The organism is Flavivirga aquatica (assembly GCF_001747085.1).
GTDB lineage: Bacteria > Bacteroidota > Bacteroidia > Flavobacteriales > Flavobacteriaceae > Algibacter_C > Algibacter_C aquatica.
Window position 1 is genome coordinate 173,015 of the sequence record NZ_MDJD01000034.1, and the last position, 57,671, is coordinate 230,685.

48 protein-coding genes, 1 tRNA gene and 1 pseudogene (2 of these 50 running past the window's edge) are annotated in these 57,671 nt (G+C 30.6%); 26 read left to right on the plus strand and 24 right to left on the minus strand.

From position 1 onward, the window contains the following. The 4 genes in view from A8C32_RS07045 to A8C32_RS07060 are tightly spaced (at most 5 nt apart) and all read left to right on the plus strand, a layout consistent with a single transcriptional unit that may run on beyond the window. On the plus strand, positions 1 to 360 hold the 3' end of the coding sequence (locus A8C32_RS07045; protein ID WP_069829740.1) for an Nramp family divalent metal transporter. 873 nt of this gene lie to the left of the window's left edge; 360 of the gene's 1,233 nt are visible here — the last part of the coding sequence; its start codon lies off the left edge, out of view; its stop codon occupies positions 358 to 360. Continuing rightward, positions 360 to 1,100, plus strand: coding sequence for a 5-oxoprolinase subunit PxpA (pxpA, locus tag A8C32_RS07050; protein WP_083253275.1), 741 nt, complete (start codon positions 360 to 362; stop codon positions 1,098 to 1,100). Before A8C32_RS07045 ends, pxpA begins: the two co-directional genes overlap by 1 nt. Before the next feature lie 5 nt (positions 1,101 to 1,105). Beyond that, entirely contained in the window at positions 1,106 to 1,837 is a 732-nt protein-coding gene (gene pxpB, locus A8C32_RS07055) for a 5-oxoprolinase subunit PxpB (RefSeq protein WP_069829741.1), read from the plus strand. Continuing rightward, entirely contained in the window at positions 1,830 to 2,675 is an 846-nt protein-coding gene (locus A8C32_RS07060) for a 5-oxoprolinase subunit C family protein (protein ID WP_069829742.1), read from the plus strand. The genes pxpB and A8C32_RS07060 overlap by 8 nt, the downstream gene beginning before the upstream one ends. On the opposite strand, the gene deoC is transcribed toward A8C32_RS07060, so the two are convergent. The 4 genes from deoC to clpB form a co-directional block, all read right to left on the minus strand. After that, on the minus strand, positions 2,655 to 3,320 hold the full coding sequence (gene deoC / locus A8C32_RS07065) for a deoxyribose-phosphate aldolase (RefSeq protein WP_069829743.1): 666 nt from the start codon (positions 3,318 to 3,320) through the stop codon (positions 2,655 to 2,657). The two genes, A8C32_RS07060 and deoC, sit on opposite strands and share 21 nt — an antisense overlap. A 197-nt stretch (positions 3,321 to 3,517) precedes the next feature. After that, complete coding sequence (locus A8C32_RS07070; protein WP_069829744.1) at positions 3,518 to 4,015, minus strand: acyl-CoA thioesterase; 498 nt, start codon at positions 4,013 to 4,015, stop codon at positions 3,518 to 3,520. Between the two features lie 46 nt (positions 4,016 to 4,061). Beyond that, positions 4,062 to 4,658, minus strand: a complete 597-nt coding sequence (locus A8C32_RS07075) for a TetR/AcrR family transcriptional regulator (protein WP_069829745.1) — start codon at positions 4,656 to 4,658, stop codon at positions 4,062 to 4,064. A gap of 150 nt (positions 4,659 to 4,808) precedes the next feature. Beyond that, entirely contained in the window at positions 4,809 to 7,415 is a 2,607-nt protein-coding gene (gene clpB, locus A8C32_RS07080) for an ATP-dependent chaperone ClpB (protein ID WP_069829746.1), read from the minus strand. A gap of 233 nt (positions 7,416 to 7,648) precedes the next feature. Here clpB and ytxJ point away from each other — a divergent pair, with 233 nt between their 5' ends. From ytxJ to A8C32_RS07095, 3 genes are all read left to right on the plus strand, one after another. Then, positions 7,649 to 8,038 carry a bacillithiol system redox-active protein YtxJ gene (gene ytxJ / locus A8C32_RS07085; protein ID WP_069829747.1) on the plus strand — a complete coding sequence of 130 codons (390 nt, stop codon included), beginning with the start codon at positions 7,649 to 7,651 and terminating at the stop codon, positions 8,036 to 8,038. Positions 8,039 to 8,195: 157 nt separating this feature from the next. Further along, on the plus strand, positions 8,196 to 9,977 hold the full coding sequence (locus A8C32_RS07090; protein WP_069829748.1) for a DUF885 domain-containing protein: 1,782 nt from the start codon (positions 8,196 to 8,198) through the stop codon (positions 9,975 to 9,977). A gap of 216 nt (positions 9,978 to 10,193) precedes the next feature. After that, positions 10,194 to 10,595: a gamma-glutamylcyclotransferase family protein gene (locus A8C32_RS07095; protein ID WP_069829749.1), complete on the plus strand. Its 402-nt coding sequence runs from the start codon at positions 10,194 to 10,196 to the stop codon at positions 10,593 to 10,595. On the opposite strand, the gene A8C32_RS07100 is transcribed toward A8C32_RS07095, so the two are convergent. After that, on the minus strand, positions 10,566 to 11,525 hold the full coding sequence (locus tag A8C32_RS07100; RefSeq protein ID WP_240491705.1) for a LysR family transcriptional regulator: 960 nt from the start codon (positions 11,523 to 11,525) through the stop codon (positions 10,566 to 10,568). The genes A8C32_RS07095 and A8C32_RS07100 overlap by 30 nt on opposite strands. A gap of 85 nt (positions 11,526 to 11,610) precedes the next feature. Between A8C32_RS07100 and A8C32_RS07105 the strand changes: the two genes are divergently transcribed. From A8C32_RS07105 to A8C32_RS07115, 3 genes are all read left to right on the plus strand, one after another. After that, complete coding sequence (locus A8C32_RS07105) at positions 11,611 to 12,003, plus strand: rhodanese-like domain-containing protein (RefSeq protein WP_069829750.1); 393 nt, start codon at positions 11,611 to 11,613, stop codon at positions 12,001 to 12,003. Positions 12,004 to 12,013: 10 nt separating this feature from the next. Next, positions 12,014 to 12,457 carry a GNAT family N-acetyltransferase gene (locus A8C32_RS07110; RefSeq protein ID WP_069829751.1) on the plus strand — a complete coding sequence of 148 codons (444 nt, stop codon included), beginning with the start codon at positions 12,014 to 12,016 and terminating at the stop codon, positions 12,455 to 12,457. 781 nt (positions 12,458 to 13,238) lie between these two features. Next, the gene (locus A8C32_RS07115) at positions 13,239 to 14,741 is read left to right on the plus strand and encodes a glycoside hydrolase family protein (RefSeq protein ID WP_069829752.1); all 1,503 of its coding nucleotides are present in this window, start codon (positions 13,239 to 13,241) and stop codon (positions 14,739 to 14,741) included. Between the two features lie 143 nt (positions 14,742 to 14,884). On the opposite strand, the gene A8C32_RS07120 is transcribed toward A8C32_RS07115, so the two are convergent. Next, positions 14,885 to 16,060, minus strand: a complete 1,176-nt coding sequence (locus tag A8C32_RS07120; protein WP_069829753.1) for a hypothetical protein — start codon at positions 16,058 to 16,060, stop codon at positions 14,885 to 14,887. A 109-nt stretch (positions 16,061 to 16,169) separates the two neighbouring features. Then, positions 16,170 to 17,453 carry a fumarylacetoacetase gene (fahA, locus tag A8C32_RS07125; RefSeq protein ID WP_069829754.1) on the minus strand — a complete coding sequence of 428 codons (1,284 nt, stop codon included), beginning with the start codon at positions 17,451 to 17,453 and terminating at the stop codon, positions 16,170 to 16,172. A gap of 201 nt (positions 17,454 to 17,654) precedes the next feature. Here fahA and glyA point away from each other — a divergent pair, with 201 nt between their 5' ends. Then, entirely contained in the window at positions 17,655 to 18,926 is a 1,272-nt protein-coding gene (gene glyA, locus A8C32_RS07130) for a serine hydroxymethyltransferase (protein WP_069829755.1), read from the plus strand. 113 nt (positions 18,927 to 19,039) lie between these two features. Here the strand turns inward: glyA and A8C32_RS07135 are convergent, their stop codons facing one another. After that, positions 19,040 to 20,536 carry a cellulase family glycosylhydrolase gene (locus A8C32_RS07135; RefSeq protein ID WP_069829756.1) on the minus strand — a complete coding sequence of 499 codons (1,497 nt, stop codon included), beginning with the start codon at positions 20,534 to 20,536 and terminating at the stop codon, positions 19,040 to 19,042. Between the two features lie 406 nt (positions 20,537 to 20,942). After that, the gene (locus tag A8C32_RS21445) at positions 20,943 to 21,179 is read right to left on the minus strand and encodes a YgaP family membrane protein (RefSeq protein WP_083253276.1); all 237 of its coding nucleotides are present in this window, start codon (positions 21,177 to 21,179) and stop codon (positions 20,943 to 20,945) included. 99 nt (positions 21,180 to 21,278) lie between these two features. Here A8C32_RS21445 and A8C32_RS07140 point away from each other — a divergent pair, with 99 nt between their 5' ends. Then, entirely contained in the window at positions 21,279 to 22,187 is a 909-nt protein-coding gene (locus A8C32_RS07140) for an IS1595-like element ISAlg2 family transposase (RefSeq protein ID WP_069828596.1), read from the plus strand. 248 nt (positions 22,188 to 22,435) lie between these two features. On the opposite strand, the gene A8C32_RS07145 is transcribed toward A8C32_RS07140, so the two are convergent. The 5 genes from A8C32_RS07145 to A8C32_RS07165 all read right to left on the minus strand — a co-directional run bounded on the left by A8C32_RS07145 (position 22,436) and on the right by A8C32_RS07165 (position 28,256). Then, positions 22,436 to 24,001: a hypothetical protein gene (locus A8C32_RS07145; protein ID WP_069829757.1), complete on the minus strand. Its 1,566-nt coding sequence runs from the start codon at positions 23,999 to 24,001 to the stop codon at positions 22,436 to 22,438. A 142-nt stretch (positions 24,002 to 24,143) separates the two neighbouring features. Continuing rightward, complete coding sequence (locus A8C32_RS07150; RefSeq protein ID WP_069829758.1) at positions 24,144 to 25,166, minus strand: UDP-glucose--hexose-1-phosphate uridylyltransferase; 1,023 nt, start codon at positions 25,164 to 25,166, stop codon at positions 24,144 to 24,146. 24 nt (positions 25,167 to 25,190) lie between these two features. Next, the gene (gene galK, locus A8C32_RS07155; protein ID WP_069829759.1) at positions 25,191 to 26,339 is read right to left on the minus strand and encodes a galactokinase; all 1,149 of its coding nucleotides are present in this window, start codon (positions 26,337 to 26,339) and stop codon (positions 25,191 to 25,193) included. A gap of 19 nt (positions 26,340 to 26,358) precedes the next feature. Next, entirely contained in the window at positions 26,359 to 27,243 is an 885-nt protein-coding gene (locus A8C32_RS07160) for an aldose 1-epimerase (RefSeq protein WP_069829760.1), read from the minus strand. A gap of 20 nt (positions 27,244 to 27,263) precedes the next feature. Continuing rightward, a complete protein-coding gene (locus tag A8C32_RS07165; protein ID WP_069829761.1) occupies positions 27,264 to 28,256 on the minus strand; it encodes a GntR family transcriptional regulator in 993 nt (330 codons plus the stop codon). A gap of 546 nt (positions 28,257 to 28,802) precedes the next feature. Between A8C32_RS07165 and A8C32_RS07170 the strand changes: the two genes are divergently transcribed. The 7 genes from A8C32_RS07170 to A8C32_RS07200 all read left to right on the plus strand — a co-directional run bounded on the left by A8C32_RS07170 (position 28,803) and on the right by A8C32_RS07200 (position 35,492). Beyond that, positions 28,803 to 30,389, plus strand: coding sequence for a solute:sodium symporter family transporter (locus tag A8C32_RS07170; protein WP_069829762.1), 1,587 nt, complete (start codon positions 28,803 to 28,805; stop codon positions 30,387 to 30,389). Between the two features lie 246 nt (positions 30,390 to 30,635). Further along, positions 30,636 to 30,709 (plus strand) — tRNA-Arg (locus A8C32_RS07175). 452 nt (positions 30,710 to 31,161) lie between these two features. Next, entirely contained in the window at positions 31,162 to 32,070 is a 909-nt protein-coding gene (locus A8C32_RS07180) for an IS1595-like element ISAlg2 family transposase (protein WP_069828596.1), read from the plus strand. A gap of 24 nt (positions 32,071 to 32,094) precedes the next feature. After that, on the plus strand, positions 32,095 to 33,204 hold the full coding sequence (locus A8C32_RS07185) for a site-specific integrase (RefSeq protein ID WP_276205023.1): 1,110 nt from the start codon (positions 32,095 to 32,097) through the stop codon (positions 33,202 to 33,204). 255 nt (positions 33,205 to 33,459) lie between these two features. Continuing rightward, positions 33,460 to 33,957 carry a hypothetical protein gene (locus tag A8C32_RS07190; RefSeq protein ID WP_069829764.1) on the plus strand — a complete coding sequence of 166 codons (498 nt, stop codon included), beginning with the start codon at positions 33,460 to 33,462 and terminating at the stop codon, positions 33,955 to 33,957. Positions 33,958 to 34,167: 210 nt separating this feature from the next. After that, positions 34,168 to 34,449 (plus strand): hypothetical protein, encoded by a 282-nt coding sequence (locus A8C32_RS07195; RefSeq protein ID WP_123803351.1) that lies wholly within the window; start codon positions 34,168 to 34,170, stop codon positions 34,447 to 34,449. A gap of 2 nt (positions 34,450 to 34,451) precedes the next feature. Next, the gene (locus tag A8C32_RS07200) at positions 34,452 to 35,492 is read left to right on the plus strand and encodes a phage/plasmid replication domain-containing protein (RefSeq protein ID WP_069829766.1); all 1,041 of its coding nucleotides are present in this window, start codon (positions 34,452 to 34,454) and stop codon (positions 35,490 to 35,492) included. A 317-nt stretch (positions 35,493 to 35,809) separates the two neighbouring features. On the opposite strand, the gene A8C32_RS07205 is transcribed toward A8C32_RS07200, so the two are convergent. Further along, on the minus strand, positions 35,810 to 38,134 hold the full coding sequence (locus A8C32_RS07205; protein ID WP_069829767.1) for an AAA family ATPase: 2,325 nt from the start codon (positions 38,132 to 38,134) through the stop codon (positions 35,810 to 35,812). 475 nt (positions 38,135 to 38,609) lie between these two features. Between A8C32_RS07205 and A8C32_RS07210 the strand changes: the two genes are divergently transcribed. From A8C32_RS07210 to A8C32_RS07220, 3 genes are all read left to right on the plus strand, one after another. Beyond that, positions 38,610 to 39,662 carry a PDDEXK nuclease domain-containing protein gene (locus A8C32_RS07210; protein WP_069829768.1) on the plus strand — a complete coding sequence of 351 codons (1,053 nt, stop codon included), beginning with the start codon at positions 38,610 to 38,612 and terminating at the stop codon, positions 39,660 to 39,662. Then, positions 39,637 to 42,621, plus strand: a complete 2,985-nt coding sequence (locus A8C32_RS07215; RefSeq protein ID WP_069829769.1) for a DEAD/DEAH box helicase — start codon at positions 39,637 to 39,639, stop codon at positions 42,619 to 42,621. The genes A8C32_RS07210 and A8C32_RS07215 overlap by 26 nt, the downstream gene beginning before the upstream one ends. Positions 42,622 to 42,864: 243 nt before the next feature. After that, positions 42,865 to 43,074 (plus strand): Arm DNA-binding domain-containing protein, encoded by a 210-nt coding sequence (locus tag A8C32_RS07220; protein ID WP_069829770.1) that lies wholly within the window; start codon positions 42,865 to 42,867, stop codon positions 43,072 to 43,074. Between the two features lie 196 nt (positions 43,075 to 43,270). On the opposite strand, the gene A8C32_RS07225 is transcribed toward A8C32_RS07220, so the two are convergent. The 3 genes from A8C32_RS07225 to A8C32_RS07235 all read right to left on the minus strand — a co-directional run bounded on the left by A8C32_RS07225 (position 43,271) and on the right by A8C32_RS07235 (position 46,786). Further along, positions 43,271 to 44,368: a serine hydrolase domain-containing protein gene (locus A8C32_RS07225; RefSeq protein WP_069829771.1), complete on the minus strand. Its 1,098-nt coding sequence runs from the start codon at positions 44,366 to 44,368 to the stop codon at positions 43,271 to 43,273. Positions 44,369 to 45,060: 692 nt separating this feature from the next. Continuing rightward, positions 45,061 to 45,750, minus strand: a complete 690-nt coding sequence (locus A8C32_RS07230) for a LytR/AlgR family response regulator transcription factor (RefSeq protein ID WP_083253277.1) — start codon at positions 45,748 to 45,750, stop codon at positions 45,061 to 45,063. Beyond that, positions 45,728 to 46,786, minus strand: a complete 1,059-nt coding sequence (locus A8C32_RS07235; RefSeq protein WP_069829772.1) for a sensor histidine kinase — start codon at positions 46,784 to 46,786, stop codon at positions 45,728 to 45,730. The genes A8C32_RS07230 and A8C32_RS07235 overlap by 23 nt, the downstream gene beginning before the upstream one ends. A 200-nt stretch (positions 46,787 to 46,986) precedes the next feature. On the opposite strand from A8C32_RS07235, the gene A8C32_RS07240 reads away from it, so the two are divergent. Then, complete coding sequence (locus A8C32_RS07240) at positions 46,987 to 48,408, plus strand: serine hydrolase domain-containing protein (protein ID WP_083253278.1); 1,422 nt, start codon at positions 46,987 to 46,989, stop codon at positions 48,406 to 48,408. A 199-nt stretch (positions 48,409 to 48,607) separates the two neighbouring features. On the opposite strand, the gene A8C32_RS19875 is transcribed toward A8C32_RS07240, so the two are convergent. Together A8C32_RS19875 and A8C32_RS07245 are read right to left on the minus strand one after the other, a co-directional pair. After that, positions 48,608 to 48,826 (minus strand): hypothetical protein, encoded by a 219-nt coding sequence (locus A8C32_RS19875; protein WP_240491706.1) that lies wholly within the window; start codon positions 48,824 to 48,826, stop codon positions 48,608 to 48,610. 48 nt (positions 48,827 to 48,874) lie between these two features. Further along, positions 48,875 to 49,709 (minus strand): annotated as a pseudogene (locus A8C32_RS07245) (helix-turn-helix domain-containing protein); the annotation flags it as partial. A 208-nt stretch (positions 49,710 to 49,917) separates the two neighbouring features. Between A8C32_RS07245 and A8C32_RS19880 the strand changes: the two are divergent. Both A8C32_RS19880 and A8C32_RS07250 read left to right on the plus strand, forming a co-directional pair. Beyond that, a complete protein-coding gene (locus A8C32_RS19880) occupies positions 49,918 to 50,310 on the plus strand; it encodes a tyrosine-type recombinase/integrase (RefSeq protein ID WP_083253281.1) in 393 nt (130 codons plus the stop codon). Continuing rightward, a complete protein-coding gene (locus tag A8C32_RS07250; RefSeq protein ID WP_069829773.1) occupies positions 50,310 to 51,464 on the plus strand; it encodes an IS91 family transposase in 1,155 nt (384 codons plus the stop codon). Before A8C32_RS19880 ends, A8C32_RS07250 begins: the two co-directional genes overlap by 1 nt. A 410-nt stretch (positions 51,465 to 51,874) precedes the next feature. On the opposite strand, the gene A8C32_RS07255 is transcribed toward A8C32_RS07250, so the two are convergent. Together A8C32_RS07255 and dcm are read right to left on the minus strand one after the other, a co-directional pair. Next, a complete protein-coding gene (locus tag A8C32_RS07255) occupies positions 51,875 to 53,182 on the minus strand; it encodes an MvaI/BcnI family restriction endonuclease (protein WP_069829774.1) in 1,308 nt (435 codons plus the stop codon). Beyond that, positions 53,145 to 54,428 carry a DNA (cytosine-5-)-methyltransferase gene (gene dcm / locus A8C32_RS07260; protein ID WP_240491707.1) on the minus strand — a complete coding sequence of 428 codons (1,284 nt, stop codon included), beginning with the start codon at positions 54,426 to 54,428 and terminating at the stop codon, positions 53,145 to 53,147. Before dcm ends, A8C32_RS07255 begins: the two co-directional genes overlap by 38 nt. Before the next feature lie 991 nt (positions 54,429 to 55,419). Between dcm and ltrA the strand changes: the two genes are divergently transcribed. Beyond that, on the plus strand, positions 55,420 to 56,628 hold the full coding sequence (gene ltrA / locus A8C32_RS07265; protein ID WP_165605804.1) for a group II intron reverse transcriptase/maturase: 1,209 nt from the start codon (positions 55,420 to 55,422) through the stop codon (positions 56,626 to 56,628). Between the two features lie 103 nt (positions 56,629 to 56,731). Here ltrA and A8C32_RS07270 read toward each other — a convergent pair whose 3' ends face one another. Further along, the gene (locus A8C32_RS07270) at positions 56,732 to 57,265 is read right to left on the minus strand and encodes a hypothetical protein (protein ID WP_069829776.1); all 534 of its coding nucleotides are present in this window, start codon (positions 57,263 to 57,265) and stop codon (positions 56,732 to 56,734) included. A gap of 28 nt (positions 57,266 to 57,293) precedes the next feature. Then, positions 57,294 to 57,671, minus strand: the 3' portion of a protein-coding gene (locus A8C32_RS07275) for a type VI secretion system amidase effector protein Tae4 (RefSeq protein ID WP_083253282.1). 33 nt of this gene lie beyond the right edge of the window; 378 of the gene's 411 nt are visible here — the last part of the coding sequence; the start codon falls outside the window, past its right edge; it ends in the stop codon at positions 57,294 to 57,296.

Here is a 57,671-nt window from a genome sequence, read left to right on the forward strand (position 1 = left end):
ACTAGTGCCATTACAGCTCCTTTAGCTGCAGCATATGTAGCTAGTGGTTGTTTGGGTTGGAGTAATGATTTACGATCCAACAAATTTAGAATTGTTTGGATTTTTATTTTATTACTTGGTGTTTTGTGTTCTTCTCTAGGTATTAAATCTATAGATATTATAAAATTTGCTCAAGTAGCAAATGGTATTTTATTACCTGTAATAGCTGGGGTTTTAATTTGGATTATGAATAAATCTTCAGTTTTAGGAGTTTATAAAAATAATATTAAACAGAATATTTTAGGGTTTATCATTCTATTAATTAGTATCTTGCTATCTGTAGCTACATTAAATAAGGTCTTTCAATTAAATTTATTTTAGTGATACATAAACGTATTGATATAAATGCAGATGTAGGTGAAGGTATTAATAATGAATCTCAATTGATGCCTCATATTTCTTCATGTAATATTGCTTGTGGTGGCCATGCAGGAGATTTAGAGACTATGAAAGCTGTCGTTAAGCTAGCAAAACAGAATCGAGTAAAAATAGGTGCTCATCCATCGTTTCCAGACAAAGAAAATTTTGGACGTGTTAAAATGAGTATGTCATGCGCAGCTTTATTTACGTCATTAAAACAGCAAGTAGATGATTTACTAAAGGTTCTTAATAATGAAAATGCTAGGTTGCACCATATCAAACCACATGGTGCACTTTATAACTTAGCTATGGTCGATGAGAAAATTGCAAATGTAATTGTAGAGATTGTAAAAAGTTTTGTATTACCTATAAAACTATATGTTCCGTTTAATTCTCTTATTGCTCAAGTAGCGATAGAAAATAATATTCCAGTTATTTATGAAGCTTTTGCTGATAGAAATTATAATGATGATTTAACGTTGGTTTCAAGAAAGGACAAAGAAGCCATAATTGATGATGAAGTTGATATGTTTAATCATGTTTATAATATAATTATGAATCAAAAAGTGAAAACTATAAATAATGTAAGTATAGCAATAAAAGCTGATACATATTGCGTTCATGGAGATCATCCAGAAACTTTAAATTTACTTAAAACTTTAAGACATAAACTTGAAGATAAAGGAATTAAAATTATTTAATTTTAATGGGTTTTGATGTTATATATAAACGTTATGCCGAATCTTCTATACTTATAGAATGGCCAGATTTAATTAATGTATCTATTTTAGATGATATTTTACTTTTTAAAGAAAAAATATTAAAGCATGGTTTAAATCAAGGAATTGAAATAATACAAGCTTATAATGCATTGTTAGTCAATTATGAGGAAGCACATTTTAATTTTGAAAATAAATTATCTGAATTAAAAAAAATTTACATATCAAAAACCCGAATTTCTAGAGAACCTCCCAGATTATGGAAGATCCCTGTATGTTACGATGATCAATTTGGTATAGATTTGGAGGTTATATCTCAGCAAAAAAAAATATCAAAAGAGGATATTATAACGTATCACCACAGCTCCCTTTATACTGTTTATTTTATTGGTTTTTTGCCAGGATTTTTATATTTAGGTGGTTTAAATGAGAAGCTATTTATACCCAGAAGGTCAACACCAAGGTTACAAATAGAAAAAGGAGCAGTTGCTATTGGAGGAAATCAAACAGGGGTGTATCCAAAAGAAAGTCCGGGAGGTTGGCATATTATAGGAAATTCACCAATTAATTTTTTTAATATCGATAGTGAAACACCTTGTTTTGCAAGAGCTAGAGACCGCATTCAATTTCAGCCAGTTTCCTTAAAAGCATATTACGATGTAAAAGTATTGGTTGAAGCAGGTGTTTATCAATTAGAAAGTGAGGTGATTGATGATTAAAATTTTAAACCCCGGTTTTTATTCTTCCATACAAGATTTAGGACGTGTAGGCTATCAACAATACGGTATTCCTTTTTCTGGAGTTATGGATAAGCATGCAGCAGCATTTTCAAATGTATTATTAGGAAATATTAAATCTGCAGCAGTTATAGAAATGACTATGACAGGGCCAACATTACAGTTTAATACAAATACATTAATCTGTATATCTGGAGCGAACATGAATCCGACTCTAAATAACATACCAGTTAAGTACAATAGAGTGATTAAAATAACTGAAGGAGATATTTTAAGTTTTGGGAAGTTAATTACTGGATTTAGAAGTTATTTAGCTGTTTTGGGAGGTTTTCAGTCTGAAATTGTAATGAATAGCCAAAGTATGTATGCAGGCATTACAAAAGAATTTGTATTACGAAAGGGAGATCATTTAGCTATTAAAATTAATAATAGTTTAGAAGAAAACCATAACGCAATATTAAGAGTAAATAGTTCGTATTTGAAAACTTCTCGTATCGAAGTTTTTAAGGGCGCTGAATTTAATTTGCTTTCCACAGAACAGCAACGAAAATTATTCACTAATAATTTTACTATTTCTAAAAATAATAATAGAATGGCTTATCAATTAGAAGAACCATTTATAAATTTTTTAAAACCAATAATAACATCTCCAGTACTTCCAGGAACGGTACAGTTAACACCTTCTGGAAAACTTATTATATTAATGAGAGATTGCCAAACTACTGGGGGATACCCCAGAATTTTACAGGTTAAAGAAACAGGTATAAATATATTGTCACAAAAATTTACAGGTAATGGCTTAAGCTTCAAGCTTGCTTAATATATCGTCTTTAACGATATCTAAAGCAGAAGATGTACCAATTCTATCTGCTCCAGCTTCAATAAATTTATGAGCAGTATCATAATTTGAAATACCTCCAGATGCTTTTATTTTCATAGCATCTTTAACTATTTTCTTTATAATTTTTACAGCAGTAAATGTAGCTCCACTTTTAGAAAAACCTGTAGATGTTTTAATAAAATCGGCTTTAGCATCTAAACAAATTTCACAAGCTTTTACAACCTCATTTTTGTTTAATTCAGAAATTTCTATAATAACTTTTAAAGGAATTTCTCCTATAGCTAGTTTTACATCGCTAATGTCTTTTAAAACAGATACGTAGTTTTTACTTTTTAGGTAACCTAAATTAATAACCATATCTATTTCATTTGCACCATCCTTTATTGCATTTTTTGCTTCATATATTTTGGCTTTAGTAGACATGGCTCCAAAAGGAAACCCTACTACAGTACATATTTTAACGTTAGTATCTTCTAATATTTGTTTTGCTAAGGGAACATATGACGTATTAATGCAAATAGCATAAAAGTTATTTTCTCTCGCATCATGGCAAAGATTGATTATTTCACGCTCTGTTGTGGTGGGATTCAAGAGCGTATAATCAATATACTCAGAAATATTCATTTTTTAAATAGGTTTTGTTATGTAGCTTATCGAAAATAAAGCTGAATCTTTAATGTGTTTAGTGTAGGTTGGAGCACACAACAATGCTAAGCTAAAAATAAAAAACTGTAAAACCTTATTGTTTTACAATTTTTAGATTAACGGCGGTAATTATTACAAATAATGGAATTTTGTGTTAAAATTATTTTATTTTTTAGTTAATTTTTTATTAAATCACTTTTTATTAGGCTTAATCGTTGTTCAAATGTTTGGCTATCTAAAAATATAGAGGTTTTAACAGATTGAAATAATTGCATATAATCTTCTGTATGATTCTCTCTTTTTTGCTTTAATAGATTAAAATGAACAAATCCACACCAAATAATTGATTTCAAATGACTCTTGTCTTCATCGTACATGCGCATTTCTACTAATAATTCACTATTTGTAAAGTTTATTAATTCAGATTCAATTATAACATTTTCCGTTAGAAAAGCAGGCTTTAAATAAGCTATTTGGTTGGTGCTAGATACCCAACTTTTTCCTATTTTTTTAGCTATTTTATAAATATCAAGATTATAATGTTCAATTAAAACATCTTCTCTATGATTCATAAAATAATTGATATAACTCCCATTATTAAGATGATTAAAAGGATCGCAGTCTTGAAACCGAATTTTTGTTTTGCTTTGTAATACATTTGGTAATACTTCCATAATTCTCTGTTTTAATACCGTTTGGTATATTTTTGATTAAATTTTTTTAAATTTTAAGTTCTCGGTTTATTATTTGATTTATTAGACTCATAGTGTCTTTCATGTAAAATTCATCATTCATAGTATAAGTCATAAAAATAGCACCTTGTATCATCGTATCTATATGTTTGGCATAAAGCATGGCATTAATTTCTGATGATATTTCTCCCTCTTCAATACCGTTTTCTATTATTGTGCATAGTTTGTCTTGAATGCGTTGAATAGTATCTCTTACTTTATTAAGTAATTCTGAATTACAGTTATTAGCATAGACACCAATATTTAAGATAGGACAACCTCCTAATTGTTTACTAAACTCATAATAGTTTTTATAAAAATCTGTTATTAAAAATAATTTTTCAATAGGAGAATTACTCTTATCTAAATGTATAGATAATGGTTTCATTAAAGATGCAACCATATATTTAAAAGTTGCATATACTAAATCTTCTTTATTTTTAAAATTACCATAAATAGAACCTTTTGTTAAACCAGTAGCCTTTGTTATGTCATTTAAACTTGTTGCAGCGTACCCGTTTTTATTAAATATAGGAGCAGAGACTTCTATTATATATTGTGAAGTAAGTTCAGCTTTTGTTTTCATAATATTACAAATATACAAAAATATACCATTTGGTATATTTTTGTATAATAAAAAAAGCAACAATCACCTTTATAATAAAGATTCATGTTGCTTTTCAACTAACCAACCATATACATAAACTGTATTTAATTCATTTTATTATAATTATTTTTAAAAATTTTCACTAACTAAATTAGATTGATTCCTAAAAACTAAATTATCATTAAAAGAATCTAGTAAAATAATACTATCGGTTGTCACTTTACCAGCTAAAATTTCTTTACTTAAAGCATTTAATACTTCTTTTTGAATTACACGTTTTACAGGTCTTGCTCCATATTCAGGGTTATAACCTTTATCGGCCAAATAACTAATAGCTTCAGAAGTTGCATCAAAAGTAATGCCTTGCTGTGCAATCATTTTAGTAATTCCTTTTAATTGTAATCCAACAATATCTACAATGTTTTCTTTGCTTAAAGGCGTAAACATAATAGTATCATCTATTCTATTTAAAAATTCTGGACGCACACTTTGTTTAAGTAAACCTAGAACATCAATTTTAGCACTTTCAATTGCCGAATCAATATCTTTAGAAGCTTGAAAACGTTCTTGAATAAGATGACTTCCAATATTGGAGGTCATAATAATAATCGTGTTTTTAAAATCTGCTACACGACCTTTGTTATCTGTTAAATGGCCTTCATCTAAAACTTGTAATAGAATATTAAAGGTATCTGGATGTGCTTTTTCAATCTCATCTAAAAGCACTACAGAATAGGGTTTACGTCTCACAGATTCTGTAAGTTGACCACCTTCATCATAGCCCACATATCCTGGAGGCGCACCAACCAATCTACTCACGGCATGACGTTCTTGATATTCGCTCATATCAATTCTTGTCATAGCATTTTCATCATCAAATAAATATTCAGCTAAAGCTTTTGCAAGTTCCGTTTTTCCAACACCAGTAGTTCCTAAAAATAAGAATGAACCAATAGGTTTTTGTGGGTTTTGTAAGCCTGCACGACTTCTTCTAACAGCATCACTAACCGCTATAATAGCTTCTTCTTGTCCTACTACACGTTTATGCAATTCTTCTTCAAGTTTTAAAAGTTTTTCACGCTCACTTTGCACCATTTTAGTGACAGGAATTCCAGTCCATTTAGCAACTACTTCGGCAATATCATCATAGGTAACTTCCTCTTTTATTAAAGCGTGTTCTTGCTGATTGGAAAGAATTTCTTGCTGTGCTTCAAGCGTTTCTTGAGCCTTTTTAATTTTCCCATAGCGCAATTCTGCTACCTTACCATAATCGCCATCACGTTCTGCACGCTCAGCTTCCAGTTTATAGTTTTCAATAGCTTGTTTTGTATTTTGAATGTTATCGACAACCTCTTTTTCGCTTTTCCATTTAGCATTTATTTCATTTCTAGCTTCTTTTATATTAGCTAAGTCTGAACGGAGCGTTTTTAATTTAGTCTCGTCTTTCTCACGTTTAATGGCTTCAATTTCAATTTCAATTTGCATAATTTTTCTATCAAGAACATCTAATTCTTCAGGTTTAGAATTAATTTCCATACGAAGTTTAGAGGCAGCTTCATCCATTAAATCAATAGCCTTATCTGGTAAATATCTATTTGTTATATACCTTGTGGATAGTTCTACTGCTCCTATGATGGCTTCATCTTTTATGCGTACTTTATGGTGTGTTTCGTATTTCTCTTTAATACCCCTAAGAATAGAAATGGCACTTTCTGTATCTGGCTCATCTACCATTACTTTCTGGAAACGACGTTCTAAAGCTTTGTCTTTTTCAAAGTATTTTTGATATTCATCTAGAGTTGTCGCACCAATAGCGCGTAGTTCTCCACGAGCTAAAGCAGGTTTTAAAATATTTGCAGCATCCATAGCGCCTTGACCACCTCCAGCACCTACAAGTGTATGTATTTCATCAATAAATAAAACAATATCACCATCACTAGTAGTTACTTCTTTAATAACAGCTTTTAAGCGTTCTTCAAATTCGCCTTTAAATTTTGCACCAGCTATGAGGGTACCCATATCGAGTGCAAATATTTGTTTATCTTTTAAATTTTCTGGAATATCACCATCAATAATTCTGTGAGCTAAACCTTCTGCAATAGCAGTTTTACCAGTTCCTGGCTCACCAACTAAAATGGGATTGTTTTTTGTTCGACGCGATAAAATTTGAAGAATTCTTCGTATTTCCTCATCACGACCAATAACAGGGTCTAATTTGCCATCTTTTGCTAATTGATTTAAGTTTTTAGCATATTTGTTTAATGCATTGTAGGTCTCTTCCTGACTTTGAGAGGTTACATTTTCACCTTTGCGCAATTCTTGAATACTAGCAGTTAAGGTTTTTTCTGTAACACCTTGGTCTTTTAGCATTTGAGCTATTTTACTTTTAGATTTAAAAATAGCTAAAATTAAATGCTCAATAGATACAAAATCATCCTTCATTTTCTTAGCAATAATGGAGGCCTCATTTAAACTTTTCCCTGCTTCTCGAGATAGCATTAATTCACTTCCAGTAACTTTTGAAAAACTTTCTATTTGTTTATCTAAAGCCTGTTTTATTATAGAAATATTAACATTTAATTTTTTTAAAATAAATGGTAATACGTTTTCATCAACTTCAAAAATGCCTTTAAAAACATGTTCGTTTTCAATTTGCTGATGTCCAAAGCCTTGAGCAATTTGTTGTGCTTGCTGTATGGCTTCTTGAGATTTTATTGTATAATTATTTAGGTTCATAGATTATATTTTTGTTTCCGCAGAAGCAGATAGTTTTTATTATTTTACTTTTACAAGCTGATTAATTCAATAACCTTACCAATAGGTTTTGCAAGACATAATGTCCTGTTATCCTTTTGTTTTAGTGACTTTTAGTCAGTTTGTAAGATTTAGAATTAGTTTCGACTTAAATAGAGCATTGAATATATTATGAATTAAATTTTCGCTTTTGCGGAAATGAAAAAGTAGAATTTATGGGATTATTAAACAAAATATTTGGAGGTACATCTGAAAAAAAAGAAGAAAAATTATTGCCTTGGATTCCTTTAAATACGGTCTCTCAATTAAATCAAATACAAAAGAAATCGAGCACTAAAACACAAGTTGTTTTTAAACACTCTACACGTTGTGGAATTAGTAGAATGGTAATGAATCAATTTGTTGAAACGTACGATCTTACAGAGAAAGATTTAGATTTATACTACTTAGATCTTTTAAATTATAGAGAGGTATCTAATGAAGCAGGATATAAATTCCAAGTGATGCATGAATCACCTCAAATTTTAGTTATTAAAAATGGTGTTGTAGTTGCTCATGCTTCTCATGGAGCTATTAATCAAGTGGGTTTAAGTAAGTTTATATAAGTATTGCATACAGTAGGGTATACTTTCAATTAGGTATAGATACCTGTAATTAGTAGACTAATATATTTTATAAACCATGATAATGTTTTACAAAGGTATTTGTGAGATATTATTGTGGTTTTTTGTTTAAATTTACTGAGTTCAAAAATATAGATCTATGAAAACCCTAATCACTTCCTGTTTTGTTGTTTTTTTACTAATATCTTGTAAAGAAACAAAGTCTAAAGAAGTTGTTGTGGAAGATTCTGCAGCAAAATTTAATGAATTACTAGTAAATTATAATGAAGAGGGATTTCAATTAAACCCTATAAAAGCCACAAATGCTGGTGATAGCCGTTTTAATGATCAATTCCCCGATTTTTTGTCGGACGATTATAAGGCTAAAAAGAAAGCATACTACACTAAATATAAAAATGCTTTAGTCCAAATAGATCAATCTGAACTTACAGCTACAGAAAAAATGAGTATGGCTGTTTTAAAATGGGATTGCGATATTAATCTTGAGGCTATGGTTTTTGATAAAGACTTAATGCCTATAGATCAAATGTGGTCTAAAAATCTAGATTTTAATCAATTAGCAGGAGGTACTAATGCGCAACCGTTTAAAACGGTTAAAGATTATAAGGATTGGTTAGCTCGTATTGATGGCTATTTGGTATGGTTGACATCTGCTAAAGAAAAAATGCAAACAGGTATAGGCAAAGGCGTAGTTTTGCCAAAATCATTAATAGTAAAAGTGATTCCTCAATTTGAAACATTAGCAACAGGAAAAGCAGAAGACCATTTATATTATAGTCCAATAAATCAAATTCCAGAAACATTTGCAGAAGAAGAAAAACAAGAGCTAACAGCAGCCTATAAAAATATGGTGGCTAATAAAGTTATGCCCGCTCATAAAGATATAGCAAACTTCTTAAAAAATGATTATTTGCCAAAGGGTAGAACCTCTAGCGGTATTAATGCAACACCACTTGGAGATGCTTATTATAATCATCAAATTAAGTTATATACCACGACATCAATGACAGCAGACGAAATCCATAATTTAGGGTTAAAAGAAGTTGCTCGTATACTAGGGGAAATGGAAGCTGTTAAAAAAGAAGTAGGTTTTAAAGGTGATTTAAAAGCCTTCTTCGATCATGTAAGAACTAACAAAAAACTGATGCCTTTTACAGAACGTTCGCAGGTTATTGCTTTTTACGATAGTATTCATAATGTTATGAAACCTCAAATAGATAAGCTTTTTGGTAAACAACCTAAAACACCATTTGAAGTTAGACGAACAGAACCTTTTAGAGAGAAATCTGCTGCAGCAAACTATAGCCAAGGCTCCTTAGATGGCACCCGTCCAGGGATTTTTTATACACCAATACCTTATGTAACAGAGTATAATATTTTCGATAAAGAAGATTTGTTCTTGCATGAAGCCATTCCTGGGCATCACTTCCAGATATCTTTAGCACAAGAAAGCAAAGAATTACCAGAATTTAGAAAAACCTTATGGTATAGTGCCTATGGAGAAGGATGGGCCTTATATACAGAGTCTATGGGTAAAGAATTAGGACTTTATAAAGATCCTTATCAATATTTTGGGATGTTAAGTGCAGAAATGCATCGTGCGATAAGGTTGGTTGTAGATACTGGACTTCACACAAAGGGATGGACTAGGGAAGAAGCTATACAATATTCTCTAGATAATGAAGCTGAAGCAGAAGATACTATTGTAAGAGAAATTGAACGTTATATGGCTAATCCTGGACAAGCATTATCATATAAAATTGGGCAATTAAAAATTAGAGAATTAAGATCTAGAGCTAAGACAGCTTTAGGTAATAAATTTGATATTAAAGAATTTCATAATCAAGTACTAGAAACAGGTTGTATTCCTTTGCAATTGTTAGAAAATAAAATTGATGACTGGATTGCTGTTAGTAAATAGTTTAGAGTAAAAGTGTTAGTTTATTTATTGTATGTGATTTAAAATTATGAATAAGGAAAATAATAGCATATCAATTAATTATTCAAGATCATTATTATTTTCATTCTATATATACAAAAGATCATGATGGACATACCGTTGAACTAATGACAATTATAGTTAATAAAAATATATTTTATAAACATTAAGGAAATAATCAATTATCAAAGTTTAATTATGATTCATTACTTATTTGTTTACGGTACTTTACTTAAAGATGCTAATAACGATATGTCTAAATTTCTAGCAAGTCAATCTGAATGCATAGGACAAGGTTATTTTAAAGGAAAGTTGTATCAAGTATCTTGGTATCCAGGAGCCATAGTAAGTGATAAGTCTTCTGAAAAAGTTTATGGATCTATTTTTAAATTAAAAGATGCCGAGACTGTTTTTAACGTTTTAGATGAGTATGAAGGTATTGGGGAGCAATATCCTAAACCTCATTTATTCAAAAAAGAGCAGATTATTGCATTTCTAGAAGACGGTTCAAGCATTGAAGCTTCGGTCTATGTATATAACCGTGAAATAAAAGGTTTAAATCGGGTTGAATCAGGAGATTTTTTGAGTACTATGAATTGAAAAACTTTCCTCAAAATTTAAAACAAAATCTTTAATGTATTTTTTTGAAGCATCGGCTGTTCTATAAACTAAAAAATGACTTCTTTTTAAGCCATTGACTCCAATAGGTTTAAATATGATATCATCAGAAATTTTAAACGATTTTAGAGCCCATTTTGGTAAGCACATAATGCCTAGGTTAGCATGAACCATTTCTAAAGTAACCTCAGTAAGTGGAACAGCAGAAATTTTAAGAGGCGTTATTTTATTGGGTTTTAAAAACTGTTCGTAAACAGATACTGTTTCTAATGGAAAAGAATGAATAATTAAATGCATATTAGAAAAGTGACCAGCATCAACATATTTAAACTTATTTAATGGATTTTCTTTATGTATAATAGCAAAAATTTCATCTTGAAAGACTTCAATACTAGATAATAATTTGTTTTCAGGCTTTGAGGTTACTATGGCAATATCGATATCATTCGACAAAATTTTGGAAATAGGCTGGTGCGTCGCTTCTAAAATTATATCTACATTAATTTCTGGATACAATAATCCTATTTTTTGAATAAAACTTGGCAAACCTTGATAAAAAGAATAACACTCGGTACTTACCTTAATATGCCCAACAGATCCAGTTTGAATGCGTTTAATATTTTTAAAACCTTGCTCAATATTTTCAAGAATATCATTTCCGATTTTATATAACTCGGTACCTTCCTCAGTTAATTGCCATTTATTTCTAGTTCTATGGAACACTTTAAAGCCAAGTTGTTCTTCTAATTCTTTTAATTGATGACTTAGTGCAGATTGCGTTAAAAATAGCCTTTCGGAAGAATTGGCTAGATTGCCTTCTTCAGTAATCGTTTTTATCAATTTAAAATACTTGATTTCCATAGATACCAAAGTTACAACAATGTTATTTAGTTGTATTTGAAATTTTTTCAATAATCGATTAAAACTACTCAACTTTAAAATCACGATTATTTTAATATGAATTTTAGATTTGTGATGAATTAAAAATCAAATAATTATGAAACAACAAATTGAATTTTACGAAAACAAATTAACTTACGAAATGGATCCTTCAGATTTATATGATGCATTTGAAAATAGTACAGAGTTTATAGCTATTGATACCAGACAAGTATTTGGTTTTAAAAAAGAACATATTCCAACAGCTATTAATTTACCACATAGGGAAATGACAAAGGAAAACACGAAAGACCTTGATAAAACAAAAACCTATGTTTGTTATTGTGATGGTATAGGGTGTAATGGATCAACTAAAGGTGCGTTAAAAATGACAAAATTAGGTTTTAAAGTAAAAGAACTTATAGGAGGTATTGAATGGTGGAAGTTAGATGGCTATGCTACAGAAGGAACAAATGCTACAAAAGGAGCTATTTTTAAATGTACTTGTTAAAATTTAAATTATGATTATTAGAGATATTAAAGAAAAAGATTTAGAGCAAATTGTACAGTTATGTGAACTCCATGCTGCTTATGAAAAAGCAAAGTATAGCCCAAAAAATAAATTTGAATTATTATCTCAACACCTTTTTAATACCTCTAATAATGTTAATTGTTTGGTTGTAGAGCTAAATCAAAACATTGTAGGTTATGCAACATATATAAAGCAATTTTCTACTTGGGACGCCAGTTTTTATATTTATTTGGACTGTCTATTTTTAAAGGAAGAAACTAGAGGCAAAGGGATAGGTGTTCTAATTATGCAAAAAATAAAAGACTATGCTAAATCTGAAAATTGTGAAATTATACAATGGCAAACACCAGATTTTAATGAAAATGCTATCTCTTTTTATAAAAAAATAGGAGCACAGTCTAAAGTAAAAGAACGCTTTTTCTGGAAGGTCTAAAAAATGCGTATTAAATAAAGTCTAAGCATGATTTAAATCACAGAACTAATTTATGTCTTTGAAGGAAAAGAAGCTGTTTTTCATGAATTTGAAAACATGGTGTAATACCAATAATTTTGAAATATAATGAAAAGTTTTTATTAAGAACTAGACCTAATAATGACACTATTATTAAAAAACATATAAACCCTATGAAATTCACTTGGTTGAATTTGTGATTCAAAAAGATATTGATGCAATTATAGTAGATGAAGATAGAAAAAAGTTTCTTCATTTAAAAGAGAAATCAATTTAAAAGAGAAATCAATTAAGACTTCTCTGATGATTCAAGGGGGTTAGATTATAAAAGTAAAGAATTTATAAATCAACAAGTATTACCTAGAATAACAATTCTTATCCATATTTGTTTTTGTTGATTTTTGAAATATAACCTAAATATATTTTGCATCTATAGGTGTAATTATTATAGTTAAGTAACATAAAACTTATGATATGTTTGGCTAGACATACTAATTCTTTGTTTTAACTCTGTTATGGAGATGATATTTTTAAGCTGTAACATAAAAAAGTGTATTTATTAATTTTATATAAAATAAAATTATATAATGGTCACTTGTTTTAAAATAAATAAGATTTAGTGAATTTAATTAAAGCTAGTAATTACAATGAATTGTAGGTTTTTTTGTATTATTTTGATTTTAAGTAATAAAATATTTACAATAATACAATTTTTGAATTCACGCAGCGTTAAAATATTCTTAACCTAAAAAACTTAACAGTTATGAAATTAAAATTTAGAAATCTTATATTAACATCTTTTGCAGCATTAGCAATTGGCTGTTCTACAGATCCAAGAGAGATAACAGAAGAAAACCCAGAAGGATCAACTCTTCGAGCAGTCCGACCTAACAATTTTTCAAGGAATCGTTTTTATAGACAACCCGTATCGTTTGATGTGACTAAAAATTTGGTTGACGATTTTGGTGTTAATAATACTGACACCAATGATGATAGTGCTAAACTTAATAGAGCTATTAATTCTTTTGCAGATGGAGAAGTAGGAAGAATAATTATTCCAGAGGGTAATTATTATTTATTGAATATTAGAATGAAGTCCAATGTTCATTTAGAAATAGCTAAAGGCGCTACAATATTCCCTGTTAAAGGATTAGCAGAAGATAGAAACCACCGTATTTTCAATTTTGGAGCTCGTGGACAAAAAAAGATTGAGAGCACTAGTGTTTATGGAAAAGGAGGAAGATTTACCGTGGACTTAAGAAATAATTCAAGTAATAATCTTATTGTTGCAGATATTGGAGAAGCTGATGGTTTTAGATTAGCTAATCTTAATATTTTAGATGATAAAACTATTTTTGCATCAGTTTTAATTAGTTTTTTTGATAAAAAAGGAGTAGCCGAAGCTTGGCCGCATAATGGTATTGTTGAAAACATAACACAAACCAATGCGCATACGGGTTATGGATTAATTCAAGGGTATGCTGCGGATAATGTATTATTTAAAAATCTTAAATGTACAGGTGGTGTCACTTTAAGATTAGAAACAGATAACCTTGCCATGAAAAAAGCTGGAAAGGGAGGGCTGCGAGACATTTTTGCTAATAAAATTATTGGTAAAGATGGTTTAACACCTGTTATGTTTTCTCCACATTTTATGGAAAATGGAAAAATAACTATTGATGATGTAACAGCAATAGGTTGTGCCTATGCAGTTAGAGTAGAACATGGATTTATCGAAATATTTGATACAGAAAATAGGTCTAAAGGGGCATTCAGGAATTATATTGAAGGTTTATTAGGAGCCGGTTCTATATCAAATATTTATAGAAGAAATAATGGCACAGTATGGGCTGTTAGAATAGCTGATGAATTTAATGACATAGCTTTTGAGCATAGCGAGTTAGGAGGAATAAAGCCTGGTAAATTTGAGACATCAGAAGTAACAAATGTTAAGGTTGTATATAAAAATAGTGGAGCAAAGATTAAGGAAGCTTTTTTACAATATTTACCTTGCGGAGAATGGGATAAAGTATGTAGACCTGGTGAGAGTGGATTTGAATATAGTGGACCTTCTTTAGGAATTACTATTGATAAAACTAAAAGAGATGGTAGCCTTGGAAATTATGATGTAAATGTTACTGTTGCAGAAGGAAAAAATACATTTCCTAGTGGTTATATTTTGCATGTTACCGATAGTACTCCAAAAGGATGTTCTTCTGGAGTAGGTACTATTGCTTCATGCGATGTAGTAATAGACAAAAAGTAGCACCAATAAATTATCATAAATTTAAGAAACAGCCTTTTTCAGTATTTTATCTGAAAAGGGCTATTTCTTTTAAGGTTATTAAGAAAAATTTATTGTTTCAAATAATTTTATCAATTTAACTCTTTATCTTCAACTTAATCTTTTTAAAATAGTTTTTTAGATATAATATTCTTAAGCTGTAATTTTAAGTCTTCACCAGTATCATAAACCATTTGTTCATTACTAGGAAAAGATACGCGTCTATTATTTATAAGGTTTCTGTCATCTGGATCCAATGCACGTTTATCTCCTCTAGATCTAGCATAAATATGTTCAAATATAAATTCGCTATCAATATTAAAAGTATCAATTAATTGATTTGATAATAAGTCTATATAAACAACTTCACCAATAACTTGCGATGACTTAAATTGTACAGTTTCTAACAAACTACATTTCACATTTATAATTTTATCAACTTTAATATCATTACCTAAAGTATCTTTTGCAACATTTCCATCTCTATCTAGTTTATATTCCCATCCATCCTTAATTTGTTTCTTTCTTAAAAACTCACGTTTGCTTACTTTTTCGGGTGAAATATTAATGCGTTTTAAATTAAGATTCATGGCACAATCATATTTGATATTTTGGGCTTTATTAGCATGATAAACACTCCAGAATTTATTAAGACCGTAGGTATTGAAATCTAACAAATCATCTTGTAAACGTTTGGGTATTATTTGATGCGTTTCGTTATTTATAGAAACTAATATATAACGTGTGCCTCTTTGATGAGCTTCTTCTAATAGCTCTCTAGTGTCTTCATAATTAGGATTTATATTTTCCAAATATTCTAATACGTTATATGCTTCTCTTATTTTATTTTTGTCGTCAGATTCTAAAAGTTCTATGCCTTTTTCATACATATGATTAGATACTTTTTCTTTTGAATCTATTATATTATCACTATAATTATTAAAGTTAAACGCAATATTTCTTCCTTCAACAGTTAAAGGTAAAAGAGGCTTAATGTATTCTTGACGATTATTTAAATCTTGATATAATTCGTATATGTTTTGATATAATTCAGGGTTGTTTTGCTTTTTAAGATGTTTTATAGTACTTAAATCTCTTTCAGATACTTTGTGAAAAGCATCTTGTAACATTAATATATAAGTTTGTTTCCTTTTTTTGTTTTTATTGGTTTTAAGCTTATTAATAGCTGTAGCAATTGCCTGGTCATAATTACCATAATTAACGGCTTTTTCAATTTGCTTTCTAGAATTACAAGCAATGAGAGATAAAAATATAACAGTTAAGAGTAGTAGTTTTTTCATAGTGGCTAAAATTAAGGTTATTTGGTTAGTTTTTCAATTATTATGCCAAACAAAAATATCCCTTAAATTTTAGTTTAAGGGATATTTAATATATTTTGATAAATATAGATTATTTTTTCTTGTAAACAGGTAATAATTTAGTTGAAACCTCACCAAAACCAATACGCATTCCATCTTTTTCAGAATATCCTCTCATAATAACAGTATCATTATCATTAATAAATTTACGTTTTGTACCATCTTTCATTTCTAGAGGTTTTTCACCTTTCCAAGTTAATTCCAGCATAGAGCCATAGCTGTCTTTGGTAGGTCCAGAAATAGTACCACTACCCATCATATCTCCAGAATTTACAGGACATCCATTAACGGTATGATGGGCTAATTGTTGAGACATATTCCAATACATATATTTAAAGTTAGATTTGCTAACTACAGTTTCTTTAGCGCCTTGGGGCTGTATAGCTACTTCTAAATTAATGTCGTAGCTTTTTTTACCTTTATATTGTAAATATTCTAGTTGTTCTTTTAATGGTTTTGGTCCTTGTACTTTAAAGGGGGCAAGAGCATCTAAGGTTACAATCCAAGGAGAAATAGAAGAAGCAAAGTTTTTAGCTAAAAAGGGACCTAATGGTACATATTCCCATTTTTGAATGTCACGTGCACTCCAATCGTTAAGCAATACTAAACCAAAAATGTACTCTTCTGCTTCATCTATAGGTATTGGTTCACCTAAATCATTAGCATCAGTAGTAATGAAAGCCATTTCTAACTCAAAATCTATAAATTTGCTAGGACCATAAATAGGAGTTTTAGTATCACCTGGAAGTGTTTGTCCTTTGGGTCTACGTACAGGAATTCCAGAAGGAATTATTGAAGAACTTCTGCCATGGTAGCCTACAGGTATATGTAACCAGTTTGGTAATAGAGCATTTTCTGGATCTCTAAACATAGTACCTACGTTGGTAGCATGTTCTATGCTTGAGTAAAAATCTGTATAATCACCAATTTGTACAGGTAGTTGCATTTCAATTTCGTCTAAGCGAAACAATACAAATTCTTTGTGTTTATTATTATTCTTGAGCGTATCGTTTTCAGAATCAAAAATTTCTGAGATTTTGTTTCTAACTGCCCGCCATGTTTTTCTACCGTCAGCTATAAAATCATTTAAAGTGTCTTGAAGAAAAATATCATCTGTTAAAGGAATTTCTTTAAAGTATCCTAATTGATGTAATGCTCCAAGGTCTATAGCGGTATCACCGATACGTGTTCCGATAGTAATAACATCATCACGAGTTAAAAAAACTCCAAAAGGAATATTTTGTATAGGAAAATCTGAATTTTTATCGACGTGTAACCACGACTTTTTATCTGGATTGTTAGCTGATAGTGGCATAACTTAAATTTTTTTTTGTTATTGAATTCTTATCAAACCTACATATTTTTTTTATTTTAATAAAAAAAAACGATAAAAATATAAGCTACTAATAATGATTATTACAAACCATTAAAAACTATGAAGTAAATATCTGTTTTTTGATGATTTTAAATAATCTATTTGTTATTTTTGCCAAATATTTAACGATAATTTAATTTTATGCAACGCGACGAACAAATTTTTGAACTTATTCAAGCTGAAAAGGAACGCCAATTACATGGTATTGAACTTATTGCATCAGAGAATTTTGTAAGCGACCAGGTAATGGAGGCTGCAGGCTCTGTGTTAACAAACAAATATGCTGAAGGTTATCCTGGTAAGCGTTATTATGGAGGTTGTGAAGTGGTTGATGAAGTTGAGCAAATTGCTATTGATAGAGCAAAAGCATTGTTTGGAGCTGCTTATGTAAATGTGCAACCGCATTCAGGGAGTCAAGCTAATACAGCTGTATATCATGCATGTTTAACTCCAGGTGATAAAATTTTAGGTTTTGATTTATCTCACGGTGGTCATTTAACTCATGGATCTCCAGTTAATTTTTCTGGAAAACTATATAGTCCAGTATTTTATGGGGTAGAAGAGGAGACAGGAGTTTTAAACTACGATAAAATACAAGAGATTGCTACTAAAGAGCAGCCAAAATTAATTATTGCTGGTGCTTCTGCTTATTCTCGTGATATAGATTTTAAACGTTTTAGAGTTATTGCAGATAGTGTTGGTGCTATTTTAATGGCAGATATATCTCATCCAGCAGGATTAATAGCTAAAGGGATTTTAAATGATCCATTACCACATTGTCATATTGTTACAACAACAACACACAAGACTTTAAGAGGTCCAAGAGGAGGTATGATTATGATGGGACAGGATTTTGAGAATCCATTTGGTATTAAATTAAAAAATGGAAATCTTCGTAAAATGTCTTCATTATTAGATTCTGCAGTTTTTCCAGGAAATCAAGGTGGACCATTAGAACATATCATAGCTGCTAAAGCAATTGCTTTTGGAGAAGCTTTAACGGACGATTTTTTAAATTACCAATTACAAGTAAAACAAAATGCCGCAGCTATGGCAGCAGCATTAGTAGCTAAAGGGTATAAGATTATTTCTGGAGGAACAGATAACCATTGTATGTTAATTGATTTGCGAAATAAAAACCTTTCTGGTAAAGATGCAGAACAAGCTTTGGTGAAAGCTGACATTACTGTAAATAAAAATATGGTACCATTTGATGATAAATCACCATTTGTAACTTCAGGAATACGTTTAGGTGCTTCCGCAGTGACTACACGTGGATTAAATGAAAAGGATATGATAGATATCGTTGAATTAGTTGATAAAGTGGTTACTAATTACGAAAATGATGCTGTTTTAGAAGAAGTAAAAGCTAAAGTAAATGCTATGATGAAGGATAAGCCTTTATTTGTATAAATAGCTTTCTTGTTTTTATATTTACTTAAACAATAATAGATAAAAAAAGCACTCTTCTAAAAATACTTTTTGGAAGAGTGCTTTTTATTAACCTTTAAGGTTGCTTTAAAATTTTACTTTATAGCAATTTTGGTTGTTAACTCTTTTGCACTGCTAGTTATAGCTTTTATAAGATAGATACCTTTTGATAGTTTTGAAGCATTGTATGTATAGATATTGTTTAATAATAGAGGTTTTTCAATACTATCAATTTTCTTTCCTTCTATTGTATAAATACTTAAAGACTTTATTTGTATTTGATTAAAACTAAATTGAATAGTCTCAGATGTAGGGTTTGGAAAAGCATTTATAATACCTTTGTTGGTATTATTAGAGATGCCCAATGTATTTCTAGTACAGTTTGAGTTTGGTATAGGCTTAGAGAGGATAGGTTTTAAATAATCCATTTTCCATTGAACAACTGTAGACCAATCATGCTCAAAAACCCCACCAGTATCACCAGAATTAGGATTTAAAGACCAAAATGTAAAGTGAAGTTTTTTATCTTTAATGAAGTTTATAAATTTTTCAAACCAGATTTCATCTTTTCCTCCACGAGATTTAATACCTAATTCACCAATAAGTAGAGGAGATTTACCTTCAGTATTTAAGAAATTAAACTGTTCTTCCCATATGCTAGGCATATTATTGGGGAAGTTTGGAGAAGAAAACCATGTTTGATTAAATACTGTAGGTCCATATTCGTGAGGAGAATACATTAGCTTGTTGGGGGCATTTAAGCGTACTGGAAAATCGCGTGCGCCTTGTAAATTACCGCCCCACCAATAAGAGGTTAGATCTCCATTAGGTTTTCTATATGCTTCAATTCCTTCAACTATAATTAAAACATTGGGGTTAGCAGTTAATATGGCATTACCACATTTTTCGGATGCTAAACGCCAATCGTATTGATCATTACTTCCCCATCGTGCTCCTTCAAGATTGTCTATTTTTCCATTTGGTTCATTGTTTATATCCATACCAATTACCGCATCAAATTCTTTGTATCTATCTGCTATAAATACCCAATCATTAATCCATTGTTGTTCAGTAACATTATTAGTGTACCATAATTTCTCAACTAGGTATGCATCAGGGTTTCGAGAATGGCAATCTAATATTACTTTCATATCATTATCTTGGCACCATTGTACGATATAATCTAATACCTCTATAGGTTTTGTTTTTCCTTGTAGCTTAAGGTTAGAGTATGGCCCAATTTGAGGTATTCCATTGTATGAGTAAGGATCCTTTACCCAGTAATTGGGTTCTTGTATAGTGGCGCTTTGGGCTAACATAAGATTGTGCCATGGTAGACGGAGGCAATTAAAACCTAAGTCTTTTGTTTGTAATAACAGGCCATCAATATCTCTTGCATAAAGTCCGTGGGGAATGCTAATTTGAGTTTCAAAACCGAACCAATTAACACCAGCTAGAATGACTTCGTTGTTATTTGAGTCTAATAACTTATTACCATCAACAGATAACCAATTTCCTTCACAATTAGGGTTTTGAGCTGTTATACTAATAAATAGTAATAGAGTAAGTACTAAAAAACATTTTTTTTTCATAAGTAGTTAATATTTTGTAAAGTAATAAGTTAGGTGTAAGTTTTTACTTTTTTAGTTATAAGTATATACGTGTAATTAAGTTTTGTGGATTACATAACTTTTAATAGAATTAACTATTTTTTAGATTGGATTTTAGATAGATTGAAACCTTAAAAAGAAGAGCATTTTAAGACAGTTAAATGATTTTATAGTAATATTCATTAAAACCTAGATGATGGAGAACTGGAATTTATTATGAAAAATAAATAAAGAATTTTTTGAAAATCAAAAATTATCGCAAAGCAATAGAAGTATTTCGTTTGTTTCATATTCAATCAAATTGAATACAAGCAAGAGTTTGTCTTCTTAGCATATTTAGATTTCTGTTCCTAATTTGTGAATAGAAGTTTAAGAGAGAAGGGTAATTTTAATGAAGGAACTTATAGAGGGATTTCTTTCCTATTTTGATTAAATCGTCAGGTTTATTTGTATGTATATTAATAGATTTATAAAAAGGACAAATAGCAGTGGCACTAGTAAATAGAAATAGAATAGAAATTACCATTATTATAATTTCAAAAATACCTTTAACATGACTTATAAATAATAAAGGTAATAGAACTATTACGACTATAAATCGTATAATTCTATCTGAGGTACTCATGTTTCTGTTTAATTTTATTATAATTCCAATATATTTATTTGAATATCCGTAATTACTAATAATTGATTAAAAATGCTTATTTTGTTAAAAAAACAAGTCATGAATATTTTTAGTTTTACCGCCCATTTTGATAGTGAAGAAGCTTGTCGTACTCATTTTAAGCAAGAAAGAGATAAGATAGGAGTTAAATGCCAGCGTTGTGGTCATACTCATCACTATTGGATAAAGGCTGTTTGGAGCTATGAGTGCAAATCTTGTAGAGCCCGTACATCTTTGAGAAGTGGTACTATTATGCAAAATTCTAATCTATCTTTTATGATATGGTATAAGACAATGTTTTTGATGACTACTACCAAGAAAGGATTTTCTTCTAAAGAAATCCAGAAACAGCTTGGTTTAAAAAGGTATGAACCTGTCTGGGCGATGGTTCATAAACTTCGTAAAGCAATGGGTAACAGAGATGCCCGCTATACTTTAGAAGGTATGATTGAAATGGATGAAGGTTATTTTACGGTCGAATCTTCTGAAATAGAGCAACAAAAAGGAAAAAGAGGTCGTGGTGCAGTAGGAAAGCAAAACGTAATGATAATGGCAGAATCCACTCCCTTAGAAGACCCGAAAACCAACAAGAAGGATCGCCAATGTCGCTACTTTAAAGCCAAAGTGCTGACAGATCATAAGGCTGATGGTGTAAATGATACTGTTAAAGAGTCTTTAGACGAACAAAGCATTGTTTTTACTGATAAAAGTACTTCATATGTTGATATTGCTGATTTTGTAGAACTACATATTAGTGAAAAATCAGATAAACAAACTACTAAAGAGACCTTGAAATGGGTACATATTACCATAAGCAATGCCAAACGAAACTTACTTGGAAATTATCACAAAATTAAAGGCAAATACCTACAACTCTACCTAAACGAATTTGTTTACAAACTCAATCGAAGATATTTTGAGGAAAAACTATTCGATAGACTAGTAATAGCTGGAATTACTGGATTATGAGTAAAAACGGATATTCAAATATATTTATTACTGTTTTAAGAAACAAATATATTTTTTAAATATAATTACAATAAAATCAGTTGATTATGTTGTATTGAATTAAGAAAATTCTTATTTAATTAAAGTTATGAAGAGTAATCTTTTGTTTTATTAAGTTTTTTCATAAAAGAAATGTTGTCTTTTTTAAAAAGTGAGAATATTTCTCATTCTTTTACAGGTAATTAATTTAAACTATTCTTGAAAGGTTTTTACTCTTCTTTAGGAAAAGTAATATGTTGATAAGCTCCTAAATCTGGAGTAGTTGTTCTGTTAACATTTAAGATATCAATAGGAACCTGTGTAGCAAAAGTTGAATTCCCTTTGTTTATAGCTGCAGATTCATTTCCAATCATTAATTTGTTTAATTCAGTATCTTTAAAATTAGGATCTTCATTATAAATATTACCCTCATAATGATTTATGTCATTTAAATCGTAATAAGCTTCTGTTAATGTGTTATTTCTATCCTCAAAACGAATTAAACAATTAGTAAATTTAAAATTAAAAGAAACAGCATTATCTTCTATTTCATCAAAACCAATTTCTGGATTATCATTTCCGTAAATAATACAGTTATTAAAATTTGCTTGAGTTAAACTTGCAAGAGTAGCATTATTCTCTTCATCTAAAAGAAAATTGTTTAGAAAAACAGCAGGTAATTGTCTAGAGCTATTACGCCAGTAGTTAGTAATTGTTGAGTGTGTAAAATTGTATCTACCACCAATAGTTCCAGCAAACGATGATTGCCCCGCATTGTTAATTACTACATTACGTCCCACAATAGACGTATTTCTACCTAATATACCAAATGCACTTGAATTATATATTTGTGAGTTCGTTATAGTTAGTTTGTTACGTATTCCATTAGGGTTACCGTCACATAAAATACCAGCTGTTGCATTTTTTATGGTAGCATAATTAATAGTATTATTATTACTACCATCTAAAAACCAGATTGTTCCCCATTGTCCAGGAACATTTGCAAAAGCAGATTCTAAACGGTCTCCTTCAAAAATGACTTCGTTTTCCAATAATTCTTGATCTGTACTAAAAGCGCCATTGACGTTGAGAGAGGCATTATTAGAAATGATTAATCCAGAGTCATTATGAAAATGAATACGAGCTCCAGCTTCAATAGTTAATCTCTCTCCTGAAGGTACAGTGGCAAACCCATAGATAACATAAGGTTTTTCATTTGTGAATGTAAGTTCAGTAGGCAGTAACTCTCTACCTTGTAATTCAGTTTCTATAATTTGATCATCAATATTTAGGGTTAATGTTTCAATAACTTTTGTAGTATTGTCTCTATTAGGATAAATAAAAACTGCATCTTGTACTAGAGTAACCAGCTCTACTTTTTGTTGATTAGAGCCAGAATCAAATTCTATTTGATCTGTGTATAAATAGTTGCCATTTGGATTTGGAAAATTATTAATGTCTATAGTTGACTCAACAAAAATGAATAGACTGTCTTTTGCTAATATTTCTACATTTTCAAAAACTTTTCCAGGAATACCATCTACGTTTAATCTGTAATTTGAAGTCTCTCCTAATCCTAATTTTATAGAAGGAATAGAAATATCATCATCACTTCTATTATAAACTTTAAGGTTATAAGTGCTAGAGCCAATGTTAGTAAAAACGGTATCTAAATATACGGTGTCTTTCGAAAATTGTAAACCTCCTTTGCTTGGTGAGAATTCAAAATCTTTACGACAAGAACTCCAAAGCATTAAAAAACCTAGGGTAACGATAAAATATAAGTAACGTTTCATGAATTGATGGTGATAGTTTAATTACCAATAAGTGGCTAAAATATAACTTTTGAAAATATGATTTAGTATGTAATTGGTTAAAAATTTAAAAACCTGACGTATAAAATCAGGTTTTTAAAATTATAGTACTATTTATTTTGATTTAGATTAACTCACGAATCATTTTTACAGCTGTTTCTGCAGTAATATCTCTTTGAGGCGTTCCAAACATTTCGTAACCTACCATAAATTTCTTTACGGTTGCACTTCTTAATAATGGTGGGTAAAAGCTCATGTGCCAATGCCAGTGATTGTTTTCTTCACCGTTCGTTGGTGCTTGATGTATACCACTAGAGTAAGGAAAAGAGGTGTTAAATAGCTTATCGTAAGCTTTTGTTAGCACAGAAATGGCTTCAGCATATAATAAGGCTTCAGTATCATTTAGTTCTAAAATGTTTGCTTGGTGCTTTTTAGGAACAATCATAGCTTCGAATGGCCATATAGCCCAAAAAGGGATTAGAACTACAAACGAATCGTTTTCAAAAATAATACGTTCTTGTTTTTCTAACTCTTGTATTAAATAGTCTCCTAAAAGGCTACTATTATTTTTGTTAAAATATGCTAGTTGTTGCGTATTTTTCTTTTCAACTTCATTTGGAAGTGTTGATTGACTCCAAATTTGCCCATGTGGGTGCGGATTGCTACATCCCATAACAGCACCTTTATTTTCAAAAATTTGTACGTAGTTAATATCTGGATTATCAGCTAATTCTTTGTATTCTCTTTGCCAAGCATAAACTACTTTTTGAATATCGTTAGGAGCCATATCTGCTAAACTTTTAGAGTGATCTGGACTAAAGCAGATCACTTTACAGATACCTGTTTCACTTTGAGCTAATAGTAAACCGTCTTCAACAGAAAAAGATTTTGAATCGCTTTGTAGTGCAGCAAAGTCGTTAGTAAAAACAAATACGTCTTGATATTTTGGGTTTATTTCTCCATTAATTCTTGTATTTCCAGCACATAAATAACAAGTTTCATCGTAAGATGGTCTAACCTCATTTGAAACAGCTTCATTTTGTCCCTGCCACGGTCTTTTTGCTCTATGTGGCGATACTAGTACCCATTCACCAGTTAATATATTATAACGTTTATGTGAATAATCTTGTAAATCTGTATTTTCCATTTTTGAAATTGATATTGTAGTTACTTATTTTACTATATGTGTACCTTTAGAAAGTTCAATAAAATATACGGAACATTCTTTATTAAATTTATTTTTATAAGCTTGAGAAGCTATTTCACCAAAAGCTTTAGCTTGATTTTTTGCTACTAAATTAATAGTACAGCCACCAAAACCACCACCCATCATTCTTGCTCCTAATACATGTTTGTTTTCTTTAGCTTGGTCTACTAAGAAATCAAGCTCATCACAACTTACTTTATATTGGTGTTGTAAACCGTTGTGCGACCTATAAATTAAAGCGCCTAAAGTTTTTAAATTATTATTTTCTATAGCTTTAGATGCTTTTACAGCGCGATCATTTTCTTGAATAACGTATAGTGCTTTTTGGTAATTTTCTGGAGATACTTTGTCTTTTACCGTTTCTAAATCTTTTTCAGTAGCATCTCTTAAAGCTTTTATGCCTAATAGTTCAGAAATACTTTCGCAAGCAGAACGTCTATCATTATAAGCGCTATCAGATAAACTATGTTTAACGTTAGTATTTATAAGCATAAGTTGGTGATCTTTAAAATTGATCTCATAAGGCTTAGCTTCTACAGTTCTACAATCTAAAAGCAAAGCATTATTTTCTATACCAAACATGCTTGCGTATTGATCCATGATTCCGCAATTAACCCCTACGTAATTGTGTTCTGCTTTTTGAGAAATTAAAATCATTTCATGTTTAGTTAACCCTAAATTAAATAATTCATTCAAACCAAAAACGACACTGTTTTCTAAAGCAGCAGAAGAAGACATACCTGCACCACCTGGAATGTCTCCTTTAAATGCAATGTTGAAATTTCCAATTATTTTATTTCTATTTTGTATCTCAGCAATAACACCTAGAACATAATTTTCCCAATTTCCTTCTTTAGAGGGTTTTATTTTATCTAATTCAAATTCTATTTTACTATCCTTATCTATAGCAAAAGCAGTTGAAAAATTTGAGTCACTTTTTTGAATGGCAGCTGCAATACCTTTATTAACGGCTGCAGGAAAAACAAACCCATCATTATAATCTGTATGTTCTCCAATAATGTTTATTCTTCCTGGTGAAAAAATAAGCAAAGGATCGGTTTTAAAGGTGTTAGTGAAAGTTGTTTTTACGTCATTGATCAGTGTAGCGCTCATGTTAATTCTATTTTAATTATTATTTTATTTTTAAATTCCAGATTATATTATAAGTTTCATTTGCATTTAAAACTTCTAAGCCAATTTTATTGTTAAAACTATTAGAAACTCCAGTTGTAGGCTCTATAGCTATAGTGTTTAATTTAGGCGGTGTATAGGCTTGTAAGAAATTGTTTTTAGCTGAAGAACCTATTTCCAATTGATATTTTGGAGTATTAAATTGTACTGTATTTGAATTTAAAATCCAACAATCGTCTAATTGTTTGTCTTTGATTTCAAAAGTATTCATAGGTTCTATGTCTTCAAAACCAGTTGTAATATTACGATCTCCAATAATTAATTTTTGTGTGCTATCAAATTGTAAAGTACTAGAATATAAATCTTCACTTATAAAATAAGGGTGCCAACCTATATTAAAAGGAAAGGTTTTTGAATCTGTATTTTTTACAGAAACTTTTAAACTTAGGTTATCTTTAGTAAATACGTATTGTAATTGAATCGTATAAGTATATGGGAAACCAACAGATTCTTCGGTTTCAATATACTCTAAAATAATTATGGTAATATCTTTATTAGTTTGGGAGTTAGCAATTTGAAAGACTTTATTATAGACTAAACCATGCAAGGCGTTATTTTCTTCTTCTTGATTTATCTCCAGTTGATAGTTTGTATTGTTAAAGAAATATGAACCATCTTTAATTCTATTAGCAAAGGGAAACAAGATTGAAGAGGCATAAGTATCAGCATAAGTTAAAGGTGCTAAATCTTTAATTACGGCATGTCCATTTAGCGTTAACTCTTGTAAACTAGCACCATCATTTAGGTGTATTTTAGCGTACATTTGATTTTCTGAATCTTCAATTTCTAGTATATTAGAATCTTGATTATGTTTAATATTATGCAATGCTTTTCGTTTTTAATTAGTTATAATGAATTCCTGATAATAAGATTATTAGGGTTTTCTATTTTTATTTGTTCTTTATTTATTATCATTTCGGCTAAACGTTTCCCCATCATATTAAAATCTGTAGAGATGGTTGTAATACCACCTTCTACAATTTCTTTAAGTAAAGTGTCATTATAAGAGATAACACCTATGTCTTTTGATAGGACTAATGCTTCACTTTTCATTTTCTTTATAATGGTAAGTAAGCTCTTATCATCTGGGATTATATATAATTCGCCTTTTTTAAGCGTGTTATTTTGAAGAGAATTAACAATACTATAAGATATTAAATTCTTTTCACAAAACATAGTAAAACCTTTTAGCATACTTTGAGGTTGCTTTTCTTCTGAAAAAACCAAAATAAGTTTTGAGTATTTTTTTATAAGATGTAATACTTTATTAAGATTATCGAAAATGGCTTTTTCGAAATTTTGATAAATAGCAGGATAATCTAATAAATCATCATGAACTTGATCTAATATATATACTTTTTCCTTGGGGAGTATTTGTATATTATTATATGTGTTTTTTAAGTTTGCAGGCATGATTACATAATAATTATAATCACCAGTATTATCATAAATTAATTTCCTAAAGATATTTTCATTGAAATGATGAAAAAAAATGTCAACTTGAATGTTAGAACCTAAATGTTCTAAAAAAGAATTATATAAATCTTCTTTAAAGTAATTTAATTCATCAAAAAGTAAAAATATTTTTTGAGATACAGTTACATTTTCACTAGAAACATAATAACCTTTACCAACAACAGATTGTATAATACCTCTGTTTTTTAACTCATTAAAAGCCATTAAAACGGTATCTCTTGAAAGCTTATGGTTTTCCTTAATACTGTTAATGGAAGGTAATTGATCTCCTTTTTGTAGCGTATTAGATACTATCGCATCTTCAATAGAATTGATGATTTGTTTATATTTAGGTATTCCTATTTTAGTATTAATTTTAATCATAATGTAAAAACAAATATATAATAAATTTTAATAGAAAAACCTACTAGACCCTACTAGTTTGGTTTTTTGTTAAATAATTTCTGTATGTAGATGTGAGATGTTGAAATAGTTATAGACGTAAAGGAGTATTTTTTATTCTATGGTATATTTATGTCTCATATTCGTATTTAATCATCTTGACTTTTCCTATTTGCCAAAAAATGTGCAAAACTCTCACATATTAGTTGTTTATACTGCAACAGAATTTTTCAATTGTAGCTCTTACGGTTTTATTAATACAACGGATAATTCAGTTAGATTAAAATTATTTTTAAAGGTCAAATTAATTTCTATATTTGGCAGTATGAATTACCTTACTAATTTATTGATTACACGATTTTAAAATTATGAAGCATAAATGTTTTGTGTTTTAAGAATCAATATTTTAGTGAATGCTCTAATTAAAGACTATATTTTTAGTTTTATTTAAAGAGACATTTAATTTACTCTAATGCACAAGATTTTTTAATAAAAAAGTAATATTTACAACCAAACAACTAAATTATTATGCAGATTTTATCATTTTTAGGGTTTACCGCATTGGTAGCCATAATTTCTTATTTAGCAACTCGAAAAACTGACGAAGATTCCTCAGACGGATATTTTCTTGGGGGACGGAGTTTAACAGGGGTCGTTATAGCAGGATCTTTATTACTTACAAATCTTTCTACCGAACAAATTGTTGGTTTAAATGGATCCGCTTTTAAAGAAGGGATCTTGGTTATGGCTTGGGAAACTTTAGCTGCAATAGCTATGGTAGTAACTGCTGTGTTTTTATTACCTAGATATCTTACTGGTGGTATTACAACGGTGCCTCAGTTTTTAGAAAAACGATATGATAAAATGACTAAAACAATAACTTCAGGGTTGTTTTTAAGTGGTTATGTTGTTGTATTATTACCAATTGTATTATACTCAGGAGCTTTAGCTATTAACTCGATGTTTAATGTACCAGAATTATTAGATGTTTCAAAAGGGACTGCGTTATGGATAACAGTTTGGGGTATTGGAATAATAGGTTCAATTTATGCCATTTTTGGAGGATTAAAGGCTGTTGCTGTATCTGATACTATTAATGCCATTGGATTGTTAATTGGAGGACTTTTAATTCCTGTTTTTGGGTTATTAGCTATAGGAGATGGAAGTATTACTGAAGGTATTTCAACTTTAATGAAAACAAATCCAGAAAAATTTAAAGTGATGGGAGGAGAGGAGTCATCTATTCCTTTTGGAACTATTTTTACAGGTATGATGCTAGTGCAGTTATTTTATAGGGGAACCAATCAAGCTATCATACAAAGAGCTTTAGGTGCTAAAAACTTAAAAGAAGGTCAAAAAGGATTATTGTTAGCATCTGCTATTAAAATATTAGGACCACTTATTGTAGTTTTACCAGGTATTATTGCTTTTCATATGTTTGGAAATACTTTAGATAATCCAGACGAAGCTTACCCTATGTTAGTAACAAAAGTGTTGCCAACTGCTTTAGTTGGATTTTTTGCGGCTGTATTATTTGGAGCTATATTAAGTTCTTTTAATTCGGCTTTAAATAGTTCTGTAACATTATTTGGAATAGATATTTATAAATCCCATATAAAAGAAGATGCTTCAGAAAAAGAAGTTGTGTTTGCGGGTAAATCTTTTGGCGTATTTTTAGCAATTTTATCTATGTGTATAGCGCCATTAATTGCTCATGCTCCAGATGGTTTGTTTGGTTATTTACAAGAAGTAAATGGTTGTTACAGTATTCCTATTTTAACCATTATTGTGGTAGGTTATTTAACTAAATACGTACCTGCTTTTGCTGCTAAAATTGCCATAATATCGGGTGTGGTTTTGTATAGTTTAAGTCAATTTGTAATTAAACCATTCATAGTAGGGGCAGAAAATTATCCTCACTTTTTACATGTCATGGCTATTTTATTTGTATTAAATGTAGTAATAATGTTAATTATTGGGAAGGTTATGCCGCGTGAAAAAGCATTTAATTTACAATTTACTAATCAGGTTGATATTACACCTTGGAAATACTTAAAGCCTGTAGGAATCTTAATTTGTGTTATTGTAATAAGCACTTATTTAATATTTAGATAAAATAAATATTTAACATATATAAATCCCACTTTAATTTAGAGTGGGATTTGTTGTTTATAGTTATAATAAGATGTTTAAAATTGGTATTATTAAATAGTAGTATATTGTCTTTAAAAATTATATAAATGCAAAGGTTTGATTTTTAATAAATAAGGATTTTTTTGGGTTTTTTTTGGAATTTTTTTTTGGTTAGGTGTGTAGTTAGTTATATATTTGCGCACCGGAAAACAAAAACGTTTTCTTTTAGGGCTCTTAGCTCAGCTGGATAGAGCACCTCCCTTCTAAGGAGGCGGTCGAAGGTTCGAATCCTTCAGGGCTCACAAAAAGCTTCACTATTTTTAGTGAGGCTTTTTTGTTTTATAGGGTTAACCATTGATTTTGTTGGATTGATAACTTTTATTCTTTGGGCATATTTCGTCATATTTAGACAAAATAGTTTCCCCTTGAATTTCCCCTCTAAATTATTTTGCTTCTAAAATTTTTCATTTACAAAAAAACTAGGGTTGATTTACCGTACTTTTTGGTTTTGTAGACCATTATATATGAAGGGTGTAAAAATAAAAAATCTTATATATTTGATTATCATGTTATTATCATTGAAATAAAGAAAAAAGCTAAGATATTCGTTAAAAAAAACAAGCTAGTGGGTATTACTATACTGTAACTAGTAATATTTTAAATATGAAATTCAGCTATTCTGTAAAAACAATTTTGAATATCCGTAATTACTAATAATTGATTAAAAATGCTTATTTTGTTAAAAAAACAAGTCATGAATATTTTTAGTTTTACCGCCCATTTTGATAGTGAAGAAGCTTGTCGTACTCATTTTAAGCAAGAAAGAGATAAGATAGGAGTTAAATGCCAGCGTTGTGGTCATACTCATCACTATTGGATAAAGGCTGTTTGGAGCTATGAGTGCAAATCTTGTAGAGCCCGTACATCTTTGAGAAGTGGTACTATTATGCAAAATTCTAATCTATCTTTTATGATATGGTATAAGACAATGTTTTTGATGACTACTACCAAGAAAGGATTTTCTTCTAAAGAAATCCAGAAACAGCTTGGTTTAAAAAGGTATGAACCTGTCTGGGCGATGGTTCATAAACTTCGTAAAGCAATGGGTAACAGAGATGCCCGCTATACTTTAGAAGGTATGATTGAAATGGATGAAGGTTATTTTACGGTCGAATCTTCTGAAATAGAGCAACAAAAAGGAAAAAGAGGTCGTGGTGCAGTAGGAAAGCAAAACGTAATGATAATGGCAGAATCCACTCCCTTAGAAGACCCGAAAACCAACAAGAAGGATCGCCAATGTCGCTACTTTAAAGCCAAAGTGCTGACAGATCATAAGGCTGATGGTGTAAATGATACTGTTAAAGAGTCTTTAGACGAACAAAGCATTGTTTTTACTGATAAAAGTACTTCATATGTTGATATTGCTGATTTTGTAGAACTACATATTAGTGAAAAATCAGATAAACAAACTACTAAAGAGACCTTGAAATGGGTACATATTACCATAAGCAATGCCAAACGAAACTTACTTGGAAATTATCACAAAATTAAAGGCAAATACCTACAACTCTACCTAAACGAATTTGTTTACAAACTCAATCGAAGATATTTTGAGGAAAAACTATTCGATAGACTAGTAATAGCTGGAATTACTGGATTATGAGTAAAAACGGATATTCAAAAAACAATTTTAAGAAAGGATAAGAAAACTAAAGCAGGTGTATATCCTTTATATTTACAAGTGATTATTAACTCAACACCCGTTAAATTACCAATTAGAGAATATTTGTCTTTAACGGATTGGGATAAACAAAAAAGTAGATGTAAGGGCAAAGGATTTAGTTACCTAAATAATCGTTTAGAAAAGCAGGAACAAGAAATTAAAGACTTTGTAAACAAGCATATTGCAATAGGTAAGTTGGTTACTATTGATATGATTAAGCGGTTTTACAACAAAGAGGATTTTTTAGATTTTTATGGCTTTTACAAAACTTTTACTGAGCGAAAGTTTGAAAGTTTAACTAAAGGTTCACAATACCATTATACCTTACTTTGTAAAATAATGAAAGAATACAAACCAGTACTTAGGTTAGATAGTATTGACTTAAATTTTATTGAAGAATTTGATTATTACTTAATGGTAACAAGAAAAACAGGTCTAGGAGGTCGTGCAAATAAGCATAAAAAACTCAAAGCTATATTAGGTAGCGCATATAGATTAAAGTTGATTAAATCTAACCCTTATCAAGATTTTAAGATAAAAGAACCAGCACCTAGAACAGTCTTTTTAACAACAAAAGAGTTGAGTGAGCTTGAAGAATTAGATTTAAGTAAAAGACCTAATATAGAATTAACGAGAGATAAATTTTTGTTCTCTTGTTATACTGGATTACGATTTTCCGATATGAATTATTTGAAATGGGAAGACACTAAAAATGGAATGATAGATATTGTAATGATAAAAACTAAAAACCCAGTAAAAATACCATTAACTAAAAAGGCTAAAAAATTACTTTGTAAGTATGTTAAAAAGAAAACCAATGAGTTTGTTTTTAAAGAAGTGTCAAATCAAAAAATAAATTACGGATTAAAGAAAATAGGTGTGATTGTAAATTCTAAAAAACGATTAACATATCACGTTGCTAGACATACATTTGGTTCTTTATTAGCACAAAGTGATGTTAGTCCATTTTATATAATGAAATTAATGGGGCATCAGAATATAGGTCAAACAGCGACTTATGTTAATGCTAATACTAAAATGTTAAGGGAAACAATGAAAAATGTAAATTTTTAATATAAATTTGGAGTAATGAAATAAAAAAGAAGAAAATACATATAAGTTAGCGTTAGCTATTTAATCTTGTTGTTGAAAACTGGTAATTTTTAAAACGATGCAAGCTAAATAGATTAATGCTCACGCTATGGCGTGGGCTTAGTTTATCTGCATCAAGGGTATACCAGTACCTCAACAACAGTAAGCTACAGTTCCACGCTTATTTTTTGTTATTAATTCTCTATTTGGAACTGATAGAGAGATTATTATTTAATAATGAAAAAAGAATTTGTAACTCAGTTTTTAGTTGCCAATGGAAAATATTTCCCTAAAAACAAATTAGATTATATTGGTAAAGAACTTGAAAAATATGATGGATTAGAATATTCTATCAATAGCAATTATATAAGTCCTTTAAGAGGTGTTTTGTATACGTTTTTATTTTCTCCTTTCGATAGGTTGTTTCTAAAAGATAAATTTTGGGGTGTTTTAAAGTTTTGTTTAGCTGTATCAGTTATTTATTTATATATAAATTACAAGTATACAAACTTACCATATATAGCTTTCTTGTTTTTTTTAGTTTGGCAATTTTTAGATTACATAACAGTCATATGGAGAGTAAAAAAAACGAATTTTAGAACTTTAAAAAGTATTATTAAAGAAAATGGAACTATAGTTAATAAGCCTAAAAACGACAATTCTAGTTCTGACTTAGAAAACTGGAAAAGAGATAATCCTAATTTGTCATTAAACGATTATTACAAACAAAAATAGTATTGATTTTTTGTTATTTAGATACAGTTTTCTATTTGTCTATATTTTTTAGCTAAGCCTTTAAATCTGACGTCTTTTTTAGTTATTTCTATTTTGTTAACAAAACTTTAACTTTTCAATATTGTAACTACTTGATTTTCAGTGTGTGTTTTTTACCGAAAAAAAACTTCACTAGAGTTATATATAATAGTAATAATTAATACTATTTATATGATGAAAAATGAGAGTTTACAAAAATTGAAAGCGTTTGAAATTAAACGAATTAGGAGGATGGAATCGCGACAAATTGAATTTTTAGAAGCACTAAAAAAAGAAAAACAATTAGATGATTGGTTATCTGTTAAAGATGTTATAGGTATCTATTCTATTAGCCGAAAAACATTTGATAGATTGAGGTTAAAAGGGTTAAAAGTTTCTCAGCAAAAGGTAAATGGGAAGATTTTAGTTCAACGTAAGGAAATAGAAAAATTTTTAACTCTAAAGACGAGATAGTTATGTTTGATGCAATAAAGATTAGAGTTCATAATATAGTACCCAATTTTGATAGTTTAGGGGAGTGGTACAATTTATCAAGGTACGATTACGATAAGTTTTCGTTTGAATTGTATAAAAATGATAAGCCAAACAAAAATTTAGAAGTACCATTAAAAATATCGAATAGTTCCCCTAGTTATTATGGTTTTGAGATTAAAGGGAATTTAAGGAAATGGTATTTTGGAAAATTAAGTTCTAAATCTGATTTCGATAAAAAAACTTTTAGGAAATGTATAAATCTTTTAGCTGATAGGCTAGGTGTAAATAGAAAACACTTTTGGGAATTAAACAATGCACAGTTTACGCAACTAGAATTGGGTATAAACCTTCATTTTAAAGGTGACTTTAAAAACTTTTTACAATGTGTAAGACAATATCCAAATATATCCAAGCAATCTTATTACAAAAGAGAATCGGTAACATTTTTTGGTAGTTATTTCAGTATAATTTTTTATGACAAATTAAGAGAAGTATGCGAAAGAAATAGAATATCTAAGCAAACATCTAATAAATTAATGTCAAAAATTACTAGATTAAGGTTTGAAATTAGGGTTAAAAAAATTAGTGGTGTTCCTTTTTTTAGAGAATATGTAAGTACTGTAAATGATGCATATGCTAATTGGGATAGGTTATCGGAATATTTAAATATGGTTTATAATAACGTCATTTTTGTGAATGATATTACACCAAATATAAATACGATTTTAAGTTCTGATGTGTATGGTAATGGATCTAAAAAATTAGATAGATATTTAATTTGTAAAGGAATTGAAAAAATAGGGGTTGATAAACTTATAGAAGATTTGTATGTCTATTACCCAACAAAAACAGCATCAACTTTTCGAGATAAATACCTTGATATAATTAAGAGCTTTGAACGTGAAGATACGATTTCATATCAAGAAATTTTTAGGGAAAGGTTACAAGAGAAAACAGCATTTAAACCTAATGGTTTTTATAATAATAGTAATAAGAGGATATTACCCCTAAATAACATATAACTTATACATATAGACAACTAAGACCAACAAGTAAAGGTTTAAATAATACCAAGTAAATATATTGAGAAACAACTAAGAACTTATATTTTATGTTACTTATATATTGTTATATAAATACAATTAATAAGCACATTCTGAACAAGTAAGTTTTGATGAGTTAAATGAAGATAGTTAATTCATATTGAATAAATAGTTGTGTTTAACTGGCTATTCTTATTGCTAAGGGTAAAATTTGTTTTGATTATTACTTTTTATTAGAATGAATTTGAAAAGCTCTTAAATGAGCTTAAACCATTAATGTTTAGAAAAGAAAAGGATTATATTTTCTCTTTCAGAAATGATACAAGAATTTTTAAATTAGGAAAAACATCTAATAAATTAGAGTTTCTATCTTTTGAGTGTAAGTAATCTGATATAATCTCAATAGGTATATGTGGTTTTTTTACAGTTTTTGCTTTATTAGGAATTCTTTTTAACATAGAAGTTTTACTGCCTATACATTCTCTAATATATCTTATTTTTTCTTGTTCAGTAAAATGATTTGTTTCAGCATCAAAGTTATCCGCTTTTTCTGGATAATATTTTCTATATACAGAATATGTGTACTTATATGTTTCTTTGTTCACAATGAATCCCTCTAAATCACTTTCTAAAGAATATAATGGTATTTTATTACTAAGCATTTTTTGATTGAAAGAATTAATTATTTTAACTGAATCTTCATCCGTTATGAAAGAATCATTTATTTTTTCTGATATTATTTTAAATATTTCGGACTTTAAATCTTCGTTAACTCCGTCCTTAATATCATTTATTCTTTTTATCAATTGACCCATTTTGACACCCGTTGCAATTGAGTTTTTCGATATTATTTTATCTACTAAATGATTGTTTAGTACATTAGTGTAGCTTTCTTTAAAAGTTTCTGAAATTTGATACTTTGTAAAAAAATCATCAAGATTTCTAAGTGTTATTTTAATTTCATCTTCAAAAGTTTTTTCAACAAAGGAATCTTTATCTGTAACTAGAATCCATGGTATTGTAAAATACTGTAAAAGTTTCAATAACTTAAATATTTGATAATTTCCACTAATGGAAACGATAGATAGTTTATGAAATGTTTTAGGTAGTAATTCTTTAAATAATAATTCTAAGATAGCTTTATCACCCTCTCCCTCAACAAAAATCACATAATCTGCAAAGACTATTTCACTTAAATTTACATCTGCTATTCTGTCAATTAAATTCCAATCTTCTTTTGTGTAATTTGTGTCATAATTTACTGCATTTATTGTATGTTTTATTTTGTCTTTAGGGCATATTTCAGCTAGACGAATTACATTACGAGCCTTAACATAATTAACTACAACAGGGGAGTGTGAGGCTATAATAAACTGAGTGTTAGATTCTTTTACATCTAACATTAAATCCATGATTTCTCTAGTTAATTGGGGGTGTGTAAAAGCTTCTGGCTCTTCTATAACTAATAAAATGTCAGTAGAGTTTATAAACTCAAATTCCGAGAGAGCTTTCATTAGTGTAATCATAAAAGAACTTTGTATACCAGTTCCTTTACTCGCAAAAGTTGTTTTTACCCCATCATTTAAAAACAAACTGGGTTTACCTATCATTAATTTTAAAATCCCCCTCCTTATTTCTTTTTTATTAGGTTTATCAAACTCAAATCCAGTAATAGAAGAAATAGAATCCTTTGTTATTTTTTCAATAAGCGATTCTGTTCTTTTTGAAATTACGGAATCTATATTTTGTTTATTCGAGTATTTTCCAGTTCCCCAAATGGCATCAGTGATAGTATCATAGTCTTTTGTTACTCCACGGGTAGTAATTAAATCATCAATTATAATGTCAAATAATCTATCTAAAATCAAATTCCTCTCTTCTTTTTCTCCCCGATAAGCAGGTACGTAAAGGAATCTTTGAGTTTCTGATAAATATTGCACCACATTAGTTTTTAATGATTCAACATCTGTTTTTTGAGGTTTATAATCTGATTTAAGTATTTCTCCTGTTAACTCTCTATATGTTATTTTAAACTCTTCCTCAGTTTCATCAACAATGACATTTTTATAGAAATCCCAACCTATATTTTTATCATTTAATAGTTTAACAAATTCTGATGGAAATATAGATTCTAATAAATCTCTTTTTAAAATTAAACTTCTATATTTTTTTAATTTAGGTTCAGTTGGGTTGTAGTTTATACTGAAATTTTTAGAGTTATTCCTGCGTTTTATTTCTAAAACAACTTCTAATTTGTTGCGTTGACTTTTTAAAGCTTCAAATTGAAGATATAAAAGCTCAAATCGGTAAAGATTTTCTTTGTTTACACGTTTTGAACGTTCTTGGGTTATTCTTTCTCGTAATTTATTTAATTGACCGTTGATATCATCAAATGTAACTCTAACTTCTACTCTTTCTGTATTGAAGCGATAATCTTCTTTGTCAATTATAGCTTCTTTACTTTTAGAACTAAGGTTATTAAAGAATAATTCTAAAGATTTAAGAACATTAGATTTTCCAATGTTGTTTTTACCTACAATTAGGGTAGTTATGTCATTTATAGAAAGTTCAATTTCTTTTATTGTCTTATAACTTTTTATTTTTATTCTTGAAATTTTCATTGATTATAGGTATCTTAATTCTGAGATTCTAAGTTATAAATATAATTTAATATTACTATTGTTATATATGATAATTTCCCCTCTCGTTTCCCCTAATCAAAATAAAGGTGGAGGAAACGTATTACTAGTAAGGCTTTGAGTATAGGAGTTCGAATCCTTCAGGGCTCACAAAGGAGATAAATCTTAGATTTATCTCCTTTTTATTCTTTTGATTATCAGTTGTTTAATAAGTGTCTAATTCTACACCTATATTATCTACTTTATTTCTTTAGTTTAATTAAATTGTTGTTTATCAGTTATTTAATGTTCGAGTCCTTTTTGGTTTGAAATCTTCACGGGAATAATTTAGACTATATATAAAGGTTTTAAAAACCGCTTAAACACTGTTTAACAAACAGTTACATAAATCAGAATTAATACTAAAAACATTTTAAATGAAGTAAGTATATTTGCTTTTCAACGATTAGGGTTTATCATGGATAAAGAAGTAAGTAATATAAAAGAAATTACCAAAGAAATTCAATTACTTATTGAGCAAAGCAAGCAACAAATTGCGCTCTCAGTTAATGCAACAATGAGTCTAATGTATTGGCAAATTGGAAGAAAGATTAATCAAGAGGTTTTGCAAAATCAAAGAGGTACTTATGGTAAACAGATTGTCGTATTACTGTCACGACAATTGACAACTGAATATGGCACATCCTTTTCTGAGAAAAATCTACGTAGAATGATGCAATTTGCTACTTGTTTTCCAGATGAAAAGATTGTCGCATCAATGATACGACAATTGAGTTGGACACATATTTTAGCAATTATACCTATAGAAGATCCTTTAAAACGTGAATTTTATTTACAGCTATGTGTTCATGAAAAATGGAGTGTACGGACTTTTCGAGAAAGAATTAAATCAATGCTATATGAACGTACTGCCATAAGTAAGAAACCTGAAGAAACAATTAAAAAGGATTTAGTTAAATTAGATAAGAGCCAGAATATTTCTCCTGATTTAGTTTTTAGAGATCCGTATTTTCTCGATTTTTTGGGATTATCAGATTCCTATTCAGAAAAAGATTTAGAAAGCTCTATTCTTGTAGAGCTCCAAAAGTTTATAACAGAACTTGGGAGTGACTTTGCTTTTATGGCACGTCAAAAACGAATAACGATAGACAGTAGGGATTACTATATCGATTTACTATTTTATCATCGAAGATTAAAATCATTAGTAGCAATTGATCTGAAAATCGGAGAATTTGAAGCTTCATATAAAGGACAGATGGAATTATACCTCCGCTACCTTGAAAAACACGAAATCGTAGATGGTGAAAATAGCCCAATAGGTTTAATTCTTTGTACTGGGAAAAATGAAGAGCATGTAGAGTTATTACAATTGGACAAGAGCAACATAAGAGTAGCAGAATATTTAACACTCCTGCCTTCTAAAGAAATACTGCAAAGTAAATTGCATAGAGCTATTGAAATTGCTAAAAATAAATCAGGAACTAATGAACAGAGAAATCAACCTGATTAGAAACCTATTCAATTGTAGAGAAGATGTTTTTGCTATGCATTGGCAAAAAGGCAATAAAAGTGGATATATGCCTGCTTATCATTATGATCCATATAGGTATCGACTTCACAAAATGAATGGAGGTACTTTTAAGACTTTCAATGAAAAAGCCTACCTCACTCTTACAGATCAACAAATTACTAAACACTTAAATGGAGAACAACTAATTGGCATATACCCTTTACTCAAAGACAATACTTCTTGGTTCATTGTTGCTGATTTCGACAAACAAAATTGGAAAGAAGAAAGTCAAACATTTATTGATATCTGTTTAGATAAAGGTATCTCGGCATATCTTGAAAGATCAAAGTCAGGCAATGGTGCTCATGTTTGGATATTCTTTGATCAAGCTTACCCAGCAATAAAGAGTAGAAAGATTTTTATTTCAATACTTGAAGAAGGTAATATCTTTTCCGTATTTGACAAAAGTTCAAGTTTTGACCGTTTATTTCCGAATCAAAATTTTCTCTCTGGAAAAGGCTTAGGAAACCTGATTGCATTGCCTTTTTATAAACCTACATTAGAACAAGGAAACAGCTGTTTTGTAGACAACAACTTAAAACCACACGAAAATCAATGGGATTTCTTATCTTCTATTCAGAAAGTAACAACCACTCATCTTGATAAAATATTTGAATCTTTAGCGATAGATAATTTAGCTTCATCAGTCACAGAAAAGCTCAATTCGAATAAACTGCATATAACCCTTAATAGTTCTGTGATAATCAATCGATCGGGAATAACACCTGAGCTGATCAATTTTCTTAAAGAGGAATTAAATTTTGCAAACCCTGAGTACTTTATTAAAAAGAAAACGAGTAAATCTACGTGGGATACAAAACGATATTTTAGGTTTATTGAAGAAACAGAAAATGAAATTATTATTCCTAGAGGTTTTGTAGGAAGGTTAATTCAATATTGCAAACAAGGAAAAATTGATTTTGAATTCCTAGATAAAAGAGTGAAATTTCCTTTAACTAAATTTTCTACAAATATAATATTAAGACCGCATCAAAATATAGCAATAGAAGCTACCGTCAAAAAAGATTTTGGTGTAATTACAGCACCTTCAGGTTCAGGTAAAACAGTAATTGGATTAAAAATCATTGCTAAAAAGCAACAACCAGCTTTAATTATTGTCCATCGGAAACAACTCTTAGAACAATGGATCGAACGAATTCAAGCATTTTTTGGGATTCCAAAAAATGAAATTGGAAAGATTGGACAAGGCAAAGCGAAAGTTGGGAAGACTATCACAGTAGCAATGATTCAGAGTTTAGGTAAACAACTTGAAAAACAAGAAATAGAAGGTCTTGCTAAACGATTTGGAATAATCATTATTGATGAATGCCACCATGTACCAGCAGAAACATTTAGAAAAACAATTTCAAGACTATCAACTTATTATCAATATGGGTTAACAGCAACACCTTTTCGAAAAGGAAGCGATGGAAAACAAATATTTATTCATCTAGGTAGAATTATAGCTGATATTAAACCTGAAGAAATTGAAAACTATAAAAGATCGCGAATTAACATACGAGAAACAAGCTTAGACATCCCTTTCAATTCTAAAACGGATACATTTGAAACGTTATCAAAGGTACTTGTTCATGATTCTACTAGAAATAAACTTATCCTAAGTGATGTACGTAACGAATTAAATAGAAGAAAAAAGGTTGTTATAATTACCGAACGAAAAGAGCACATTGATACATTGTATCAATTACTAAAACAATCCTTTGAAACTATCACATTAAGTGGAGAAGACTCTGAAAGTAATAGAAAAGCGAAATGGAAGGTTCTTAATGAAGGAAATTATCAAGCTCTAATAACTACAGGGCAATTTTTTGGAGAAGGAACTGATTTACCAAATGCTTCTTGTGTGTTTTTAGTATACCCATTCTCTTTCAAAGGGAAACTTGTTCAGTATATAGGTCGTGTTCAACGATCAGAAATAACTCCTGTGATCTATGATTACCGAGATCAGAAAATTGATTACTTAAACAAGCTTTTTCTAAAAAGAAACACTTATTATCGACACTTTGATAGGCAAGCATCTTTATTTGAAGAATCGGAGAACATAGAAGAAATATCTAAAAATGTTATCTCAGTTAAAGAGACAATAAAAACACCGATTGATAGACTTGACTTTCGATATGGAGCTATTGCTTTTAAATATAAAACATCAAAAATTCCAATAGAACTTGAATTCGAAATAGAAAATGATGAAATTCGACCTGAGTTTGATGTCTTAAAACCCTATTTCTCAAAATTTTTAAAGTCAAAAAATGTAGAAGCTAATATTTTTGCAGAAATCTTGAATGGAAAAGTAATTTCTCAAATAGCTGATTCCAAAGATTTGGAAATGATTAATAGAGAAATCATTGAAGGTGTAAAATTTCGCTTTACAGAAAAGAGTATTCTTCATAAAAAACATTCAATAGAAACAGATAAAAACTTACTTGATTTAGAGTGTCTACAAGAAAGAAATGGTTCTTTTTTATACAAATCAGAAGAAGAGTTACTAAATTCTGTCTTGCAAAATGAGGAAGTTAAACATTTTCGACAATTACGGTATTTAGCAACAAAACATGATAGTACAGTGTTAAAATTACGTTTTGTTTTGAGTCCATTTTCTTTCGTATTTCTATTAACAGGGAAAGATCAGTATCATATTATTCTTGAGACATTGGATACAGAAGAGGCAACATATATTTGGCACATTGATAAAAATAAAAATGTGCTTTCAAAAAAACTAAGAGCAATTGATCATGATTTAAATATGATTAGGAATAATGGTCGCCAAAGTTTTCTAGAAAGTAAACCTAAAAACTTTAGTCGCCTAATTCATGATTATTCAGATAGAAGAAAAGGGTTTATACTTTGGAAGGATCTGTTGGAAGAAAGACTAACTTAAACCTAAATTAGTCTTTCTTAACTAAATTTTTATTATTTAATTCACTGCTCTCATAAAACCCACAATAACATCAAAATCCTCAAGAAGAAAGTTCGATACTTCTTCCGTTGGGCTCACACCGAAACCTCACTTTAATAGTGGGGTTTCTTTGGTTTTAGCCTAAAATTAAAAATACACGATATTTGGTTTTGTGGGTGATTTTAGGTAAAATTACGGTAAAAACTACACGCAAACTGCACGCATTTGAAAGCAACTATTAAGATAAAGGTATCGGAAAGAAAAACCGATAATGGACTTCCTGTTTATTTAGAAATTTACCATAAAGGGAAAAGAAAACGAGAAATGATTACTCATAGTTTTTTGGAAAATTGGGATATTGAAAACCAAAAACCACTAAAACAACATCTAGATTATGGATCAAGCCCAATTGTTGTTTTTAGGCAAAAATTCTAGTTAACTTAAATAGAAAGAATTCTACATTTTAACACCTCTAAACTGAGCTCTAAATACTTTAATTTTAGCATTGAAAGCTTCCCGCAGAAGCCTTTGCGCTTCTATTGATAAAATAATTTAAGATTGATCTGTAGTTTATAGTTATGGTATTGACTATTGTGTTGAATAGTCTTTGTACTGGCGCTGTAATTTTTTGCTATTTTTTCTTGTTGAATGTCGTAAGAAATATATCATTTAACATTGCAAGAGGTAATTTATCCTCCTGAGAATTATAAGCACCTCCAGTAAATACAGCAACCATATCGAGCTCTGAAAGAATCATAATATACTGACCTCCATTTCCAGTTGCAGTTTTGGAAACAACAATTTTGTCGTTTACTTTAAATGGAATGTTCCACCAAAGATAACCATAGTCAATTCCTGTGATTTTAGTTTTCGGTGTAGTTGATTCTTCAATCCAATTTTCTGATACGATTATTTTTCCTTTCCACATCCCCTTATTGAGTAACAACTGTCCAATTTTTGCCATATCCCTAGAGGTCATATATAATCTTTTTCCAGACGGTATAATTTCTTTACCTGATGTATGCCCCCAATTTACATTATCAATTCCCATAGGACTGAATAAATATTTATCAGCGAATTTGTCAATTGTCATTCTTGAAGTTTGACTTATTATTTCTGCGATTAAAACTACGCCAATTGAACAGTAATTTGATACTGCTCCTGGTTGATTAACCATTGGTAAGTCAAGAGTATATTGAAGCCAATCCTTTTTTTTATAGACTTTGTCTTCTTGTCCTTTTGATTTTTTGTTCCAATCGTTACAATCAAGTCCGCTGGACATCGTTAAGAGGTTTTTGATGGTGATGCTATTCTTCCTTTTATCGAGATTTTTTTTGGGTATAGGATTTTTGAGATATTTTGATATTGGGTCGTTAATGTCTTCAATAAACCCTTTTTCAATTGCAATTCCCAATAAAATTGATCTTATGCTTTTCGTGATAGAACGAAGATCGTGAGGTTGGTCTGCTGAATGTTCTTTAAAATACTCCTCAATAATGAGTCGGTCATTCTTTATCAATAAAACACTATGTATTTTGTTTTCCTTGTTTTTTATTTGATTGAATGCCTTATAAATAAGTGTTGTGTCAACGTTTAGTGATTTTAGATTTTCCGTTTTCCATCCGTCCCCAAGTTCTTTCGGTTGGGTATAGGTATAGATGTCCTGTCCATAGCAAAATGAATTAACGAATAATGCTAAAATTGTTAATATTGTTATGTTTTTTTTCATAATAAAAGGTAAAGTTTAGTGTAAAGTGTATTTTAATGCATTTTTACATAGCCTGCGTGCCCAGTATGTACATCTTTTTATTTACCGAAAGTTATATAATTAATCTATAGGGTGCAAGTCTTTTATAGGAGATAAAAACTGTATAGAGAGGAGTATGGAAGTACATCATTGTAACGCCCAAAAAGAATATAATAAGGGTAATTATGCAGATACGGCAGTGATTGAACGAAAAAAGATGCCATTATCTAGGGAGATCTCTATAATTACGAGTTGATCATCAAGTAGAGAAGTCAGCAGAAGTCATAGTACTTATAGGAAACGAGCTGTGTAGAAGTAACAGTTAGGTCTCACGAGTAACGAAGGACAGAACGTATTCCTTTTGGAAATTCGTATAGGAGCTTGAAAAGTAGCTTATACTTAAACTACAAAATAGTTGTAATTGGTGTAAAGAGCGATTACGAAGATAGATTGAGAACCGCCGTATACAATTGGTGCTATTCAACAAAAGAGAAAAGGACTTATTCCGTACTTTAGCCCGTAGCTATGTGGTGTGATTAGTTCACCTTCACTCTTTTTGGTAATCAAAATTCTTTACTAAATATAATACTGTAAATCTAAAGGTTCTGTGAGAAGTTAGGGGCGAAATTCCCCTAGCTTACTCGACTGGAAACAGTTATTAGCAATATCGATAGTTACTTAAATTGATTAAGCACTATAGATTTATACTGAGAACCAATAGGAATTTGAGATTCTCCTATTACCACTTGAGTCGTACTTACCGAATCTATTTTAGTAAAATTAACGATATAGGACTTTTGAATTTGAATAAAGTTTTTAGGTAAGGTTTCCAAAGCTTCTGCTATGCTTTGTCTTGCCATAATCTTTTTATCGCCAACAAAATAATACATATAATTTCCATCTTTTTGAAGGTAATTAATATCTACTATTTGTATTTGATGGGTTTCTAAACCGCTCTTTACGAATAGAGTAGGAGGTACTTCAGTAGAGGTATTGGGAATGTTATCTTGTTGCTCTTGGCTATCGATAAGCTTGGTAATGGTTTTGGAGAAACGTTCTAAACTAATGGGTTTTAATAAATAGTCAGTAGTATTTACATCGTAACTTTCTAGGGCATGTTCAGAATAGGCAGTAGTAAATACTATGGACGTTTTTGGTGCAATTATTTTGGATAAAGACAAGCCACTTAAATGTGGCATATTAATATCTAGAAATACCACATCTATGGTATGGCTATTAAGAAACTCCAATGCTTTTAGACCATTTCGAAAAGTGGCAACCAATTCGAAACTTGCAAAATGTTTTAAATAAGAAGCGATTAATTCTATCGCTTTTGGCTCATCATCTACTATGATTACTTTCATCAGTTTCAATTTTTAATTCCACGGTATATTCAGAGGTTTTTCTAATTTGTAAGCTATGTTTATTGGGATATGCTAATTCTAATCTATTGGTATTGGATGCAATTCCAAAGCCACCCTTTTCATGATTAGGAGTAAAGGAGGGAATCGAATTTTTTATACTAAAGTTCAGTTTATCTTTATTACTGATGTCTAAATGAATAGTAATAAAAGATTTCTCTTCGGGTTGCACACCGTGTTTAAAGGCATTCTCTATATAGCATAATAAGATTCCGGGATCTATGACTTGTTGGTCATATTCTCCTTTAACCGTAAAGGTATAATCGATTTCATCTTCTTCAAATCGTAATAAATGCAGATCCGCAAAGTTTTTAAGAAATTCAATTTCTTGAGCGATAGGGACTTTTTCGTTTTTGGTATCATAAACTACATAGCGCAATAAACTAGATAGTTTATCAATGCTCTTTGCTAGTTTCGGATTGTTCTTCTGATCGACCATCGCCAATAAATTATTCATGGTATTAAACAAAAAATGAGGCTGCAATTGGGATTTTAAAAGTTTTAGTTCGGTTTGATTTTTAATCAATTCCAATTGTCTTTTGTCTTGTTCTATAGTAAACCAAACCTTTACAAATCCATACCCTACGGCGATAGTTGTATAAAAAATAAATATGCCATACCATAAGGAGGGAAACCAAATAACATAGATATAGCTTTTGAAAAATAAAAAAACAATGGTATTAAAAAGTCCTAGAAATAATAATGCAAGTAGGGTAGATTTTATTAATAATGGAAGAATATTCGATTTCTTTTTTAGTCTCTGTATTAAATAGACTTGGGAATAGAAATAAATGGCGAAAAAAGGCTGACCAATCATAAAGAAGTTAATTAGGGAATTGCTGTGTTCCGTATTACCAGTAATCACACCTTCTCTAACTTCTATAAGATTTCCTGTGATGGAAAATGAAAACACAATTAGCCAGGAGCTAAATATCCAGAACAGAATATTGATAATTATTTCAAGCCATTTTTTATTCATAAGGCTAAGATATATCTTTAAATCAATTCATTTTATAATTTGGTATAAAGGCGATAAAATATGTTATGAAATAGAAATTAAATAGGATATCCCACAGTTAGGGTTCTTTCTCAGATATTTGAATGACTAGATAACTTTATAAATTTTGAGGGTATCTATTGCATTTAATTTGCTCATTATAAACATAAATACAATTCATAATGAAAACAATTACATTAGGCCTGCTACTTTCACTTTGTTTAATAAACATTGGTTGCTCTCAAGAGAAATCGAAAATTGCTAATCCTACACAATTAGAATCCAAAGTGGATGCTTTGGTAAAACAATACCAAGACTTAGATATATTCTCAGGGGTGGTGTTGGTAGCTGAAAAGGGAGAGCCAAAGTATTATAAGGCATTTGGTATGGCCAATAGAGAAGAGAACAAACCCAATACCTTAACTACTAAATTTGATATTGGTTCTATGAATAAATCTTTTACCAAAACATTGATACTTCAATTAATGGAAGAAGGAAAATTAAAGGTGACCGATAAACTGGGAGTTTACCTAAAAGGATTCCCAGAAACTGCAGCCACAAAAATCACCATTTTAGATTTATTAAAACATCGTTCTGGCTACGGTGGTTATTGGGGGAGAGATTTTAATAACTTACCCATAGACCAAAAAAGAATTCCTGCTTTGGTAGAACGGATTAAGAAATTACCCTTGGACTTTGAACCAGGAACCGAGACCCAATATAGCAATGCTGGTTATGTGCTTCTAGGTGCAATTGTGCAGGAGGTTACTGGAAATACCTACCATAAAGAAATACAAGAGCGTATCCTTAATCCTTTAGGGATGACAGAAACTTACGTAGTAGATAAATCGGAAGTGCCAGACAGAGCCATTGGTTATTTAAAAGATATGAAAGGGAATATAACTAGTAATACTGGTTTTGTAGAAGTGCCAAATCCAGATGGAGGTTTTCAATCTTCGGCAGGGGATATCGTGAAGTTTTATACCGAATATTTTTACGGAGATACACTGCTAACAAAGACAACAAAAATGGACGAAATGTTTTTTAAGTTTAATAATGAGAACAGAACTACCGGAGGAGCAATTCCAATGGCTGGTGGTTTTCCTGGAGCAAATACCGCATATTATGAAGTGTTGAGAGATGAGATAAGTATTATCGTTTTTGCCAATATGGACGAACCTGTTGCAGAACAATTGGGTTCTGGTATACTAGTAATTGTTAGAGGAAAAGAACCAATTACCCCTTCTTTACCAGCTATTCAGAATATCTACAATCATTATAAAAAGTATGGCTTACAATATATTGAAGATAATTTTTATAATCTGATTGAAAACTTCCATGCCGAAGATCCAAAAGGGATTATTTTAAACGATATTGGCTATGATTTTCTTCAGAATGGAGAAGTGGACGAAGCTTTAAAGTTTTTCCATTTAAATATAAAGATGTTTCCCGAAGATGCTAATCTATGGGATAGTTTGGGAGAAGGTTATTATGAAAAAGGAGATTATAAAAAATCCCTTCAGTATTATAAAAAAGCATTAGAAATGCAACCTGGAATGTCTTCTGCGATAGATATGGTCGCCAAACTAGAATTAAAAAAATAAAATATAAAGCACCAGCATCTAAAATATTTTTGAAGTCAGTTTAATGTTATTTCAATTTACGTTCAGTATTTTAATGTTCGTAAAGGGACATAGTTTACACAAGTTAAAGATTAAGGTTTACACTAAATTAATTTCTAACCTTGTGGATTGTTGTTTATTTCTAAGATGTTTTTCATCAAAGAACCCTAAAAATACATTTCTATAAAATACTTTCCAAATTGCCATTGCCAATATCTTCGATAGCGATGTGTTTTCCTTTTAAAGCAGCCGAGACATATACCCAATAATAAGATTTCCATCTCACGGTACTACTCTTAGTTACTTTAAGAATTTTAAACTTAGAATCATACTCAAAATTTGTTATTCTTTCAGGGAATGGTCTGTTAGAAAAATCATGACTATACGCAGGAGTTTTCATGTCCAAAGCTTCATGTGGTCTTATGTTATTATACTGTTTTATAAAGTGATTTAAGTGCCTTTGTTGGGCTTTTAAATCGTAAGCGGAAGGATTTAGCGCAAGCAGCCTTTAAATCACGATGCATACGTTCATGTCTACCATTTTGTTGTGGCTGTCCAGGATCAGAGAAAACAGGAGTAATGCCAAGTTCAATAAACCAATAAGAGAGTTGAGTAAATCTTTGGATAGCACGTACAGATCCAAAGGAGCTTCCATTATTAGTATGCAACTGTTTGGGTATTCCATATATTCTAAAAACCCTTTTAAAATCTGCTTTAGCCGACTTTAGGTTTTCTTTATAATGGCCTTTAGCAGTAAAAAGAAATCGACTTTTAGAGTCTGCAATGGTTAGCGGATGACAGTAAATTTTATTACCCATAAGAAACTTACCTTTATAATCAGCACTCCAAACTTCATTACAAGATTTTGGGTCGAAAATAGGGTTTGTAGGTTTGACTCTTCTCATTCGTTTTTGAGGACATACTAAACCATTTTTCTTTAGAATATTGTGCACTGTAACCACCGAAGGAACTTCTTGATGTGTAAATTCTTTAAACAACAATTCTCTGATTTTTTTAGCATCCCAAAGTTTATATTCTCCTTTCAATTTTAGAATACTTTCGATGATATTTTCCTTAGTTGCGTTGGGATGTTTTATAGACACCTTAGAATGCTTTTTTAAGCCTTCAAAACCTTGTTTTTCAAACCTGCTTATTAACTTATAAGCTGTTGGTCTGGAGATCTCAAAACTTCTACATAATTCTGTGATGGAATATTTTCCTGTACGCCATTTACAAATAAATTCAATTTTTTGTTCCATAGTTGTTGTGTTTTTCCAAGGCATAATAATTTGATTTTTATCTCAAATTATAACTTGAAAAAGTGTAAACTATGTCCCTTTAACGTACCCAAATGTGTTACAACGTTAAGTATAAGAATAGTTGCGGGTTTGTGAGCGAGGATTTTCCGAAGGAAAATCAGACGTAGCAAAAGAGCAACTACCTTTGTTTAAGCCTAAAACAGCAATTATTTTTATACCATAAACAGTATTTATAAAGAAGCAAAAAGGAAAAACAGACCGTTACCTCCCCTTAAGCAAGCATCTTATTAGAGGTCTCAAGCTTTACTTAGAAACAGAAAAACCAATACGCTATCTTTTTAACAGCCAAGTTACAAAAGCTGGTACCGCGCAGCCTATTACGGTTAGAGCCATCCAATGGCTTATAAAAGAAAGCCGCTCAAAAGTAAATACCCAAAAGAAGTTTACAGCCCATACCTTACGTCATAGTTATGCCACCCATTTACTAGAAGCAGGTTTGAATATCATGAGTTTAAAAGAACTTTTAGGGCATGCACATATAGAAACCACGATAATCTATCTGCATGTTGCCCATACTGGGAGCTCTATAAAGTTCAGTCCTTTAGATACCTTGTTTTCTAAATAATGCTTGCTAAACATACGGTTGCAGAGGTGCTAAATCTAGAAGTATTAGACCTAAAAGACTTAGCCAATACGAGTTGGCATTTAAGGGCACTACATGCTATTAGAAAATGCAGAACCCAAGCCCTTGGCGGACATTTAGATTGGTGTAGAACTTGTGGAAAACTACAGCTTCAATTTAATTCATGTAGAAATAGACATTGCCCAACCTGTCAAGGTCATAAACAACAGCAATGGATAGCTGCAAGAAGACAAGAGTTATTGCCTGTTCCTTATTTTCATGTAGTTTTTACCTTACCAGATCATCTTAATAGCATAGCACTTGCAGATGCAAAAACGCTCTATAATATTTTATTTGATTCTGTTTGGCAGACGCTTTGCTGTTTTGCTAAGAATCCCAAGCACTTAGGAGCAAAAATGGGTATGATTGCCGTCTTACATACTTGGGGACAAAATTTAAGTCTACATCCTCACCTGCATTGCATTGTGCCCAAAGGAGGTGTTACTAAATCAGGGTATTGGAAAAAGGCAAAAGGCAAAGACCATTTTCTTTTTAGTGTGAAGGCTTTAAGTAAAAAGTTTAGAGGCCTTTTTGTCTCTAAACTAAGAAAGCAACTCCCTGGAATTCCGCAGGCATTGTATGATAAATTATTTTCTAAGAAATGGGTGGTTTATGCCAAAGCCCCTTTTGGTAAACCTGAACATGTTATTGAATATTTAGGACGCTACACACATAAAATAGCGATTAGTAATCATAGAATATTAAACATAGATACCACTAATAGAACCGTAACATTTAGTTTAAAAAATTACCGTAATCAAGGTAAGAAAACAACAGAAACCTTATCTACACAGAACTTTATTAAACGTTTTCAAAATCATATTCTACCTAAAGGATTTACAAGAATTCGGCATTACGGATTTTTAAGTAGCAGCTGGAAAAAGGAAAAATTACCAAGACTACAACTCCAACTCCAATTATTAGATAAAGATCTAGAAACGACAGCTGTATTAACTCATCAAGAGACCTCGTTACATCGACGTTGTAGACATTGTAAAAAAGGGATTTTAATCACCTTACTAACTTTTGATAGTCGTGGACCGCCATTTGATTACAAAAAAATAGCAACACGTAAAATACAGAAATATAAAAATTAAGGCTATGACCATGTGATCATACAGGATAACTATGGACTAAATTCAAATAATTAGACTAAAATACTGACTTAAAGAAGATTGTGAATAAAAATAGTTTATAAAATACACGTTTTAATGTCTTAACTAAGTTGCTCTTAGTACTCCTTATGTGATTTCTGCTTTAATAAATACTTTCAAGAAAACGTTTTCCCCCTTATTTAAGTAACGGATCAGTCAACAAGACATATAGCCTTGGCCTATCGGCACGCCATATGCTTAGTTATTGTAAGTAGTGCTTTTCACGTTCAGCTTAGTTTTCCGATGTTTGTTATTTAGTTCAAATGTGAGCGTTGGCAAGACATACTCTTTTGCAATTTTTGGTGTAGCGTTGGCTTTAGCGAATTGCAAATGTGTATGGCTTTAAGCGTTGGCTATTCCGCAATATCAATTATTTCATTCTGTTTATATAAATTTGGTAAAAAACCAGACTTTATTCTAAACTGACTTCGTTTCTTAATTTTAGGTTTGGTAGAAATATTTTCCAATTTAATTCCTGGGTCGTAATAAATATTCCCAAGAGCCATTTGCGAAAGAAATAGTTGGAAATCAGTTCCTGTTCCTAAAATTATTTCATTTCCATATCTGTACTTTCTTTCAGGTTTAATTTCTGATAATGAAGGTAGATAACAAGCTTGATTATGTTTTCTGTTCCAATGTGTTAGCATTGAGGAAAAACTCCAAGAAGCTGTTTCATTCTCTTTTTCGTCCAGTAATGCAATTCTACCATTCGTATTGCGTATTTTTCCGCTTTCAACGTCAAATCCGATTAATTGCATTGTTAAATCTGTTAGATGATGTTTTTCTCCAACTTTGTGAACACCACCAAAATTCAATCTATCTGGTCTTCCTCTTTTGTCTTCGTAACCATAAGTTCTGACAAAATATTCCGTTCCTTCGGTTTTGTATAATCCGTCCGTTGGTTCAGGTGTCATTAGAGTTATTGCTTTGGATTTGGTTCTATTGAAATTAGCAACTCCGAACTGTTTGACTTCCCAACCCATAAAATCAGGTTCGGAATATCCATTTGGTGTAACTCCTAATTCTGCTTCCAAAGTATAACCTCCACAATTTGGTGCTCGACAATCCATTATGTTTCCATTGCTGTCTAACCTTTTTGAGTTAATCCAACCTAATTCGTGAATACGTTTTAGTTCGCTCAATAAAACTGCTCGATTGTTTTTAGCTTTCGGTAAATCTATAACAGAGAAAACTCCGTGAACAGAATCAAATACAGTTTGATTAAATTCATTTGTGATTTCTGAATCAGGCGAAGTCACATAGCCTAAAATTGTTCCGTTTTGTGCAACAGAAAAGAAAAGTAGACGACCAGCTAATCTTTGTGTCATTAATTCCGAAGGTGCTTTTTGACACCTTGCAAGAAATCCAGAAAATCTAACTTCAGGATATTTTGGATAGAGGATAAGCTGTGCTTTTGGTGCTGGAAAAACTGAACCTTCGTCATCAATCCAAGAAAAGTTGATTTTAGCTTTAAATCTTTCTTTATTCCAATCTCCAGCTTCTTCGGTAACTATTTCCGAAAGTGGTAATATGTTTAAAATTTCGAAACTGCCACCAAAATAAACTTGATTTTTAGAGTTGTCATTTGGTGCGAGAGTTTTTACATAAATCTTCTTACATCCATTATTTATGAACAGCGATTTTAGATTGGTTAGATTCATTAATTTTTGAAAGTTCTTTTACAATATTTTTTGCAACTGCTTGTATTAAAGGTGTTACAACAGAATTTCCAAATTGTTTATATGCTTGATTATTTGAGACAGGAATTATGAATTTATCTGGAAATCCTTGAAGTCTCGCACATTCTCTTGGTGTTAATCTTCTTGGGTTTTTTCCTTTTTGTGGAATTAAAACCTCTGAACCATCTTTATAATATCTTGCACTAATTGTTCTTGAAATACCATTTAAGTCAGTCAATCCAAAACCAAAACCATTTCCTTTAGCTTTATGTTTTCGTGCGTGTTCTTGTAGATAATTCCAGAGTTTATCAGACAAAGTATATTTGTCGTCAACTTTAGGTTCAAGAATATCTTTGAAAACAAAGTTTGATTCTTGTGGGTCTGGAAACTCAAACGTTTCTTTACTTTTAAAAACTGTCTTTTTGAATCCTACAATTATAATTCGTTCACGATTTTGAGGAACATAGTGTTTGCCATTTAGAATCTTGAAATGAACGTTGTAGCCTAATTTTTCTAAAGTACTAATTATGACTTTAAATGTTTTCTTTTTGTCGTGAGACACGAGATTTTTTACATTTTCAAGCATAAAAGCCTTTGGCTTTTTATGTTTTATTATTCTTGCGATGTCAAAAAATAAAGTTCCTTGAGTTTCATCCAAAAAACCGTGTTTTCTTCCCAACGAGTTTTTTTTCGAAACTCCTGCGATTGAAAATGGTTGACAAGGAAAACCACCTAACAGAATATCGTGGTCAGGAATATCCTTTTCTGAAATTTGAGTTATGTCTCCAAAAGGTACTTCTCCAAAATTAGCTTCGTAGGTTTTTTTTGCATAAGTGTCCCATTCACTTGTGAATACACACTTTCCGCCATTATTTTGATAAGCCAATCTTATTCCTCCAATTCCAGCAAAAAGGTCAATAAACTTGAATGTTGGGTTTTCTGTTGGTGGAAATGGAATATCCCATTTTATCGGTAAATAATATTGAAAGTTTGGTTCTTCTGCTATATTCAGTTCCTCGTGCAGTTCGTTCAAATATTCAGTTGCAGATGGTCTAAAATATTGAGAAACACCATTTTTGTGATTTTGAAAATAGTGTGTCAAATGTGCCAAGTCGTTAGTAGTTTTCTTATCTACAACGATTTGAAGTTTCTCTTTTATGTCTGAATATTTTTTGCCCATAACTAATCTGTAAAGTAACGAAAATTTAAGATAAATTCCATTTTTCAATTTTCAATTTTTTAACAATCTTATGAACGTGTGTAAGCGTTGGAAAAAGGCAAGCTCTTTTTATTTTTTGAGGCACGAAAAAAATGAAATGTGCTTGACTATGCGGTTGGCTTTTTTAGTTCAAATGTTCAATTTCAGCTCGATTTCCGCATTACTTACAACGTGTTTGTATATGGTTTGTTGCGTGGTTAAGCACGTAATTTAGTAAACCAAAAACCGAATAGAAAATCCGCGAGGATTTTCGTAAGTAAGCTAGAACTAGCAATAAATTATATACGTCTTAAGCCACAGTTGTGTGTCCTGCGTTGCTTCGGGAAACAATTTGGTAAAATAGATTATGAGCAACAAACTGTAATTGAGATGAGAGGCTCATTTTTTTTCAGGAACGAGCTTGATAAAGAAAATCAAGAAGGACTCACGCAAAGAAAAAGAAAATGAGAATTGGTCTCTCGACTGGGATGTTAGGCATATCAGTCAAACCGCCTTATGGGGCTTGCTTTTCACGGGTTGGTCTTGAGCGATAAGGTAAAAGGCGCTACCATTTTTGTATTATGAGTAGTATGCTATGGTGGGAGTAAAGAAGTTGAAAGAGAAGAGATTTAACCCTTGTAGAAGTGTCGTAAACAACTTTAGTATTGTCAAAATCGAGGGATGGGCGGTCTTGCGAGAGAGAACTTGACGGGAGTAACCTATGTATTGGTCAAGTGGCAATCGGCATAAAGAGGGCAGGAGGTTTACTAGATGGCTCAATTACGGAACAGGAGAAGCTAAATAATAGTGCAAAAATTCCATAACCCCGAAGGGCAAGGAAGAAAGTAGCGATACTATTATTTAGTGGCGGATTAGCCCGTAGTAGTGAAGAAGTATTTGTAATGGATATGGAGCGAAGGGGCTGACTTAACAGTTTTAATTTGTATTACAACTAAGATTTTTTTTTAGGATGATTTTCAAGGAGAAACAAAAGTCGCAACCGATATCAAAGCGACAGGTAATGGAAGCCTTTAAAAAGGTACGCAGTAACAAAGGCGGATCAGGAGTTGATGATTTATCAATTAGAGAAGTGCAATCACGCCCTATTAAATATTTGTATCCTGTATGGAATAGATTGGCAAGTGGTAGTTATTTTCCAAAACCTGTACGCGAGGTAGAGATACCCAAAACAGATGGTCGTATAAGGAAGCTAGGTATTCCAACGGTGCAAGACCGAACGGCTCAAATGGTAATTCGAGAGGAATTAGAACAGATTGTGGATAAACAATTTAGTAAAAATTCCTTTGGTTATCGTCCAGGTAAATCATCGCATCATGCCATTAAACAATGCAGGAAAAACTGTATGGAGATGGATTGGGCAATTGATTTGGACATCAAGAGTTTTTTTGATGATATAGACCACACATTGATGCTTCAGGCATTAGGTCATTTTACCAAGAAGAAGCACATTCACTTGTATGTAAAACGTTGGTTGGAAGCATCAGTCCAGAAGAAAGATGGCACAATACATCCACGAATCAAAGGCACCCCACAGGGAGGAGTAATCAGTCCATTACTGGCAAACATCTTCCTGCATATAGTTTTTGATAGTTGGATAGAAACGCACCATCCCGAAGTAAAGTTTGAGCGTTATGCAGATGATATTATTATTCATTGCGATAATTTCAAACAAGCCCTGCGGACTTTGGAAGCGGTAAAAGCTCGATTATTCCAATGTAAATTGGAGATAAAATCGGGTAAAAGCAATATCGTTTATTGCAAACGCAACCAAAAGAAGCATCCCCCATTTAAGGTTCATTATGTAACATTCGATTTTCTAGGATTTACATTTAAGCCACGAATGGTAAAGGGTTACTTTGGTAATTTTCATTTGGGTTTTACACCATCTATTAGTCGTACGAGTCAGAAACGTATCAATCAAACCTTGTTTAAGATGAAACTCCATCGTATGGTTCACTTACGCCTGTTAGATTTGGCAGGCATTATAGCAGATAAAGTACGGGGTTGGATTCATTATTACGGTAAAGTTAGAATGAGTGAATTACATTATGTGTTCCGTTTCCTGAATAAGCGACTTGCAAAATGGGTACGCAACAAATATCGGAGATTTAGGCGTAAACATTGGTTTGCAGCTTACAAATGGTTACAGGAAACTGCTAAGCAGTACCCAAATATGTTTGTACATTGGCAATATGGATTTACACCTTGACTTGACTTGTTAAGAAGAGCCGTATGATGGGAGACTATCACGTACGGTTCTGTGAGAGGTTTAGGGGTGAGATTCCCCTTTACCTACTCGACGTTTTCCTATTCTAAAAATCAGAGTTAGCAAAAGTAAATAAATCTTTAATTCCTAAAGGGTTTTCTGCAACACAGGTTAAACCATTATACATAAAATCGGTTAGTGTAATTCCGTCAGGTGAAATAATAACCCCTTGAACATTCATTCCGCAAAAATCACTTATAGATTTTATGTTTCTACTTTCTCGAACACATTCAGGTGCTTTATTGCCTACAATTAAAAAAATCTTAACGATATCTCCGTTTTTGACAAAAATATCGTCTTGTAAAATATTCTGTTTTCCATTTTCTTTAACAAAAAAAACAGGGCCAGACATTTTAATTGTTTTTAAAATAGGAATTTCATTTCCTTTTGAGAATGCCTTAATGTCTGCAATTCCATTTGTTTCAGTAAGAACAAACTTATGACCAGATATAAAGCAACTATCTGTCGTAGTAGTAGTAGTAGTAGTAGTAGTAGTAGTAGTAGTAGTAGTAGTCCTGTTTTGTGAAAAACATTGCGTAAATGATAAACTGATTACTATTGTTAATATTAATATTTTCATTTTTTTTTAAGTTTAAGTGATACATTATTTAAGGTAAATCCCAAAACCAAACTTCTTTTGCTAAAGAGAAATAATTTTCATACCCAGCTTTCATTTCTGTTCCATTCCATATGTCAATGTGGTCAGTCGCTCCCCAACCATCTTGAAAAAAAACTAACCCTTGCTTACTAGAAAAATCTTTATAAGTTGTATTTTTTTTAACCTCAACACTTCCAAATTTACTAGTTTCCCTTACCATCCAATCAGCTAATTCTTGAGCTCTAAGTGTATGATTTAATGAGCTGTGCCCTTTAGTCCAACATTTCACACCACTAAAAGTGCTCATATCAACTTTAGATTTTATTAAAGCTGTTCCCATTCTGATAGCACATTGATTGCTAAAATCACAAAGATCAGCAAATCCTGG

What these genes read in the sequence shown, in the direction of transcription:
- pxpB (WP_069829741.1), top strand. Translation starts at nt 1,106, where the DNA reads ATGGGTTTTGATGTTATATATAAACGTTATGCCGAATCTTCTATACTT.
- A8C32_RS07060 (WP_069829742.1), top strand. Translation starts at nt 1,830, where the DNA reads ATGATTAAAATTTTAAACCCCGGTTTTTATTCTTCCATACAAGATTTA.
- deoC (WP_069829743.1), bottom strand. Translation starts at nt 3,320, where the DNA reads ATGAATATTTCTGAGTATATTGATTATACGCTCTTGAATCCCACCACA.
- A8C32_RS07070 (WP_069829744.1), bottom strand. Translation starts at nt 4,015, where the DNA reads ATGGAAGTATTACCAAATGTATTACAAAGCAAAACAAAAATTCGGTTT.
- A8C32_RS07075 (WP_069829745.1), bottom strand. Translation starts at nt 4,658, where the DNA reads ATGAAAACAAAAGCTGAACTTACTTCACAATATATAATAGAAGTCTCT.
- clpB (WP_069829746.1), bottom strand. Translation starts at nt 7,415, where the DNA reads ATGAACCTAAATAATTATACAATAAAATCTCAAGAAGCCATACAGCAA.
- ytxJ (WP_069829747.1), top strand. Translation starts at nt 7,649, where the DNA reads ATGGGATTATTAAACAAAATATTTGGAGGTACATCTGAAAAAAAAGAA.
- A8C32_RS07090 (WP_069829748.1), top strand. Translation starts at nt 8,196, where the DNA reads ATGAAAACCCTAATCACTTCCTGTTTTGTTGTTTTTTTACTAATATCT.
- A8C32_RS07095 (WP_069829749.1), top strand. Translation starts at nt 10,194, where the DNA reads ATGATTCATTACTTATTTGTTTACGGTACTTTACTTAAAGATGCTAAT.
- A8C32_RS07105 (WP_069829750.1), top strand. Translation starts at nt 11,611, where the DNA reads ATGAAACAACAAATTGAATTTTACGAAAACAAATTAACTTACGAAATG.
- A8C32_RS07110 (WP_069829751.1), top strand. Translation starts at nt 12,014, where the DNA reads ATGATTATTAGAGATATTAAAGAAAAAGATTTAGAGCAAATTGTACAG.
- A8C32_RS07115 (WP_069829752.1), top strand. Translation starts at nt 13,239, where the DNA reads ATGAAATTAAAATTTAGAAATCTTATATTAACATCTTTTGCAGCATTA.
- A8C32_RS07120 (WP_069829753.1), bottom strand. Translation starts at nt 16,060, where the DNA reads ATGAAAAAACTACTACTCTTAACTGTTATATTTTTATCTCTCATTGCT.
- fahA (WP_069829754.1), bottom strand. Translation starts at nt 17,453, where the DNA reads ATGCCACTATCAGCTAACAATCCAGATAAAAAGTCGTGGTTACACGTC.
- glyA (WP_069829755.1), top strand. Translation starts at nt 17,655, where the DNA reads ATGCAACGCGACGAACAAATTTTTGAACTTATTCAAGCTGAAAAGGAA.
- A8C32_RS07135 (WP_069829756.1), bottom strand. Translation starts at nt 20,536, where the DNA reads ATGAAAAAAAAATGTTTTTTAGTACTTACTCTATTACTATTTATTAGT.
- A8C32_RS21445 (WP_083253276.1), bottom strand. Translation starts at nt 21,179, where the DNA reads ATGAGTACCTCAGATAGAATTATACGATTTATAGTCGTAATAGTTCTA.
- A8C32_RS07140 (WP_069828596.1), top strand. Translation starts at nt 21,279, where the DNA reads ATGAATATTTTTAGTTTTACCGCCCATTTTGATAGTGAAGAAGCTTGT.
- A8C32_RS07145 (WP_069829757.1), bottom strand. Translation starts at nt 24,001, where the DNA reads ATGAAACGTTACTTATATTTTATCGTTACCCTAGGTTTTTTAATGCTT.
- A8C32_RS07150 (WP_069829758.1), bottom strand. Translation starts at nt 25,166, where the DNA reads ATGGAAAATACAGATTTACAAGATTATTCACATAAACGTTATAATATA.
- galK (WP_069829759.1), bottom strand. Translation starts at nt 26,339, where the DNA reads ATGAGCGCTACACTGATCAATGACGTAAAAACAACTTTCACTAACACC.
- A8C32_RS07165 (WP_069829761.1), bottom strand. Translation starts at nt 28,256, where the DNA reads ATGATTAAAATTAATACTAAAATAGGAATACCTAAATATAAACAAATC.
- A8C32_RS07170 (WP_069829762.1), top strand. Translation starts at nt 28,803, where the DNA reads ATGCAGATTTTATCATTTTTAGGGTTTACCGCATTGGTAGCCATAATT.
- A8C32_RS07180 (WP_069828596.1), top strand. Translation starts at nt 31,162, where the DNA reads ATGAATATTTTTAGTTTTACCGCCCATTTTGATAGTGAAGAAGCTTGT.
- A8C32_RS07190 (WP_069829764.1), top strand. Translation starts at nt 33,460, where the DNA reads ATGAAAAAAGAATTTGTAACTCAGTTTTTAGTTGCCAATGGAAAATAT.
- A8C32_RS07195 (WP_123803351.1), top strand. Translation starts at nt 34,168, where the DNA reads ATGATGAAAAATGAGAGTTTACAAAAATTGAAAGCGTTTGAAATTAAA.
- A8C32_RS07200 (WP_069829766.1), top strand. Translation starts at nt 34,452, where the DNA reads ATGTTTGATGCAATAAAGATTAGAGTTCATAATATAGTACCCAATTTT.
- A8C32_RS07205 (WP_069829767.1), bottom strand. Translation starts at nt 38,134, where the DNA reads ATGAAAATTTCAAGAATAAAAATAAAAAGTTATAAGACAATAAAAGAA.
- A8C32_RS07210 (WP_069829768.1), top strand. Translation starts at nt 38,610, where the DNA reads ATGGATAAAGAAGTAAGTAATATAAAAGAAATTACCAAAGAAATTCAA.
- A8C32_RS07215 (WP_069829769.1), top strand. Translation starts at nt 39,637, where the DNA reads ATGAACAGAGAAATCAACCTGATTAGAAACCTATTCAATTGTAGAGAA.
- A8C32_RS07225 (WP_069829771.1), bottom strand. Translation starts at nt 44,368, where the DNA reads ATGAAAAAAAACATAACAATATTAACAATTTTAGCATTATTCGTTAAT.
- A8C32_RS07230 (WP_083253277.1), bottom strand. Translation starts at nt 45,750, where the DNA reads ATGAAAGTAATCATAGTAGATGATGAGCCAAAAGCGATAGAATTAATC.
- A8C32_RS07235 (WP_069829772.1), bottom strand. Translation starts at nt 46,786, where the DNA reads ATGAATAAAAAATGGCTTGAAATAATTATCAATATTCTGTTCTGGATA.
- A8C32_RS07240 (WP_083253278.1), top strand. Translation starts at nt 46,987, where the DNA reads ATGAAAACAATTACATTAGGCCTGCTACTTTCACTTTGTTTAATAAAC.
- A8C32_RS19875 (WP_240491706.1), bottom strand. Translation starts at nt 48,826, where the DNA reads ATGAAAACTCCTGCGTATAGTCATGATTTTTCTAACAGACCATTCCCT.
- A8C32_RS07250 (WP_069829773.1), top strand. Translation starts at nt 50,310, where the DNA reads ATGCTTGCTAAACATACGGTTGCAGAGGTGCTAAATCTAGAAGTATTA.
- A8C32_RS07255 (WP_069829774.1), bottom strand. Translation starts at nt 53,182, where the DNA reads ATGAATCTAACCAATCTAAAATCGCTGTTCATAAATAATGGATGTAAG.
- ltrA (WP_165605804.1), top strand. Translation starts at nt 55,420, where the DNA reads ATGGAAGCCTTTAAAAAGGTACGCAGTAACAAAGGCGGATCAGGAGTT.
- A8C32_RS07270 (WP_069829776.1), bottom strand. Translation starts at nt 57,265, where the DNA reads ATGAAAATATTAATATTAACAATAGTAATCAGTTTATCATTTACGCAA.